At 65.2% G+C, this 57,671-nt stretch carries 49 protein-coding genes (2 of these 49 cut by a window edge); 21 read left to right on the top strand and 28 right to left on the bottom strand.

From position 1 onward, the window contains the following. A protein-coding gene (locus L2Y96_RS06120) for a hypothetical protein (protein WP_247333972.1) crosses the window boundary here: on the top strand, positions 1-346 show its 3' portion. 95 nt of this gene lie to the left of the window's left edge; the window shows 346 of its 441 coding nt (coding positions 96-441); its start codon lies beyond the left edge, outside the window; its stop codon occupies positions 344-346. Beyond that, a complete protein-coding gene (locus L2Y96_RS06115; protein WP_247333970.1) occupies positions 336-599 on the top strand; it encodes a hypothetical protein in 264 nt (87 codons plus the stop codon). Before L2Y96_RS06120 ends, L2Y96_RS06115 begins: the two co-directional genes overlap by 11 nt. A gap of 57 nt (positions 600-656) precedes the next feature. Here the strand turns inward: L2Y96_RS06115 and L2Y96_RS06110 are convergent, their stop codons facing one another. Both L2Y96_RS06110 and L2Y96_RS06105 read right to left on the bottom strand, forming a co-directional pair. Continuing rightward, positions 657-2,243, bottom strand: a complete 1,587-nt coding sequence (locus tag L2Y96_RS06110; RefSeq protein ID WP_247333968.1) for an arylsulfatase — start codon at positions 2,241-2,243, stop codon at positions 657-659. Positions 2,244-2,270: 27 nt separating this feature from the next. After that, positions 2,271-3,299 (bottom strand): HAD family hydrolase, encoded by a 1,029-nt coding sequence (locus L2Y96_RS06105; protein WP_247333957.1) that lies wholly within the window; start codon positions 3,297-3,299, stop codon positions 2,271-2,273. 163 nt (positions 3,300-3,462) lie between these two features. Here L2Y96_RS06105 and L2Y96_RS06100 point away from each other — a divergent pair, with 163 nt between their 5' ends. Together L2Y96_RS06100 and L2Y96_RS06095 are read left to right on the top strand one after the other, a co-directional pair. Beyond that, positions 3,463-4,674 carry a BamA/TamA family outer membrane protein gene (locus L2Y96_RS06100; protein ID WP_247333955.1) on the top strand — a complete coding sequence of 404 codons (1,212 nt, stop codon included), beginning with the start codon at positions 3,463-3,465 and terminating at the stop codon, positions 4,672-4,674. A 14-nt stretch (positions 4,675-4,688) separates the two neighbouring features. Beyond that, positions 4,689-5,177 carry a YidH family protein gene (locus tag L2Y96_RS06095; protein ID WP_247333954.1) on the top strand — a complete coding sequence of 163 codons (489 nt, stop codon included), beginning with the start codon at positions 4,689-4,691 and terminating at the stop codon, positions 5,175-5,177. On the opposite strand, the gene L2Y96_RS06090 is transcribed toward L2Y96_RS06095, so the two are convergent. The 4 genes from L2Y96_RS06090 to L2Y96_RS06075 form a co-directional block, all read right to left on the bottom strand. After that, positions 5,174-5,749 carry a DUF4136 domain-containing protein gene (locus tag L2Y96_RS06090; RefSeq protein ID WP_247333952.1) on the bottom strand — a complete coding sequence of 192 codons (576 nt, stop codon included), beginning with the start codon at positions 5,747-5,749 and terminating at the stop codon, positions 5,174-5,176. The two genes, L2Y96_RS06095 and L2Y96_RS06090, sit on opposite strands and share 4 nt — an antisense overlap. Positions 5,750-5,776: 27 nt before the next feature. Beyond that, positions 5,777-6,424 (bottom strand): response regulator, encoded by a 648-nt coding sequence (locus tag L2Y96_RS06085; RefSeq protein WP_247333950.1) that lies wholly within the window; start codon positions 6,422-6,424, stop codon positions 5,777-5,779. Positions 6,425-6,430: 6 nt separating this feature from the next. Next, positions 6,431-7,372, bottom strand: coding sequence for a SphA family protein (locus L2Y96_RS06080; protein WP_247333948.1), 942 nt, complete (start codon positions 7,370-7,372; stop codon positions 6,431-6,433). A 99-nt stretch (positions 7,373-7,471) separates the two neighbouring features. Continuing rightward, positions 7,472-9,679 carry a patatin-like phospholipase family protein gene (locus L2Y96_RS06075; RefSeq protein ID WP_247333946.1) on the bottom strand — a complete coding sequence of 736 codons (2,208 nt, stop codon included), beginning with the start codon at positions 9,677-9,679 and terminating at the stop codon, positions 7,472-7,474. On the opposite strand from L2Y96_RS06075, the gene L2Y96_RS06070 reads away from it, so the two are divergent. From L2Y96_RS06070 to L2Y96_RS06050, 5 genes are all read left to right on the top strand, one after another. Continuing rightward, on the top strand, positions 9,678-11,513 hold the full coding sequence (locus L2Y96_RS06070; RefSeq protein ID WP_343218439.1) for a sensor histidine kinase: 1,836 nt from the start codon (positions 9,678-9,680) through the stop codon (positions 11,511-11,513). The two genes, L2Y96_RS06075 and L2Y96_RS06070, sit on opposite strands and share 2 nt — an antisense overlap. Beyond that, entirely contained in the window at positions 11,483-12,136 is a 654-nt protein-coding gene (locus tag L2Y96_RS06065) for a response regulator (protein WP_247333944.1), read from the top strand. The genes L2Y96_RS06070 and L2Y96_RS06065 overlap by 31 nt, the downstream gene beginning before the upstream one ends. 83 nt (positions 12,137-12,219) lie before the next feature. Next, positions 12,220-12,645, top strand: a complete 426-nt coding sequence (locus L2Y96_RS06060; protein WP_247333942.1) for a response regulator — start codon at positions 12,220-12,222, stop codon at positions 12,643-12,645. Positions 12,646-12,724: 79 nt separating this feature from the next. Next, on the top strand, positions 12,725-13,114 hold the full coding sequence (locus tag L2Y96_RS06055) for a DUF1622 domain-containing protein (RefSeq protein ID WP_247333940.1): 390 nt from the start codon (positions 12,725-12,727) through the stop codon (positions 13,112-13,114). Next, the gene (locus L2Y96_RS06050) at positions 13,114-14,079 is read left to right on the top strand and encodes a formylglycine-generating enzyme family protein (RefSeq protein ID WP_247333938.1); all 966 of its coding nucleotides are present in this window, start codon (positions 13,114-13,116) and stop codon (positions 14,077-14,079) included. The genes L2Y96_RS06055 and L2Y96_RS06050 overlap by 1 nt, the downstream gene beginning before the upstream one ends. Before the next feature lie 97 nt (positions 14,080-14,176). Here the strand turns inward: L2Y96_RS06050 and L2Y96_RS06045 are convergent, their stop codons facing one another. Continuing rightward, positions 14,177-14,815, bottom strand: coding sequence for a MarC family protein (locus L2Y96_RS06045; RefSeq protein WP_247333936.1), 639 nt, complete (start codon positions 14,813-14,815; stop codon positions 14,177-14,179). A gap of 195 nt (positions 14,816-15,010) precedes the next feature. Between L2Y96_RS06045 and L2Y96_RS06040 the strand changes: the two genes are divergently transcribed. Then, positions 15,011-15,520, top strand: a complete 510-nt coding sequence (locus L2Y96_RS06040) for a hypothetical protein (RefSeq protein WP_247333934.1) — start codon at positions 15,011-15,013, stop codon at positions 15,518-15,520. After that, complete coding sequence (locus L2Y96_RS06035; RefSeq protein WP_247333925.1) at positions 15,517-15,771, top strand: hypothetical protein; 255 nt, start codon at positions 15,517-15,519, stop codon at positions 15,769-15,771. The genes L2Y96_RS06040 and L2Y96_RS06035 overlap by 4 nt, the downstream gene beginning before the upstream one ends. 57 nt (positions 15,772-15,828) lie before the next feature. Here L2Y96_RS06035 and L2Y96_RS06030 read toward each other — a convergent pair whose 3' ends face one another. Both L2Y96_RS06030 and L2Y96_RS06025 read right to left on the bottom strand, forming a co-directional pair. Then, complete coding sequence (locus L2Y96_RS06030) at positions 15,829-17,871, bottom strand: glycoside hydrolase family protein (RefSeq protein ID WP_247333923.1); 2,043 nt, start codon at positions 17,869-17,871, stop codon at positions 15,829-15,831. A 57-nt stretch (positions 17,872-17,928) separates the two neighbouring features. Next, entirely contained in the window at positions 17,929-18,378 is a 450-nt protein-coding gene (locus tag L2Y96_RS06025; RefSeq protein ID WP_247333921.1) for a DUF4442 domain-containing protein, read from the bottom strand. A gap of 130 nt (positions 18,379-18,508) precedes the next feature. On the opposite strand from L2Y96_RS06025, the gene L2Y96_RS06020 reads away from it, so the two are divergent. Beyond that, the gene (locus L2Y96_RS06020; protein ID WP_247333919.1) at positions 18,509-20,383 is read left to right on the top strand and encodes a M61 family metallopeptidase; all 1,875 of its coding nucleotides are present in this window, start codon (positions 18,509-18,511) and stop codon (positions 20,381-20,383) included. A 118-nt stretch (positions 20,384-20,501) separates the two neighbouring features. Here L2Y96_RS06020 and L2Y96_RS06015 read toward each other — a convergent pair whose 3' ends face one another. The 5 genes from L2Y96_RS06015 to L2Y96_RS05995 all read right to left on the bottom strand — a co-directional run bounded on the left by L2Y96_RS06015 (position 20,502) and on the right by L2Y96_RS05995 (position 24,356). Beyond that, complete coding sequence (locus L2Y96_RS06015) at positions 20,502-21,020, bottom strand: Dps family protein (RefSeq protein ID WP_247333917.1); 519 nt, start codon at positions 21,018-21,020, stop codon at positions 20,502-20,504. A gap of 82 nt (positions 21,021-21,102) precedes the next feature. Further along, positions 21,103-22,500 carry a sensor histidine kinase gene (locus L2Y96_RS06010; RefSeq protein WP_247333902.1) on the bottom strand — a complete coding sequence of 466 codons (1,398 nt, stop codon included), beginning with the start codon at positions 22,498-22,500 and terminating at the stop codon, positions 21,103-21,105. Next, on the bottom strand, positions 22,497-23,162 hold the full coding sequence (locus tag L2Y96_RS06005; protein ID WP_247333892.1) for a response regulator: 666 nt from the start codon (positions 23,160-23,162) through the stop codon (positions 22,497-22,499). Before L2Y96_RS06005 ends, L2Y96_RS06010 begins: the two co-directional genes overlap by 4 nt. A gap of 59 nt (positions 23,163-23,221) precedes the next feature. Continuing rightward, positions 23,222-23,839 carry a hypothetical protein gene (locus tag L2Y96_RS06000; RefSeq protein ID WP_247333891.1) on the bottom strand — a complete coding sequence of 206 codons (618 nt, stop codon included), beginning with the start codon at positions 23,837-23,839 and terminating at the stop codon, positions 23,222-23,224. Further along, the gene (locus tag L2Y96_RS05995; RefSeq protein WP_247333890.1) at positions 23,826-24,356 is read right to left on the bottom strand and encodes an RNA polymerase sigma factor; all 531 of its coding nucleotides are present in this window, start codon (positions 24,354-24,356) and stop codon (positions 23,826-23,828) included. The genes L2Y96_RS06000 and L2Y96_RS05995 overlap by 14 nt, the downstream gene beginning before the upstream one ends. An 81-nt stretch (positions 24,357-24,437) precedes the next feature. Here L2Y96_RS05995 and L2Y96_RS05990 point away from each other — a divergent pair, with 81 nt between their 5' ends. After that, positions 24,438-26,222 carry a M14 family metallopeptidase gene (locus L2Y96_RS05990; RefSeq protein WP_247333888.1) on the top strand — a complete coding sequence of 595 codons (1,785 nt, stop codon included), beginning with the start codon at positions 24,438-24,440 and terminating at the stop codon, positions 26,220-26,222. A 134-nt stretch (positions 26,223-26,356) separates the two neighbouring features. On the opposite strand, the gene L2Y96_RS05985 is transcribed toward L2Y96_RS05990, so the two are convergent. Together L2Y96_RS05985 and L2Y96_RS05980 are read right to left on the bottom strand one after the other, a co-directional pair. Beyond that, positions 26,357-27,895 (bottom strand): multicopper oxidase family protein, encoded by a 1,539-nt coding sequence (locus L2Y96_RS05985; protein WP_247333886.1) that lies wholly within the window; start codon positions 27,893-27,895, stop codon positions 26,357-26,359. 76 nt (positions 27,896-27,971) lie between these two features. Next, complete coding sequence (locus L2Y96_RS05980) at positions 27,972-29,663, bottom strand: phospholipase C (RefSeq protein ID WP_247333884.1); 1,692 nt, start codon at positions 29,661-29,663, stop codon at positions 27,972-27,974. Positions 29,664-29,908: 245 nt separating this feature from the next. Here L2Y96_RS05980 and L2Y96_RS05975 point away from each other — a divergent pair, with 245 nt between their 5' ends. From L2Y96_RS05975 to rapA, 5 genes are all read left to right on the top strand, one after another. Beyond that, positions 29,909-32,035, top strand: coding sequence for a M13 family metallopeptidase (locus L2Y96_RS05975; protein ID WP_247333883.1), 2,127 nt, complete (start codon positions 29,909-29,911; stop codon positions 32,033-32,035). Between the two features lie 1,405 nt (positions 32,036-33,440). After that, positions 33,441-34,643 (top strand): YcaO-like family protein, encoded by a 1,203-nt coding sequence (locus L2Y96_RS05970; protein ID WP_247333881.1) that lies wholly within the window; start codon positions 33,441-33,443, stop codon positions 34,641-34,643. A gap of 183 nt (positions 34,644-34,826) precedes the next feature. Continuing rightward, the gene (locus tag L2Y96_RS05965) at positions 34,827-37,127 is read left to right on the top strand and encodes a catecholate siderophore receptor Fiu (RefSeq protein WP_247333879.1); all 2,301 of its coding nucleotides are present in this window, start codon (positions 34,827-34,829) and stop codon (positions 37,125-37,127) included. Positions 37,128-37,148: 21 nt separating this feature from the next. Beyond that, positions 37,149-37,826: a Fe2+-dependent dioxygenase gene (locus L2Y96_RS05960; protein WP_247333854.1), complete on the top strand. Its 678-nt coding sequence runs from the start codon at positions 37,149-37,151 to the stop codon at positions 37,824-37,826. A gap of 101 nt (positions 37,827-37,927) precedes the next feature. Next, the gene (gene rapA, locus L2Y96_RS05955) at positions 37,928-40,759 is read left to right on the top strand and encodes an RNA polymerase-associated protein RapA (protein ID WP_247333847.1); all 2,832 of its coding nucleotides are present in this window, start codon (positions 37,928-37,930) and stop codon (positions 40,757-40,759) included. A gap of 9 nt (positions 40,760-40,768) precedes the next feature. Here rapA and L2Y96_RS05950 read toward each other — a convergent pair whose 3' ends face one another. From L2Y96_RS05950 to L2Y96_RS05935, 4 genes are all read right to left on the bottom strand, one after another. Next, positions 40,769-41,419 (bottom strand): rhomboid family intramembrane serine protease, encoded by a 651-nt coding sequence (locus L2Y96_RS05950; RefSeq protein ID WP_247333845.1) that lies wholly within the window; start codon positions 41,417-41,419, stop codon positions 40,769-40,771. A gap of 25 nt (positions 41,420-41,444) precedes the next feature. Further along, complete coding sequence (gene gloA, locus L2Y96_RS05945) at positions 41,445-41,972, bottom strand: lactoylglutathione lyase (RefSeq protein ID WP_247333843.1); 528 nt, start codon at positions 41,970-41,972, stop codon at positions 41,445-41,447. A 97-nt stretch (positions 41,973-42,069) separates the two neighbouring features. Continuing rightward, a complete protein-coding gene (locus L2Y96_RS05940) occupies positions 42,070-43,668 on the bottom strand; it encodes a hypothetical protein (RefSeq protein ID WP_247333841.1) in 1,599 nt (532 codons plus the stop codon). Further along, a complete protein-coding gene (locus L2Y96_RS05935) occupies positions 43,668-44,129 on the bottom strand; it encodes a DUF3574 domain-containing protein (RefSeq protein ID WP_247333830.1) in 462 nt (153 codons plus the stop codon). The genes L2Y96_RS05940 and L2Y96_RS05935 overlap by 1 nt, the downstream gene beginning before the upstream one ends. Positions 44,130-44,429: 300 nt before the next feature. Between L2Y96_RS05935 and L2Y96_RS05930 the strand changes: the two genes are divergently transcribed. Next, positions 44,430-46,859: a TonB-dependent receptor plug domain-containing protein gene (locus L2Y96_RS05930; RefSeq protein ID WP_247333828.1), complete on the top strand. Its 2,430-nt coding sequence runs from the start codon at positions 44,430-44,432 to the stop codon at positions 46,857-46,859. Positions 46,860-47,907: 1,048 nt separating this feature from the next. Here L2Y96_RS05930 and L2Y96_RS05925 read toward each other — a convergent pair. Together L2Y96_RS05925 and L2Y96_RS05920 are read right to left on the bottom strand one after the other, a co-directional pair. Beyond that, positions 47,908-49,005 (bottom strand): OmpA family protein, encoded by a 1,098-nt coding sequence (locus L2Y96_RS05925; RefSeq protein WP_247333827.1) that lies wholly within the window; start codon positions 49,003-49,005, stop codon positions 47,908-47,910. A gap of 197 nt (positions 49,006-49,202) precedes the next feature. Further along, a complete protein-coding gene (locus L2Y96_RS05920; protein WP_247333825.1) occupies positions 49,203-50,654 on the bottom strand; it encodes a bifunctional 2-methylcitrate dehydratase/aconitate hydratase in 1,452 nt (483 codons plus the stop codon). 288 nt (positions 50,655-50,942) lie between these two features. Between L2Y96_RS05920 and L2Y96_RS05915 the strand changes: the two genes are divergently transcribed. Further along, the gene (locus L2Y96_RS05915) at positions 50,943-51,617 is read left to right on the top strand and encodes a TerC family protein (RefSeq protein WP_247333815.1); all 675 of its coding nucleotides are present in this window, start codon (positions 50,943-50,945) and stop codon (positions 51,615-51,617) included. A gap of 90 nt (positions 51,618-51,707) precedes the next feature. Here L2Y96_RS05915 and L2Y96_RS05910 read toward each other — a convergent pair whose 3' ends face one another. The 6 genes from L2Y96_RS05910 to L2Y96_RS22955 all read right to left on the bottom strand — a co-directional run bounded on the left by L2Y96_RS05910 (position 51,708) and on the right by L2Y96_RS22955 (position 56,869). After that, on the bottom strand, positions 51,708-52,562 hold the full coding sequence (locus tag L2Y96_RS05910) for an outer membrane protein (protein WP_247333813.1): 855 nt from the start codon (positions 52,560-52,562) through the stop codon (positions 51,708-51,710). A gap of 253 nt (positions 52,563-52,815) precedes the next feature. Continuing rightward, positions 52,816-54,192: a coiled-coil domain-containing protein gene (locus L2Y96_RS05905; RefSeq protein WP_247333812.1), complete on the bottom strand. Its 1,377-nt coding sequence runs from the start codon at positions 54,190-54,192 to the stop codon at positions 52,816-52,818. 24 nt (positions 54,193-54,216) lie between these two features. Then, on the bottom strand, positions 54,217-54,825 hold the full coding sequence (locus tag L2Y96_RS05900; RefSeq protein WP_247333810.1) for a hypothetical protein: 609 nt from the start codon (positions 54,823-54,825) through the stop codon (positions 54,217-54,219). Continuing rightward, positions 54,822-55,505 (bottom strand): C39 family peptidase, encoded by a 684-nt coding sequence (locus tag L2Y96_RS05895; RefSeq protein ID WP_247333800.1) that lies wholly within the window; start codon positions 55,503-55,505, stop codon positions 54,822-54,824. The genes L2Y96_RS05900 and L2Y96_RS05895 overlap by 4 nt, the downstream gene beginning before the upstream one ends. Continuing rightward, on the bottom strand, positions 55,505-55,864 hold the full coding sequence (locus L2Y96_RS05890) for a hypothetical protein (RefSeq protein ID WP_247333799.1): 360 nt from the start codon (positions 55,862-55,864) through the stop codon (positions 55,505-55,507). The genes L2Y96_RS05895 and L2Y96_RS05890 overlap by 1 nt, the downstream gene beginning before the upstream one ends. Positions 55,865-55,948: 84 nt before the next feature. Beyond that, a complete protein-coding gene (locus L2Y96_RS22955) occupies positions 55,949-56,869 on the bottom strand; it encodes a hypothetical protein (RefSeq protein WP_283248867.1) in 921 nt (306 codons plus the stop codon). A 323-nt stretch (positions 56,870-57,192) separates the two neighbouring features. Between L2Y96_RS22955 and L2Y96_RS05880 the strand changes: the two genes are divergently transcribed. After that, on the top strand, positions 57,193-57,671 hold the beginning of the coding sequence (locus L2Y96_RS05880) for an NADPH-dependent 2,4-dienoyl-CoA reductase (RefSeq protein ID WP_247333797.1). It continues 1,540 nt past the right edge of the window; 479 of the gene's 2,019 nt are visible here — the first part of the coding sequence; it begins with the start codon at positions 57,193-57,195; its stop codon lies beyond the right edge, outside the window.

The following is a 57,671-nucleotide window of genomic DNA, read 5'->3' as shown; positions in this document are numbered from 1 at the left end:
TTTTGATCTCTCCTCGTGGGCCGTGCTGTACAAACATTCCGCCGGGCACGGCACGATCACCTGCACCGATGGTTCCACCCTGAAGGTGAAGCTCACCGCCAACGGTGGTGGCCTGGCCCTTAGCAAATCCGCGATCAAGGATGGCAAGGCCGATTTCTCCGGCCTTGCCCGCATCGAGGACACGCTCGGCACCTACGCCTCGGCCGACGCCGACACAGGCATCGTGAAACACGGTGATGCCCAGGTCCTCACCAAGGGCCCGGTCAGCATGACCCTCGCCGGCGCGGGCAAGGGCATGGGCCTTGGCGTCACCGTCGGCGGCTTCACGATCGCCCGTGAACCGTAAGGGCGGTTACACCATGCACCCCCGGCCACTCGACTACTCCTTCGAAATCACCACGATCCGCCACGTGGGCGATAACGATGCCACGTGCTTCACAGCGGATGCCGTGGTGCGTGATGCCGCTGGCAACGAAGTGGCCCGCGTGGCCGGTAAGCGCATGCACAGCTATGTGGAAGCCGCCGAGGACGACGCTGTCGCCGCGGCACGCAAAGCGATCCGTGGCCTGCGCAACGGTGATCCGCCCGGCCGCACGTAAATGGTCCCATGAAAAACGGCGCCCTGCGGCGCCGTTTTCTTTCGCACGACAGATGCCTCAATCGCTACGCGTCGATTCACTTAGCATCTTCAACGCCTCGTCGATCGTGAAGCTGTTCGGGTGCTGCACCGGCGGGAACTCCTTGAAGGTAGATGCCCACTTATCCATGATGCGCCACGCGCCAAAAATGATGAATGCGTGGTAGCAGAACCACTCCCAGTATGAGTTCGACGTGGTCTCCGCAAACTCGTACGGGTCGGTCCGCAGGTTGTAGAGCTTAGGCAGGCGCAGGCGCGTGAACGGCTCGCCCCATACCGCCATCGTCCCTTTGCAGCGCTGCTCCATGAACGAGATCTTCCAGTTGTCGAAGCGCAGGCCCAATACGTCGCAATCATCGCTCAGGTAAACGAAGATCTTGCGCGGGCTGACGGCCTCGGCGTCCGTAAGATGCTTGAGCAGGCTGCCGCCGTCGATATGGTTGTGGTAAGTCCGGCCAATCGCTTGATAGCCTTTCTTCAACTGCTCGACGGCATCGCCGGCGCCCGCCATGTCGGCGAAGGTCGGCAGCCAGTCGTGGTGCTGCACGATATCGTTCGAGACACGGCCTGCCTTGATATGGCCAGGCCAGCGCACCACCATCGGCACGCGGAAGGCGCCTTCCCAGTTCGTGTTTTTCTCGCTGCGGAACGGTGTCGTACCGGCGTCGGGCCAGCTGTTCCGGTGCGGGCCGTTGTCGGTGGAATACATGACGAACGTGTTGTCGGCAATCCCGAGCTTGTCCAGGTAATCGAGCACCTCGCCAACGTTCCTGTCGTGATCCACCATGGTGTCGTGGTAAGGCGACTGCCACCGCCCTGCCTGCCCCTGGCTCTCCGGCTTGGGATGAGTGAACAGATGCATATGGGTGAAGTTCAACCAGATGAAGAACGGCGTGTCGTCATCCACCTGGCGCTTGATGAAATCCTTGGTCGCGGCGACGAACTCGTCATCGCAGGTCTCCATGCGCTTCTTGTTCAACGGACCGGTGTCCTTGATCTTCTGCTTGCCCACCCGGCCGAAGCGCGGGTCTTCGGTCGCGTCGTCCTTGTCGGTCGCCCAGCTGTGCAACACGCCACGGGGACGCACTGCCTTCACGAAGGTGGGAAAGTCCTTCTCCGGCCAGTAGTCGTCCATTTCGGGCTCTTCCTCGGCATTCAGGTGGTAGAGGTTGCCAAAGAATTCATCGAAACCGTGGTTGGTCGGCAGATGCTCGTTGCGATCGCCCAAATGGTTTTTTCCGAACTGACCGGTCGCATAGCCCTGGTTCTTCAGCACGGCCGCGATGGTGATGATCTTGTCGGACATGCCCACGGGCGCGGCGGGCACACCGACTTTCGACAGGCCGGTACGGTAGACGCTCTGGCCGGTGATGAACGAGGAACGTCCCGCCGTGCACGACTGCTCGCCGTATGAATCGGTGAACAGCATGCCTTCGTTGGCGAGACGGTCGATGTTGGGCGTCTGGTAGCCCATCAACCCACGCGTATAGCAACTGAGGTTGGAGATACCGATATCGTCGCCCCAGATCACCAGGATGTTGGGCCGCTTACCGGCCTTCCCGGTCTTGCCTGAGGCAGGTTCTTTTGCCTTTTTCTGCGTAGCCATGCTGTCTCCTGCAACGTGCCGGGCGCGTCAGGGCGTCGGTGGACGCGCGTTCACCGAGGGATCGAACACGGTGTTCCAGTCGCCGCGGATGCTGGCGATATGGAAGTGGTAGCGAACGGCTGCAGCCAGCGATTCGCCGCCCTTCTCCGCATAGGCGAATTCGCGGGCCGCGTCATCGTGGTTCACAAGCAGGGCGAACGCGGGGCCACCGCGGTCCATGGCGTACCGCATCATCGAGACGTCGCCCACGCCGCCGACGTTGCCGCCAACGAACGCCGGACGCCTGCCGATGGCGCGGTAGATGGCTGGCGGCTTGCCTTCGCGATCCACCACCTGATCGACCTTGCCCGTATACACCAGCACCACACGGCCCTCGCGTTCCTGCACGCGTGTCGCCAGGGCGCTGCCGATCACGCGATCCGGCGGTATGCCGAAGGCGTCGCGCGCGATCCCGCGGGTATAGGCGATGGGTGAGCCGCTGCAGATCCATGTCTCGAAGCCATTCGCCTCGAGATAACGCAGCAGCTCCAGCATGGGGCGGTACGCAAGCCGTGGGTAGGGTGTGCCCCAGCGTGCATTCACGGCCGCGTGCGCCTCACGCGCCATGCCATCAGCCACCTCGTCCGTCGTGCGTCCATCGATGGCCGCGGCCGTCACCTGGGCCAGCCCGGCTTGCCCAAGCGCGACGAGTGCCGGGATATCGCCCTTGAGGAAGGCGGCCACGCCCGGCTCGTTCGCGAGGGCGGGCCGCTTCGCAACGGCGCCCTTCACATCCGCAGCGAGAGGCAGTACCGCGCCTGGCAGGGGCTTCTCGGGCATCAACGTGCCATCCATGTCAAATACTGCGACGCGGTCCACCGGTGCGATGTACCCCGCGTCACCTTCCGACGCCGCCCCGGCGACAAACGCCACGATCGCCGTCTTCGTCGCGCCGTCGTTCCACGACGGCAAGGGGTCGGACGATGGATCGACATGCGCCCGGCCCGCATTGACAAGCATGACCAGCGCAACAAAAGTCGCGATGGTATGTCGTGGTTCCCATCGATACGTAAGCACGGCCCGATCCTTCAGCGACGGCGCAGGAGATGATCTTGTGCATGCACGGTCGCGAGCCCAAGCGTAGTCCCGCGCACGCGGCCATAGGTAAATCTACGACTCGCACTCGCCTAGGTAGATCTACCCAGCCTGCACGCGGGCAATTGCGCTTTGCACCCTCGCCATGGATGGTCACGATGACGGCTGGTCCACGACCCGTGCCCTCCCTATGCGACATGCCGCGATTTGCCTGCTGTTGGGTTGTGCAGCCGCGCTGGCTACGGGTGCCGCGTCGGCGGACGATACGCCGCCACCCGAAAAAAAAGAGAGCTTCTGGCAACTCATCCACGACCCGGATGACCATGCCATCGACATGTCACGCTGGCTCCTGCAACACAAGGGCGCGCTCATCGTCCCGATCATCATCACTGAACCCGCCGTCGGTAACGGCGGCGGCGCGTCCGCCGTGTTCTTCCAGCCGGCGAAACAATCGCAGGCGTCGAAGGACAGTGGCGAGCACATACCACCAAACATCTATGGCTTCGGCGCTGCGAAGACGCAGAACGGTACCTACGGCGCCGTCGCAGCCGGTGAGTTCCACTTCCGCGACGATCAGTGGCGGTACAAGGGTGCTGTCGGCAAGGCGTCGGCCAACCTCGATTTCTATACCAAGGGCCTGTTCCTCGGGCCGCGCAAGATTGGCTATAACCTCGACGGCTGGTTCTCCTTCCAGCAGGTGTCCCGGCGGCTGGGCTCGCTCCCGCTGTACATCGGGGCGCGCTGGATCTACATCGACCTCGACAGCAGCCTCAACGTCGAAGGCAACCACCAGTTCTTCAAGCCGCGCGATTTCGCCAGCCGGGCCTCCGGCCTCGGCCCGGTCATCGAATGGGATACGCGGGACAACACACTGACGCCCTCGCGCGGCGTGCTGGCCACCGCGGAAAGCACCTTCTACGCCCCGGGCCTGGGTAGCGACAACACCTTCCAGTCCTATCGCGCGCATGTCCTGGGCTACATACCCATGGGCCCGCGCTTCGTCCTCGGCCTGCGTGCGGACTACCGCACCGCGCCGGGCAGTACGCCGTTCTACCAGCTGCCGTCGATCGACCTGCGTGGCATCTCCTATGGTCGTTACCAGGACCGCTCGGTCGGCATGGTGGAAGCCGAGCTGCGCTGGAACATGACGCGCCGCTGGGCGGCTCTCGCGTTCGGCGGCGCCGGACGTGCCTGGGGCCGGCGCAACAGCTTTGACGACGCCAGCACCGAAACCACGAAGGGCGTGGGCTTTCGCTATCTCATCGCCAGCGCCCTCGGCTTGTATGCCGGCGTCGACTGGGCATGGGCGCGCGACGACCACGCCTGGTACCTGCAGGTCGGCAGCGCGTGGCGTTGAACCCGGAGGATCCCATGGCTCACGATAAGACCCGCTACGACTACGTGCCCGCCGCGCTCGAAGGCGAGCACCCGGACCTTTCCGTCGAACTCTCCGCACGCCGCACCGGCATGTCGTTCCAGCGCACGCGAATGAGCACCGACCGTACACTGATGTCGATCATGCGCACGTCGATATCCCTGATCAGCTTCGGCTTCACCATCGCCCAGTTCTTCGAACGCCTCCGCAGTGCGAAGATGCTTCCCGAGACCAGCGCGGCGCCCAGACAACTGGGCCTCGCGATGGTGGGCCTTGGTGTCGTCATGCTGCTGCTCGGCATCGTTTACCACGTGCACTACATGCGTACGCTTCGTGACGAACGCGCCGAGATGACCCATGCCGGACTGATCCATGGCGAAACACCTTATCCGCTCTCGCTTACCTTGCTGGTGTCGCTGATCCTGCTGGCGATTGGCATCCTTGCTATCGTCAGCCTCGTGAGCAATGCGGGGCAAAGCGGCTAACGGAGTATCCCGTCGGCTTTAAGCTTCGGGATCAGCGTTTTCGCCAGCTCATCCGTTGCTTTGGGGATATCGCTATTAGCCACGCCACGCGTCGTCACCGTCCACACAAGGCGGTCGCTGCGCGCGTCCCATACGCTGGTCTCCAATGTCACCAGCGTGGTCTGGGTCACCTCAGGCGCAGCCGCCCACGCCCCGCCATACCACCCGTAGAAACCACCGGCATACGGTCCGGGCGATACGTTGATGCGATCTTCCACGCGTTGCACACGGGTCGCCAGCACTGCCTCGCTACCCGTTGACTTCACCAGGTCACCGAGCCTGGCCGAACCGTCTTCGCCAGGTGGGATGCTGCTGTAGCTTGGCGTCGCGCGAATGCCCGCGGCACCGAGTTCGCGCGAGAAGGCATCCTCGAACAAGCGGCGCATGGTGTCGCTGCGTGCGACGCCGACCACCAGCACTGACGACGCCGGCTGGCCGTGCCAGGTGGGGTCTTTCCACTGGTTGGTCACGCTAATCGTGGAGCAGGCGGCCAGCAAGGCCATGCCGGTGAGCGCGAAGGTGAGGCGTTTCATCAAGTCTGCTCCTGCGGCAAGGAAAGGTCAGGGCCGGTTGCCGTGATCGCGGATAAGGCCCATGCGAATGGCGTCACGTACGAGGGCGACGCCGCTATGAACGTGGAACAGGTCGAGCAGTGCCTGGCGGTGGCTCTCCACCGTGCGCACGGAGATACCAAGCTCGACGGCGATCTCCGTGGCCCGCAGCCCCCGCGCCATGCGCTCGAGCACCTCCCGCTGACGGCGGGTAAGCCGGTGCACCGGCGGTGGTGCGTTGACGAGGGCGGCCATCAGGCCCGGACTCAGGTAGCGCCGCCCCTCCACCACATCCTGCAACGCGTCCAGCAGTTCGCCGCGCGGCGATTGCTTCAACACATAAGCCCACGCACCCGCTTGCATGGCGTCCTGAACCACCAGCGGCTCGTCATGCCCGGAGAGCACGATGAAGCGGATATCATCGCGCCGGCCCGCAAGGCGGCGAAGCGGATCCAGGCCCGGCATGTCGGGCAGATCGATATCACCGACCACGATCACGCCGGGCGCCACGCGCTCAAACAGCGCCGCCGCCGAATGCACCAGTGCCGTCGAACGCACGCACGGCCCCAGCAGCGCGGCCACGCCTTCGGCCACGACGCGGTGGTGGTCGGCCACCACCACGTCGATCGGCAGCACCGCATCGCCCGGCACACGCATGGGCGGTTACAGCGCGAACGATACGTTGAGCACGAGGGGCTCGCCCTTGAGTCGGTTCGTCACGTCGAACTCCTTGACCCAGCGCAGGGTGAAATCAATGCTGCTGTCCTTGCTGAAGGACTTCTTGAAATCGACAGCGGGACCCACGCCGAACGCATGGCCCTTGAAGCCGCCAAGACGATCAGCCGTAGGACCCTTGTCGTCGGAGAGCTGCTGGACCCAACCTGCCACTGCGCCAAATCCCCAGCCACTGGCCGTCCGCTTCATCGCGAGCAGATCGATATGCGCGACGGGTGCGTTCTTGTAGTCGGTGGCATTGTTCTTCGTGTAGAAGTCCACGCCAGCCAGCGCGCTGAACTCGAACGAGCCACGATCAAACAGATGCGTGTAGCCCACGGCCGGCGTGAACGTCCAGTTGTTGAGTCCAAGATTCGCCAGGCGGCCCTTGTCGTAGCGCGCCGTCGGCGCATATACATAGACACCCATCGACCAGTGCTCCACCTCGCTGACGTGGTAGCTGGCGATGACCGGCGCGAAGTACAGATCGAACAACCCCGAAGCCTTGTCACTCAACTCGCCGCTGCGCTGTCCGATCGTGACCGCCGCGCTCACGTCAGGGCGGATATACGGCACGGTGATCATGCTGGCGAAGTTCCAGCGGCCCTTGCCAGTATCCCAGATGTAGGCAAACGTGCCGGCGAAGAGGTCTACGTTGGCACGTACGTCGAGCGCGGCAAGGCCACCGATCGGTACTTCGCGCTGCCCGCCGATCGAGCCGGAATAATTGATGAAACTCACCGATACGTGAAGCCCGGGGTCCGGCGGAATGATCGCCGCGTACGGCGTCACCTGGGCCCCGGTGATCGTACGGCCCATCGCTCCCTCGGTCGCCATGCCGGTGGCGGGAAGACTGGCAGCTAGCAAGGCGAACGCGATGCGACGGTTCATGCTGGCATCCGCTATCGTGGTGGGCCCTGCCTAGAGTGCTTGTACGGCGGCCTGCGCTTAAGCGAAAGACCACTCATGCCGGGTACGTAAATCTACCGCTCACAACCTCGGGCGTAGCAGCGATCCGAAGGTGAGGTAGACGGCGGTGTGGCCACCGGCAGCGTGGCCGACGCCGAGGAAGACAGGGCCTAGTGGTGACTGCACGCCAGCGAAGATGCTTCCCGCGTAGATGAGCGAGTCCAGCCGCACATCGTTCTTCGTTCGCCACGTATTGCCGGCTTCGAGACTCATGCCTATAAAGATCGGCGTCGAGAACAAGGCATCGATATTGCCAGTGCGTCGGTACAACACCGCGCGGCCAAGGGCCGATTGCGTACCGTAGAGCGAGCGTTCGCCGTAGCCGGAGAGGTTGAGGAACCCGCCGAGGAAGCTCTGCGATTCGAAGAAGTTGGTGTTATCGAGCGCGCTGGAAGCACGCAGCCCCAACAACAGGTGGTAGCGGCCCGTGCTCAGCCCCCAATCCGGGACCCAGTCGGCGACGAGCCGTGCAACGTCGCCGCTCACCTTGCCGCCCATGAACGTGCGGTAGCTCGTGTAGTCGAAATTGATGTGGCTGCCACGGGTCGGGAACTGTGCGTTGTCGAGGCTATCCCAGCCGAGGCTGAGGCCAAGCGCCGCGTAATCGGACGTGCCGTTCGGGAATGACGAGGGCGAGCCCACGCGTAGGTCACCTGTGTCCGTGCCACGCGTGAGCGAGGTGGAGATCCGCCAGTATGACGCTGGGGTCCAACCCACCTCGACGCCCGCGCTACGCCGGCGGATCCGGTACTCGGCCAGCTCCTGCTCGCCCTTGCCATCAAACACCGGTACGTCTTCATTCCGCGCGATCACCACGGGCATCGCATACACCGTGGAGCCCTGGCCGAAGGGCTGGTAGAACTCGGAGCGAATACCCCCGATGCGGCCGCTCCACAGCGTATTTCGCCACTCGCCGCCGCTTTCGTTGAGATTGGTGGCGGTGATCTCCGCCGAGAGCAGGTATTCGCTACGGCCGTTGAAATCATCATCCAGCTGGAAGCCCATCTTCCCGTAAATGGGACCCCAGCTCTTGTCGACCGGCGTCAGCCTTATGCCACGGTCGCCGTCGCGTTCGACCAGGTGGTAGTCGACCTGCTGGTAACTGCCCTGCCCGTAGATCGTGCCGATCCGTGCCTCGACATCCTTGGGATCGAACGGCTTGCCCACCTCAGGCTCCATCTGGCGCCCGGCAAACGTCGCGGTATGCGTGTGCTTCGCATCCACGTCGATGAAGGCCACCAGCTTCGGATCGAAGTCGCGCTGACGGTGGCGCGCCATGTACGCCTGCCACGCCTCGGGCGAAGCGGAGAGTGCACGCAGGCGCGGCAACGCAGCCTCCGCGGCCTGGCGGCCAATCGCGATAGCCTCTTCGGCGCGGTTGAATTCCCCGGCGCCGAGCTTGCCAAGCTGGGGCTTGATCAGGATGTCCTGATCGGAAAGCGCCTTGAGCTGGCGATCGGTTTTCTCCGCCATCAGCGCGCTCACCATCTGGTTGAGCAACGCGACCGGGTTGCTCAGCTGTGACTCCTCCGCCAGCGGCGAACCCACGTCGACGACGATGAGCCGGTCGGCCCCCATGTCACGGACCACGTCGATGGGCACGTTATCCATGAGCCCGCCATCGACCAGTAGCTTGCCATCCACGTTCGTGGGAGCGAACGCGCCCGGCACCGACATGCTGGAGCGGATCGCCAACGGCAGGTCACCCGACGAGAACACCACGGGCTTGCCGACCACGATATCGGTGGCCACCGCGCGGAACGGAATGACCAGGTCGTTGAAGTCATGCACATCCCACGTGGAGACCAGCAGCCTGCGCAGCAGCAGGAGCAGCTTCTGGCCTTGCACCACGCCGGCGGGCGTCACGATATGGCCGTTCTTGTAACCCACCTCGAAGTTGAGGAGATAGCGGTAGTCGGCATCCTTGCGCCGCATCGGCTCTTCGGCACGGTCCGGGTCATCGGAGAACAGGTCTTTCCAGTCCAGGTCGCCGATCACGTGTTCCATTTCATCGGCGGTGTATCCCGAGGCGTAAAGGCCACCAACGATCGAACCCATGCTGGTACCGGCCACCTTGCACACGGGGATATGTTCCCGCTCGAGCACCTGGATGACGCCGATATGCGCGGCACCACGTGCCCCGCCGCCGCCGAGCACCAGGCCGATACAGGGCGAGGGTTGAGTCGGCGCGGCGTGCGCCATCACGGACGTGAAGGCGACGACGGCCATGACAGCTTTCCACCGCTTGCGCATGCCCGTGATCTCCGCCCTCGTGTTCGCGGAAGTCTCCGCCGATGGACACGTGCATGGCAGCGAAGAACAAGCCACCCGAACTACGCATATTTACTTAGAGAAAACTGAGAGATTGAGCGGTATTGTTCCACCTCGAACACGGTGCAATGGCCGTAACGATGTTTACGGCGACGCAGGGGCCGCCGGCCAACAGACCACCGGAGGGTGCATGCCGCGAGGCATGCCGGGAGCAACGGTGATGGGAACGGAGGCGAACGACCCGCGTCGGGCCGCCACCTGGTGTGCAGCTACCTGCGCCGGGGTCGTTGCCGCGCAACTCGTTTCCAGCACTTTGTGGAGCCATCAGAACGGATCGCATGTGATCTGGTTCCCTGGCGCCGTGTTGCTTGGTGTGCTGTTGGCCAACCCGCGTCACCGTTGGCCCGCCCTGGTGGCGTGCGGTTACGTCGGCTTAGTGGCCACATTGTGTGCGCTCGGCCTGCCGCTGCCCGATGTGGCGCTGGTCACCCTGCCGACGATGTTCCTTGTCCCGGGCGCTGCGTGGGCGATGCGCAAAGTGCCGCGACAGATGCCTGCGCTGCAGGATTTCCGCATGCTCGTAGCCTTCGTCGTCATCGGCGTGATCGCCCTGCCCTTGTGCTCGGTCGCCCTGACCGCAGCGTTGAGCGTACCGACACGGCTGCGCGAGAGCGTTTTGTCCGATTGGGTGAACCTGACGATGGCCAACGCACTGGGGCACGCGTTGTTCCTGCCAGCGTGGTGCAGCCTGCGCGCACGCGATTCCGCGCTGCGCAGGGCGGGCGGTGTCGATACCGGCTTCGTGATCCTCATGACCCTGGCACTCGTGCTGCTCACCATCGCCTGGTACGCCTTCGGCGGCCTGATGGAATACCGCCCGCTGTTGTGCCTGGCGCCCGCGCCCATTGCGATCGCCGCCGTGCTGGCCGCGCAGATGACAGGCAGCTCCATCACGGTTTTTGCGGTCGCCGTGATGGCGGCGCATCTCACCTCGCATGGGTATGGCCCATTCACCGCGGCCACACCGCAGGATACGACGCTTGCGCTACAGGTATGGACGCTGCTGGCGGCGGTCTCTGCGCTGGTGGTTGCCGTGGTCGTCGAGCAACGCGCTGCGGCGGCTCGGTCCCTCGTTGCCGCCCATGTAGAACTGCGCGAACTGGCCGGGCGCCTGATCGCGACGCAGGAGCAGGAGCGCGGGCGCCTGGCGCGCGACCTCCATGACGACATCAACCAGCGCCTGGCTGCCGCGTCGATCGATTTATCCACGCTGCGCAAGCGACTACCGCCCGAATACCGTGAGGACGTCACGGGACTGCAGGACCGCATCGTCGCGCTCTCGGATGATGTGCGCCAGCTTTCGCACCAGCTGCATCCCACCTGCCTGCAGCATGCCGGGCTACGTGGCGCGCTGGAAAACCTGTGCCGTCACCCGCCTGGGCACGCGTGGCCGCGCGTGCGCCTGCTTGCCGACCGGGAGGTGGATGAGCTGAGCCCGGAGATCGCGCTCTGTTTCTATCGCGTAGCTCAGGAGGCGCTGGCCAATGCCGTCCGCCACGCGAACGCCAGCGAGATTGCTTTGCGCGCCATGGTCGATGACGACGTGGCCACGCTACGCATTACCGATGATGGCAAGGGCATGGATACGCCAACGTGCCCCGCGGCACGTGCCGGCATAGGCATCACCAGCATGCACGAACGCGCGAAGCTGTTGGGGGGCAGCTTCGCAATCCGTAGTACCCCAGGCAAGGGAGTGGACGTATGTATCCGGATACCGACGACACCGACCTGATGTGTGCCACGCGGCCACGCGTGGTCTTCGCCGACGACCATCGCATGGTGGCCGAAGGCATTACGCGGCTGCTCGACCAGCGCTTCGAACTGGCCGCGCTGGCCCAGGATGGACAGGCCCTGCTAGCCCACGTGCGCGCGCATGACCCCGATCTCGTGCTCTCCGATATCAACATGCCCGGCTGCAACGGGCTCGATGTCCTGAAGATCCTGCGTGCGGAAGGCAACCGGGTTCCCTTTGTCTTCCTTACCATGCATGCCGAACCGGCCCTCGCCGCCACGGCCATGCGCTCGGGGGCCAATGGCTATGTACTGAAGCTCTCCGCGGGCGAGGAGTTGCTCTCCGCGCTGGAACAGGTGCTCGAAGGGCGCAGCTACGTGACGCCATCGCTGGGTGCACGCTACCTGCGTGGCCACCTGGGCGATCTGCACGAGCTGACGCCGAAACAACGTGAAGTGCTGCGCCTCGTCGGCACGGGCCTGCGCTCCAAACAGATCGCCGCCCAGCTCGGCCTCTCCGTACGCACGGTGGAAGCCCACAAATACACGATCATGCAGATCCTCGATGTGCACAGCACGCTGGAGCTGGTGCGCCGCTCGGAAGAGCTCGGCCTGTTCTTCTGAGCGCGTGCAGGCGTAGATATACGCAAAAGCTTGCGCGTGCGTTTACGCTGTCTATCGCGCACACGGAAGGTGAAAGTGCAGGCATGGACGCCCCGCAGCCCACCGCGCGCCGGCCCACGCTGGTGCTCGCCGAAGACCATCCGCAGATGGCGCGTGAGATCACGCGGCTTCTGGCTGCGGATTTCGATGTGCTGGCCGCGGTGACCGATGGCGAATCGCTGCTGACGCTGGCCGTGCGGCTACGGCCCGATGCGGTCGTTACCGATATCGGCATGCCCGGCATGGATGGCATCAACGCCGCGGAGCATCTCGTGCGTGCCCTGCCCGGCCTGCCCGTGATCTTCCTCAGCATCCACGATGATCCGGAAATCATCCGCCGCGCCTTGCGGGTCGGCCGTGCGTTCGTCGCCAAGACCGCCGCAGGCGACGACCTCGTCGACGCGGTACACGCCGCTCTCCGCGGCGACGCCTACCTTCCCCCCGTAAAACTACCGCCCCCACCCCCGTAATTCCCCCGACGCAGCCCGACGGGCCCGCAACGACCCTGTAGGAGCGCGCTCGCGCCAAGCTCTCCCACCGAGACCCACCATGCCCCCCGAAGACACGGTGCTCCAATGGATACGCTACGCCGCGCTGGGCATCGAGGCCCTGGCCACCCTGCTCATCCTCGTCGCCATCATCGCCGCCACCGCGAAGTACCTGCTCGGCATCGCCACGGCCCTGAACGAACAACCGGTGCACTACCTGCGCTACAAACGCAGCCTCGGCCGCGCACTGCTGCTCTGCCTCGAGATCCTGGTGGCCGCAGACATCGTCCGCACCATCGCGCTCGACACCACCCTCGCCAGCGTCATTTCCCTCGGCCTGCTCGTGGTGATCCGCACCTTCCTGAGCTGGTCGCTCGTCCTGGAAGTCGAAGGCCGCTGGCCATGGCGCGACGCGCCGTCTACCGATACCGCACCCAGCGGAGACCCCTGATGGCCTGCGTCTCGCCACCGATCATCGAACACCCAGGCATGGTGCGCTTGCCGGGAGGCCTGTTCCGGATGGGCTCGGCCCACTTCTATCCGGAAGAACAGCCGGTGCACCGCGTGCGCGTGGATGCGTTCTGGATCGACCGCACGCCAGTCACCAACGCGGACTTTGCCCGCTTCGTCGCCGCCACCGGACACGTCACGGTGGCCGAGCTCGCGCCGCGCGCCGAGGACTATCCCGGCGCCCTGCCCGAGATGCTGCAACCCGGCTCCCTCGTGTTCATGCAGCCGCCGGGCCCGGTACCGATGGAACTGGGCTACTGGTGGAATTTCGTCTTCGGCGCCGACTGGCGGCACCCCATCGGCCCCGGCAGCGATCTCGCCGGCCTGGAGGATCACCCGGTCGTCCACGTGGCGGCAGCCGATGCGGAAGCGTACGCCGTATGGGCAGGCAAACGCTTGCCGACCGAAGCCGAATGGGAATACGCCGCGCGCGGCGGGCTGGAAGGCGCGGAGTACGCCTGGGGTGACTTCCTCGCGCCGATGGGCCACCTGATGGCCAACTATTGGCAAGGGCGTTTCCCCTACGAGAACACGCTGGACGATGGCTTCGCCCGCACCTCGCCCGTAGGCCACTACGCCCCGAACGGTTACGGGCTCGTCGATATGATCGGCAACACCTGGGAGTGGACCAGCGACTGGTACCGCGCCGAACACACCGCCGACACCGCGAAAGCCTGCTGCGTCCCCACCAACCCGCGCGGCGGCGATCGTGCCGCCAGCGCCGACATCCACGACCTGGCACGCGTACCGCGCCGCGTGCTGAAAGGCGGTTCGCACCTGTGCGCGCCGAACTACTGCCAACGCTACCGCCCCGCCGCTCGCTACCCCCACGCGGTCGACACCTCCACCAGCCACATAGGCTTCCGTTGCGTCACCAACGACACCCAATCCCCCCAACCCACGTAACCCCCGTAGGAGCCCACCCTGTGGGCGACATCTTTACGCGACCACGCAACAGGCCCTGTAGCAGTGTCGCGAACGGCGTCGCCCACAGGGTGGGCTCCTACGGGGCCTGGGTATGCAGGAGGCTTACCGAGGTAAATACGCCAGCGATAATCTGCAACGCCAACGCCACCTGCAAGATCCCCAACACCGCCCCCAACACCTGCAGCGGCAGCGGCGTCACCCAACGCATGATCGGATGGGCAAACAGCATCGCCAGCAGGTTCAACACCATGACCAGCAGCACCATCGCGACGATCCCAGAGGTCCGCGATACATCGGCACTCACCGCCATCAGGGTAATGAACGTCGCCACGCCGTAGGGCGTAACCACCACCGGGAACACCAACCGCATGACGGGCGTCGTATGCCCCTGCGCAGGTGCGGGCGCCATGGGTTCCGCATACTGCGCAAGCACCATCCGCAAGGCCACGAGCAGGAACACCACCGCCCCCGCGAGTTCCATCACCCCGGGCGTGATATTCCACTTCCGCATGAGCCGCTCGCCGATCAACCCGCCGACCAAGACGGCAACCGTGGCGATCCCCGCCACTTTCCAGGGAATGGATCGCCGCTCGGCATCCGGTATCGCGTGCGTAATCGCCACATACGGTCCGATGATCTTCAGGGGCCCCAGCATGATGAAGAAGAACAGGAAAACCTTCGCCAGATCGAGCGTATAGGTGTGTTCGGCAGGCATGGCTGGCTCCGCGGCCGGATCGCATGGTGCCGAGCATGGGCGGGGCGAGTGGTGCCGGCCACCGAAGGAACGTGCAGTTTCGGGACAGTAGTTCTGCTTAGGGCAACCGGGCGCCGCCGTCCTGGCGACCAAACTTCTGGCAGAATCCGGGGCAATCAGGTGTACCCAGCCCGCTCCATTGAAAAGGACTTTCATATGAAGCCGATCGCCACAAAGCGCGTCACGGATGTAATCGATCAGATTAACGCGGCGTTCGGCGAAGCCGAGCCTCCTGCCATTGTCGTCGACACATCGCGCCCGCCGATCACCGACCGCCAGGACGCCGAGGCGATTTCACAGCGCCCACGCGCGGAACTTGACTGGGCCTTTCTACAAGGCCATGCCGATGCGCTCTACGCCATGACACCCGCCGGCTTCAAGTATTACCTGCCTCGATACCTGGTGCTTGCCGTAGCGCCCGGTGCGGTCACCCCGTTATTCGTCTCGCCCATCATCCAGATGCTGAGCCCGGGCCCAGACGAATCGTATTGGGACCAACGATTCAGAGACTTCTGGAGTGGTCTTCGCAAGCTTGAGTACGACGCCATCAAGGCGTGGATTGTCTACATGGCGGAATCCGGCATCACCGGGTGCGATTCGTTTGAACTCGGACGTGCCTTCGATACCGTCGCCCTTTTAAGCGACAACGCGGAGCGTGGGCCTTGAAATACACCGACGGGCAAATCATCCACCTGGGCGACATCGTCGCGCTGGCGGGTCAGCAGGGCGTTGTCGTCTGCGACATCGATGGTGGCCAATTTAGCGACGATCCGAATTACTCCGCCGATGTGTGGTCGTATCTCGGAGAGGGCATCATGGCCAGGTACACGGCATACGGCCTCATTCACCACACCGTGCCGGATCCGGATCTCGAATTGATCCGGCGTGGAGACCAGATGCCATCAATCGACCGCTAAGCAGTCCCTGCAGGAGCGCGCTTGCGCGCGATCGCGCGCAAGCGCGCTCCTGCAGGGTCAGGCGGGTAATGCAGGGAAGGCGGTGATGCGAAGCTTGGCGCCAGCGTACGGGACAAGCTTGAGCGTGGTTTCCGGTTCAGTCGTAAGGGCAACCTTCTCCGGCACCGGATCGGCGGCGCCCTCTTCCGCTTTCCATGCGACCGGCCGGCCGCGGATGGTGAGCGTGACGGCGGGCGATGCGCCTGCGAACGGCCGCGGGCCGATCGGGTGTTCTTCCGCTTTCGCTTCCAGACCGACGCCGTAATTCCACGGTGTGGTCGGGTAGACCTGCCAGTCGTTGGTGAGGCCGCGCGGACGCCACTTCACCCACGCTTCGCCGATGGGCAGCGAGAAGACCAGCGGCCCACGAAGGAAGGTCACGGCGTTGTTGTAGCCACGCTCGGTGACGACCTCGGCCGGGAACGACAGGCCGATGCGATCACCCGGCTTCCAGGTGCGTTCGATCGTGTGGAAGCCGGCTTCGGCTTTCACTGCCACCGCTGCCCCATTCACCGTGACCACGGGCTTCTTGCACCATGCGGGGATACGCACGCGCAGCGGGAAAGCCACGGCCTGCGCCGGCTTCACCGTGATGGCGATATCGCCACGGAACGGATAGTCCGTCGCCTGCTCGAGTGCGACGGGTACATCGCGCACCACCGTCGATACGTTACACGGCGCGTACACCGTCGCAGCAAGGCCGCGGTCGCTCGTCGCCATCCACAGCGAAGCGGTGAGCTTGGGCCAGCCCTGGTGGAAGTTGGCCGTGCAGCAACCGAAGTGTGGATCGAGGCCGAAGATATTGGCTTCCGGGCCGTTCGTGGTCCACGGCCGCCGGTGCAGGCTCACCTCCACCTGGTTCGGTTGCTGATCGTACTGGTGCGCCCACATGTCGTCGGTGAACGTGCCCGGCAACGCGTTGTAAGCGATACGTTCGATGCGATCGCCGAGCGCCGCATCGCCGGTAATGGCCAGCGACATTTCCAGCGAGTACATCGCTTCGACCACGGTGCAGAGTTCAACGCCTTGCGACGGGCTACGCCCGGCGAGGTGTTCGTCGCACGAGAACATGCCGTTCGGCAGGCCGTGATAGGTATCGAGCATCGCGAGCTGATGATGGATCGCGGCGCGATCGTCCGCGCTGCGCGACACCAGCGACCAGACCGGCGAAGCCTTCAGGGCCTGGCCATTGTTCACGCCATGCACCTGCAGGCCGTCATCGACCATGAAGACATCGCCGCCGTTCTTCATCTTCGCTTCGAGCGCCTTCACGTCCACCTTCTCCTTGAACGAGAAGTTGGCGAACATGCCTTGCCAGTCGTAGCCCTGCTTGTGCAGCAGGTGGGCTAGCTCGATCAGCTTCGGATCCTGCGTGCGGGTGTACAGCCACAGCACCACGGCCACTTCGTCCTGCCAACGCATGCGGCCCCAGTCGCGCAACGGCCGCTCGGGCATGGCCTGGAGCTGGTAGTGGAAATAGTTCGTCATGAACGGGATGACGCGCGCATCGCCGCTGAGCTCCTGGTACTGCGCCAGCACCTTGAGCATCACCATGCGCGGCCACCAGTCGTCGTTGCTGAGCGGGCCGAACATGCCATTGGGCTGGGCGCTGCCGAGCGTCCAGTCGATGAAGCGCTGCGCCTTCGCTTTCAGTGGCGCGGAATCCAGCTGCCAGGCGAGCGGCAAGAGGCCGTCGAGGAAATACGGGCCACGCTCCCAGGATTCACCCTTGCCACCCAGCCAGCCACTCTCGGGGCCAAGGTCGGGCCAGGTCTCATCGACGTGGCCGCCCAGGCCATCGGCCTGGATCTGCAACTGGCGGCGAAGCCAGCCCGCAGGGGTGATGGAGCCGGCGGGCAGGAGCTGCAGCGGCTGGGGGGCGAGCGGCGCAGGCGGAAACAGCGGTGCGGCGGGGGCCGCCTTGCCCGAGGCCGAAGCGGGGGAAGCGGCGGCGCCGGAAGCGGCTGCGGCGCCCGCGGCGGCCAGTGGCACGAAGCCGGCCAGCGTGCCCATGGCGGAAGCGCGCAGGAAGGCGCGGCGGCTGGTAACGGTGTCACCCATCGATCGACGTCCCCGTGGTAGTCCGGCCATCGATACTGGCAGGCTACGCCGCGCGCGTCACCCCTTGGGCTTCTTCTTCCGCACGTAGAGCTGCTTGCGCACGGTGGCGATCAGCTCGCCGGAAGCCGTGCGGATATCGGTATCGAACCAGCGCAGGTGCTTCTGGCCATCGGCGCATTCAGCGCGAATGTCGTCCAACACGGTGTCTTCGACGCGGAACTCCGCATAGACGTCTTCACGGCCAGGCGCCACGAAGCGGATCTCGCCGGCCTGATCCCAGACGATGTAGTCATTACCGAGGCTCTTCAGCACCATGATCATCCAGAACGGGTCGGTCATGGAGAACAGGTTGCCGCCGAACTGGGTGCGCACGTAGTTGCGGTTGTACCAGGCCAGCTTGAGCCTGACCCGCGCGTAGCGGTAGTCATCGAACTGGACGACGCGGATGCCCGCGAACAGGAACGGCGGCCAGGCGTTGAGGATGCGCCGGAGGGTAGGTGCTTTCATGCCGCCATCGTAGCCGCCGGGCGCGGCGTGCCGTAGTCCCCCGTTTGAAACACCCGTGACCTCTGGCATATACGTCGCCGGGGCGGCCCGTTCCAACATCGGGGCTTCTTCCGCCGCCGGGAACCGCCCCATGCGCTTCGCCCTTCGCCGTGCCTCGCTCGCCACCGCCATCGCGCTGGCCGTTACCGCTCCCGCCGCCTTCGCGCAGGACCTCCCCGCCCCGGTCGACCAGCCCTACAAGGGCACGCTCTCGGTGACGGTGGACCTGACCGACCAGGCGCGCCACCTGCTCCACGTCCGCGAGAGCATCCCGGTCTCGGCGGGCCATACCATCCTCTATTACCCGAAGTGGATCCCCGGCGAACACGGCCCGAGCGGCCCGCTTTCGAATGTCGCCAGCCTGATCATCACGGCCAACGGCAAGAAGATCCCCTGGCGCCGCGACCTGAAGGAAATGTTCGCGTTCCACGTGGATGTGCCCGAGGGCGTCGACAAGCTCGACCTGAGCTTCGATTACCTCGACTCCGCCACGCCGCGCTACATCCCGCTCGAGTTCAACGAGGTGTCGTTCTACCCGGCCGGCTACTACACCAGCCGCATCATGATCGAGCCGACGGTGAAGCTGCCCGCGGGCTGGAAGTTCGCCACAGCACTCGAAACCGCATCGCAGAACGGCGATACCGTCACCTTCAAGCCGGTGAGCTACGAGAATTTCGTCGATTCGCCGCTGATCGCCGGCCAGTACTTCAACCGTGTCGATCTTGCGCCGGGCCAGTCGACGCCGGTGCACCTGGATATCGTCGGCGAGACCGCCGAGAGCGTGAAGATCAGCGACAAGCAGATCGCCCCGCAGCGTAACCTCGTGGTGCAGGCGAACAAGCTGTTCGGCGCGCACCACTACGGCCACTACGACTTCCTGCTGGTGGTCTCCGACCACACCGGTCACTTCGGCCTCGAACACCACCAGTCCAGCGACGACCGCCTGTTCGCCAACTTCCTCACCGATCCGAAGGTGCATGCCGCCGCCGGCACCCTGCTGCCGCACGAATACATCCACTCGTGGAACGGCAAGTTCCGCCGCCCGGCCGATCTGTGGACGCCGACCTTCACCGAGCCGATGCAGGACGACCTGCTGTGGGTGTACGAAGGCCTCACCGACTACTGGGCCGGCGTGCTCACCGCTCGCTCGGGCATCTGGACCACCGAGCAGTGGCGCGACAACCTCGCTTCCATCGCCGCCGACATGGGCGCGCGCACCGGTCGCGAGTGGCGCTCGCTGCAGGATACGGCCGATGGCATCCCGCTTTCCTCGCGCGGTAGCGCCGGCTGGGTGAATCTGCGCCGCAGCTCCGATTACTACCCCGAAGGCCAGATGCTGTGGCTGGATGTGGATACCAAGATCCGCGACCTCTCCGGCGGGAAGCACACCCTGGATGAGTTCGCGAAGGCGTTCTACGGCATGGACAACGGCAGCTACGTGCCGAAGACCTATACGTTCGAAGACGTCGTGAAGACCCTAAACGACGTGCAACCGTACGACTGGGCCAAGTTCCTGCGCGAGCGCCTCGATTACACCGGCGACACGATGCCCGAGAAGGGTATTGAAGGCGGCGGCTGGAAGCTGGCCTTCGACGACAAGCCGACCGATTTCCAGAAGACCGGTGAAACGCTGCGCAAGACGATCAACCTGGCGTATTCGCTGGGCGTCACGGTCTCCGACAAGGGCGAAATCCGCGATGCGCAGTGGGAAGGCGCGGCGGCGAAGGCCGGCCTCGTTCCGGGCGTGACGATCGTGGCGGTGAACGGCAAGGATTTCTCGCCGCAGGTACTGAAGGATGCGGTGGCCGATGCGAAGAACACCACCACGCCGATCGAGTTCCTGCTGAAGAACGTGGATGACTACCAGACCGTGAAGGTCGATTACCACGGCGGCCTGAAGTACCCGCACCTCGTACGCGGCGAAGGCAAGGACCTGATCGGCGCCATCGCCACACCGAAGAAGTAAACCACCACCGTAGGAGCCCACCCTGTGGGCGACATCTTTCGCGAAAAGCCACAAGTCCTGTGGCGGTTGTACGAAAGATGTCGCCCACAGGGTGGGCTCCTACAGCTGTGCGGTTCGCTTAGCTCTCCCGCGCGGTCTCGAACAGGAACCACGCGCGACGCTCGGCCTCATCCACCCAGTTCTCGATCAGGCTGGCCGTCGCCACATCGCCATATTCATCGCACACACCGTGCGTCTCGCGCAGGAACGCGATGTAGCGCAGCGTGTCGTCACGCAGTTCCGCCAGCATGTCCTGCGGCGTCACGAAATCCGCATCGTTATCAGCCAGGCGCTGCAGGCGGCTGATATGCCCGATGGAATGCAGCGTGGTACCGCCCACCTTGCGCACGCGCTCGGCGATGTCGTCGGTAATCGCGAAGATCTGCGTCGCCTGCTCATCCAGCAGCAGGTGCAGGTCGCGGAAGCGCGGGCCCGACATGTGCCAATGGAAGTTCTTCGTCTTCAGATAGAGCGCGAACGTATCGGCCAGCAGCGCGTTGAGTTCGGCCGTGATATCGCGGGTCGCGTCGGCGCCGAGGCCGGTCGGCGTATTCAGGTCGGCCTTGCGGCGGGTCTTGGCGGCTTCGGTGTTCTTCATCGCGGGCGCTCCTGTGGGTTTGGGCTCCCGAGGATGCGCCGCCCCGCATGACAAAAGCTTGCACGAACGCGTCCGCCGCGGGTCAGGCCTGCAGAGGCAGGATCACCACGACGCGCAGGCCACGCCCGCCCTCGCTATCGAGCAGCTCCACCGAAGCGCCATGCAGTTCGGCGGCCCGCTGCACGATCGACAGGCCCAGCCCATAGCCATCGCCATGGGTATCCACCCCGCGCTGGAAACGGCCGAACATGCCGGCGCGACGCTCGGCAGGAATGCCCGGGCCGTCATCCACCACCTCGATCTCGGCGTGGGGTCCACGCCGGTCGATAAGAAGCGCCACGTGGCCGCCGGGCGGCACGTGACGGAACGCGTTATCGAGCAGGTTGCGCAGCAGCACGCCCAGGGCCACCGGATAGCCCTCGACGACCACTTCGCCCTCGGGGCGGTCGATCGAAAGCTCGACGTTGCCGCGCGCGATGACCGGGGCAAGCTCTTCGACCACGTCCAGCGCCAGCGAGGCCAGGTTCACGCGTGCCCGCGGCCCCGAGGCCGCGCCCGCTTCCAGGCGGGCCAGCGCCAGCAATTGCTCGGTGCGCCTTGCCAGCGACACGAGGCAATCGCGGGCGGCGTTGAGCGCGGCATGCGCTTCATCGGGACGCGCCGAGGCCAGCGCGTTTTCGAGGTTGATCATGGTCGAGGCAAGCGGGGTACGCAGCTCGTGCGCCACATCGGCGCTGAAGCGGCGCTCGCGCTCCAGCGCGCTTTCCAGGCGGAAGATCTGGTCGTTCAGCGCCGACATCACCGGCTTCAGTTCCTCCGGCGCGTCGCCGCCCAGGTGCACCGACGCCCGGCTGCCCGGTTCACGCCGGGCCAGCGCCCGGGCCAGGTCCTCGAGCGGCCCTAGCCCGCGACGGATCGCCCAGCCCACCAGCAATGCAAGCAGCGGCAAACCGAGCAGCGTGGGCAGGCCGTGTTCGAGCCACAGCGCATGGGTGATCTCGTGCCGACTGTCGTAACGCTCACCCGCGCGGATCGTGATGCCCTGCTCCTCCATGATCAGCGTGAAGACACGCCACGTGTAACGCCCCTGGGTCACGTCCTCATAGCGGCCATCGGGCACGTGCGTGCGCGGCACCGCCGCGAGGTTCTCCGTGGCCATGAGCAAGGTGCCGTCGCGGTCGAACACCTGGAAACCCACTTCGGATTCATAGGTGCGGCCTTGCACGGTCAGTTCGTCGGGGTGGTTCGTGGAGCTGGGCACGAGCAACCGTGCCGTGCGCTGCTCGCGCAATTGCTCCACGCCAATGCGGTTGACCAGCACTTCGAGCGTCCGCGCCGACTGGGCCAGGCGGCCATCGGAGAGCTCGTCGACCTCCTCCAGCGTGCGCTGTGCACTCAGGATGCCCAGCGGCAAGAGCACGGCCGCGAGCACGCCGATGATAAGCAGCAGAAGGCGGGAACGAAGGCTGAGCGACCTCACACGGGCTCCCGCGGCACCATGTAGCCGAAGCCGCGCACGGTCTGAATCGCCTCCGGGCTCAGCTTGCGGCGCAAGGCGTGCACCAGCACTTCGAGCGCGCTGGTGCTCACGGCGTTCTCCGGCCCGTACAACGTGCTTTCGAGGGTCTCGCGGCGGACGATGCGGCCCGCGCGCTCCATCAGTGCCTGGAGCAGTGCAAACTCGCGACGGGTGAGGTCCACCTTGGCGCCGCGCCAGGCGACGTCGAAGGTCCCCAGGTCCATGCTCAGCGCACCGGCTTCGAGGCGGTTCACCGCGTCGCCCCGGGCGCGGCGCGACAACGAGCGGATACGCGCCGCCAGTTCCTCCAGATGGAACGGCTTCACCAGGTAATCGTCCGCGCCGGCGTCCAGCACCTGGATGCGGCCATCGAGCTGGTCACGCGCCGACATGACGATGACCGGCGTCGTGACCCGCAGGCGGCGCGCTTCCGTCAGCACATCCAGCCCGTCACGCCCGGGCAGGCCCAGGTCGAGCAGCACCAGGTCGGCATCGTGTTCGCGCAGCGCTTTCAGGGCCTCATCGCCATCGCGTAGCCACGTGATGGTGTGCGCCAGCCGCTCCAGCGCCCGGCGGATCGCGTCGCCGAGCTGGGCATCGTCTTCGATGAGGAGGATATGCACGAACGCAGGGCCGGAAGTGAGTCAGGGCAGATTATCGGGACGGCCACCTTAGCGCCTCCTTACATCGGGCCGCTGCCGGTGAAGCGGGCGATCTCGTCCAGACGCTCCCTTGCACGACGGACGGACGCGCCCTCGGGCGTTTTCAGCACCCGCGACACCACCAGAAAGACCCCAAGGCACACCACCGCCACCAGGACGTTCAACGCGATGAAACCGGGCCGCGCCGCCACGATATCCACGCCGAGCCAGGCGAAGGCCCAGATCATCATGGGCACCCACATGAAGCAGCCGACCACGCCGAACCAGCGGCCCTCGCGGATCCGCCATGCCCGCAACGCCGCCACGCGCTGCTGCAGCACCAGGACCGGGGCATCCGTGGTGGCCAGGGCCGCCAGCGCGAGGTTACGGGCCGCGGCAATGATCATGGCGATGCCGTAAGCGTGCAGGAGCAGGCCGGCCACGAGGGGGCCCGTAGCGTCCCGATGATCGAACCAGAACGAACCGGCAGCCATCGCCAGCAGCAGGCCGCCTACGATCTGCGCCGACTGCCCCCAGCGAAGCGGCCGCAATTCGGTGCGCACCGCGGCCACCGCCCCGCCCCTCGGGATCGCCACTTCCAGCGCAGTGACACGCCTGTCGAGTTCGGCCCAGGCCACCTTCAGTTCATCGAGTTCCATGCAGAGCCTCCTCGTCCGGTACCGCGGCGGCCATCTGCCGGCGCAGGCGTTGCTTCAGGCGCGCGATGCGCGTGCCCACGTTGGTTTCCGAAAGGCCGAGCACGCCAGCGATCTCCGCGTAGGGAAGCTCGTCCAGATACAGCAAGGCCAGGGCGCGCTCGAGCGGCTCCAGCGACTCGATCGTCCGCGCCAGGAGCGCCAGCCGCTCGTCAGGTTCCGCGACGGCCATGCCGCCTTCCATCGCTTCGAGCACCTCCGCGCCAACCATGGAAGGCCTCTCCCGCTCACGCCGGGCGTGGGAAAGCCCCACGTTCAGCGCCACCCGGTACAGCCACGTCGTGAACGGACGGGTGGCGTCATAGCGCCCGAACGAACGCCACACCTGCAGCGCGATGTCCTGCGCCAGGTCGCGCCGGTCCTCGGCGTGGCGCGCGTAGACCGCCGCCACCTTGAACACGATGCGGCGGTGTTCGTGCAGCAAGGCGTCGCAGCGTCGTCGGCGTTCCTCGTTGGCCATGGCCCCTCCTCTTTCCCCCATGATTCGCCGGGCGGGGAAAAAAATCACACAATGGCCGGATTCGTCTCGCCGGAAGCCCCCATGCGCGCCACCCGCCTGTTCCTCGCCCTGCTCGCCACCGCCCCGTTCGCCGCCCATGCGAAGGATGCCTGGATCACCCCGGCCGAGGCCGCCGGCTTCCGCACGACGCCGTCGTATGCCGACACGCTGGCCTATCTCGAGAAGGTGGCAGCGGCCTCGCATGGCGAGGTGAGCGTGCAGACCTTCGGCACCACGCCCGAGGGCCGACCCATGACCGTCGTCGTCGCGGCGAAAGATGGCGACATGACCCCGGAGAAGGCTCGCGCGGCCGGCAAGCCCATCGTGCTGCTGCAGGCGGGCATCCACCCGGGCGAGATCGAGGGCAAGGATGCAGGGCTGATGCTCCTGCGCGATTTCGCCGTGACCGGCAAGCTGGCCCACCTGCTCGACCACGCCGTGCTCGTGTTCATCCCGGTGTACAGCGTAGACGGCCACGAGAACTCGGGTCCGTACTACCGCATCAACCAGAACGGCCCGGAAAAGATGGGCTTTCGTGGCCAGGCGCAGTACCTGAACCTCAACCGCGACTACGTGAAGGCCGACGCGCCCGAAACGCGCGCGTGGCTGCAGCTGTGGAACCAGTGGTCGCCCGATCTGCTGATCGACATCCACACCACGGATGGCGCCGACTATCAGTACGACCTGACCTACTACCTCGAAGACGCACACAAGCTGCCGCCGTCGATCGCCGCGTGGCAGAAGCGCGTGATTGAAGGCGAAGCCATTCCCGCTTACGAAAAAATGGGCCACCTCGCTTCGCCGTACCTCGAATTCAAGGATGGCCGCGACCCGACCAAGGGTATCGAGAACTTCGGTTCCGGCCCGCGTTTTTCCACGGGCTACGCAGCGATCCGCAACCGCGCCGGCCTGTTGATCGAAACGCACATGCTCAAGCCTTACGCCGTGCGCGTGCAGGGCACGTATGACGTGGTGCGCGCCGTGCTCGCCGGCATCAACAAGGATCCCGCCGCGCTGCTCAAGGCATCGAAGGATGGCGACGCCTGGGCGGCCTCGCTCGCGGCCGCACCTGACGCAGCCGTGCCGGTCACGTTCAAGGCCGACCCCACGCCGAAGCCGTTCACCCTGAAGGGCTACGCGTTCACGCAGACGAAGAGCGATATCTCGGGCGACACGTGGATCCAGTACGACCCGACCAGGAAGAAGAGCTATGCGATCCAGAGCTGGCTCGATCTCCAGCCCGATGCGTCAGCGCCCCTACCCGCGGCATGGGCAATCCCGCGCCAGTGGACCGCGATCATCAGCAAGCTCGATGCGCACCACATCCCTTACACCACTACGCAGGCGGCGGTGACGGTGACTGCCACGCAGGACATGCTGACGAATCCGAAGTGGGCGGAGAAGCCCTTCGAGGGCCGGCACCTGCTGCGCGACGTGACGATCACCCCGACGCAGGAAACCGTGACCCTGCCCGCAGGTACGGTCATTGTTCGTGCCGATGATGCCGAAGCCGTGCTGGCCGCGAACCTGCTGGACGCACACGCCCCGGATTCGCTGCTGACCTGGGGCTACCTGGATGCGATCTTCGAGCCGAAGGAATACGGCGAACCGCGCGTGATGGAAGCACTGGCCCGGAAGATGATCGCGGAGAACCCAGCGCTAAAGGCTGAGTTCGACGCGAAGGTCGCCGCCGACCCGGCCTTCGCCGCCAGCCCGCGCGCACGCCTGTCGTTCTTCTTCGAAAAGAGCCCGTGGTACACGGCACAGAAGGTCGGCGCGTACCCGGTCCTGCGGCTGGACAAACCCGCACTCCAACAAGTGCACTAACCCGCTCGTGTAGGAGCCCACCCTGTGGGCGACATCTTTCGTGTAGGAGCCCACCCTGTGGGCGACGCCGTTCGTACAGCCGCCACAGGGTCTTGCGAGGTTTTCGCGAAAGATGTCGCCCACAGGGTGGGCTCCTACGCAACTACCTCGAACGGACGCATCATTTCGTTGGCTTCGTGTTCGGCGAGGTGGCAATGCCACGCATACCGCCCGGCGTAGCCTTCGAACGTGGCCACGATGCGCGTCACCATCCCGGGATAGGCCTGCACCACATCCTTCCAACCCCGTTCGTGCGGCGGCGGTGGCTGGGCGGGGCCTACGTAGCGGATGGTTTTCTTCTCCAGATACTCATCCACGTCATAGGGCCGGCGATCGAGGATCTGGAAACGCACCAGATGCAGGTGAATCGGGTGGGTGTCTTCGGTCAGGTTCACGAGGCTCCATGCCTCGGTCGTACCGAGCTTGATCGATTCCGTCACCGGCTCGTGCCAGCGCTTGCCGTTAAGCAGCATCAGCATGGGCGTCGCCACGCAGTCGCTGTATTCGTCCAGCGTCAGCTCACGCGTCTTCGACGCACTGGCCTCGGTGAAACGCGGGATATCGCGCAGCACGTCAGGCACGCGGCTGTCGTCCTTGACCTCACCCTGCCCCACCGCGAACTGCATCAGCGGCAACGCATCGTTCATCAGTTCAATGGCGCTACCACGCGACGCGGCAAAGTCGACGACGATATCGGCACGCTCGCCCGGCGCGAGGAAGATGGCCCGCATGGTGGCCGGCGCCGCAAGCAAGCCCTGGTCCGATCCGATCACCTGGAACGGACGGCCATCCTTGAAGCGCAGGTGGTAGAAGCGGCCGTTCGCCGAGTTCACCACGCGCAAGCGATAGCGCCGCGGCTGTACATCGGCGCGCGGCAGGATCGCACCATTCACCAGCGTGAGATTACCGAACACCTCGGGTACCCACGGCGCCTTCGCATCACCCGAATCCGGGTAATACAGGCGGCCATCCTGGCGCACCCAGCGATCCGCGATGATCAGCGGCAGCTCGAACTCACCGGACGGCAAGCCCAGCGAAAGCTCGTGCTCATCGCGCAGGAGATACAGCCCCATCAAACCGGCGTACATGTTGAGCCGGTTAATCCCCATCGCGTGGTCGTGATACCACAGCGTCGCGGCATCCTGTGCATTCGGGTAGTGGTGTTTGCGCGACTTACCCGGCACATACCAGTCTTCCGGATAGCCATCGTCCTTGCGTGGCACCTTCGCACCATGCAGGTGGGTGATCGCGCGCACCAGCGGTTTATCGGCTTCCGCCCCACAGATGTTGTGGTCGACGGGCAGCATGTGTTTCGTCGGCAACGCGTTGTCCCAGACCACGTCGATCGCCTGGCCACTACGGGCCTCGATCGTCGGGCCGGGGTAGCTGCCGTTATACGTCCACAACTCGGTGGGCGGCAGGTCGCGGTGCAGTTTGTGCGTGCTCGGCGCCATGCGCACGCTGAGGACCTTCCCGGTCTCAGGACGCAGCACCGGAGGGATCGGTAGCGGATCGACGTAGGCGGCCAGCTTCGACGGATCGACCAGGCCTGGCATGTGCGTGTTGTCGCCCATCGCATGCATGCAGAGCTTGTTGCCCACCTGGCCGGTGGGCGCCGCCTGCATATGGCTCATGTCGTGCGCAAAAAGCCGCGACGGGATCCATCCCGCCGCGGCCATGCAACCCGCCGCCTTCAAAAAGCGGCGGCGATCACCCATGCCCGTTACCGAACGGCCACGAGGCGGCGTTCTTCGGCTGGCCGGTCTTTTCGTCGAGAATCAGCTTGCGATCGAACAGGCGCGGCAGGAAGAAGTCGAACATGCTGTCGAGACGGCCGGAGGTCGCGTCGGCCGAACCGCCACCGAGGCGCTTGCCGTCGAGCCAGTTGTCTTCGATGAAACGGGTGACCGAGCTCTGGTCGGTGACGCTGTGGTCCACGAAGTTATCGCGAGCCCACGGCGAGACGACGAGCAGCGGCAGGCGCGGGCCAAAGCCGCAACGGCCCATCGCCGGCGTCTTGCCGTCGATGCCCGGCAGCGTGGTGCGGCCCTTGCAGACGCCATCGCCATCCAGCGCATCGGTGGTACCCGTCGAGGCATGCACGTGCGGCGGATCCTGGTGATCGTACCAACCGTCGGAGTCGTCGTACGCGATGACCACGGCCGTATCCTTCCACTCGCCACTCTGCTGCAGCGCGTTGAGCACCTTCACGACGAACGCCTGTTCATCGAGCGGATCGGAGTAACCGGCGTGGCCATCCTGGTAAGCCGGCGCCTTCAGGAAGCTCACCGACGGCAGGTTGCCGGCATCCAGCGCATCGTAGAAATCCTCGATGTCGTACTGGTGGTTGGCCTGGTCGGTCTTGCCGATCGCCGCCACCGAACCCGGCCGCGCATGCGTCGGGTTAGCCGTGCTCGGGTAGTACTGGAACGGCTGGTGATGCGGGCTGTAGTCGTTGGAGGTGGTGTTGGTCACCGCCGAGAGCGTGCGCCGCGTGCAGCCCGTGCTGCCGTCCGGGTTGGTGCGGGTCAGGTCAAAGCCGCCCTCGAACCAGCCCCAGGTGACGTTGCGGTCGTTGAGCAGGTCGCCGATGTTTTTGCCACCCATCGTCGCCTGGCTCGCCGTGGGCGAGGAGCAGACGTCACCGATCGGATCGGGATCGCCGATCATGGTCAGGCCGCCGTTGCCATCGTCGGTTTCCGCGCCGGTGCCGTTGAGCGTATCGATCACGCCCGCGGTCTGGCCGGAGACCAGGTTGATCGCACCCGGCGACGACGGACCAAACACAGTGCCGTAGCTGTTGTCGCTCATCGCGAAGTGCTGGGCGTAGTTCCAGAAGGCCGTGACCGTGTTGCCGTCGTAATAGCCCATGACCTGGCCGGCGCCCTCTTCCGAGCTATCGCCGCCCGGCAGGGCTTCGCCGTGGCCGGTATACAACGGGAACAAATCCATCTTGCCGCCGTGGAAGGCGCGCTGTTCAGACGTATAGCCGTGGTCCTGGTCGGCCGTGGCGGCCTGCGCCCGGGTCAGGCGGAACGGGTTGATCGCCGCATCGCCGTTGGCGCTGTTCTTCGCGTTCGGGTTGTTGGTGAGCAAGCGGCGGTCCAGGCCGTTCACGTTCGGCGTGAACGGGCGCGGGTAGAAGGCCGGCTCGCCACGGCTGTTGGCCGCGAACGGGTAGGTGCCGAAGTAGTGATCGAAGGAGACGTTCTCCTGGAAGATCACCACGATGTGCTTGATGGGGGTGGCGGTACGCGGGTCGTTACCGTGTCCGCCATGGCCCCAGCCGAAGCCCAGGGCAGTCGTGGCGGCTTCCGCCGGGGAATTCTGCTGGGCGACGACCAGGGTCGCGGCCGAAAGGGAAAGCACGCAGGCAATGCCCGCGGCCAGGATCTTGCGCATGACAGTGGCTCCTCGGTGATCTTCGGTGATGCGCCGGTGGCTATGGGCCGCATCCCCTGTCATGCGGTGGCTAGGAGCGTAGGAACCTGTTGTGACAGTCGCAGGACAAAACGGGCCGATTTTGAGCTTTTTCTCAAACCATGACTTTCGTCACGGTCTGCCCCTTCCCGGGTCCGCAAGCACTATGCTCGGGCGGGGCGGCGCCGGGGAGTGCCGACTTGAAGACCATCCACAGAGGGATATCCATGACCAAGCAGTACCTGAAGCCGCTCGCGCTGGCCCTGAGCGTCGCACTCGCAGGCACGGCCTGCAGCAAGCAGGACGACGCCGGTGCCGCCGCGCCGGCCGCCAATGCGCCGGCTGCCGCCAGCACCGCCCCCGCCACCGCCGCTGCGCCGGCCAAGCCCAGCTTCGACGTTTCCGAACTCGATAGCGGGATCAACGCCTGCGACGACTTCAACGGCTTCGTCAACAGCAAGTGGGTTGCCGCCAACCCGATCCCGGAAGACCGCACCCGCTGGGGCGCCTTCGACCAGCTGGCCGAAAACAGCCTGAACACCCAGCACGACATCGTCGATGGCGCCGACAAGGGCGCCGACGCGGCCAAGGCCGGCTCGATCGAGCAGAAGATCGGCCTGCTGTACCGCTCGGGCATGAACGAAGACGCGATCGAGAAGGCCGGCGTCGACCCGCTCAAGCCGGAACTGGCCAAGATCGATGCGCTGAAGTCCCCGCAGGACATCGTCGACTTCCTCGATGCCAGCTTCAACGACGGCAACAGCTACGTGTTCGGTTTCGGCTCGGGCGCCGATTTCCAGAACGCCAAGGTCCAGATCGGCTACGCGCAGCAGGATGGCCTGGGCCTGCCGACCAAGGATTACTACACCGACCCGAAGCAGGCGGATAACCGCAAGGCTTACGTCGACTACATCGCCAAGACCCTGACCCTCGCCGGCGTCGCCGACGCCGATGCGAAGAAGCAGGCTGACGACATCATGAAGTTCGAAACGCAGCTGGCCGCCGCCTCGCTGGCGCCGGTCGAACTGCGTGCGCCGGAGAACCAGTACCACTTCGTCTCGGTGAAGGACGCGGACAAGATCACCCCGCACTTCAGCTGGGAGAAGTTCTTCGCCGCCCAGGGCGTCACCGTCGACAAGGGCTTCTCGCTCTCGCAGCCGAAGTTCTTTGCCCAGTTCGACAAGATGCTGGCCAGCACCCCGGTCAGCACCTGGCAGGCCTACCTGCGCTTCCACGCCATCGACGGTGCGTCGCCGTACCTCTCGAAGGCGTTCCAGGACAACAAGTTCGACTTCTACGGCAAGACCCTCGCCGGCCAGCCGCAGCAGAAGCCGCGCTGGAAGCGCGTGCTTGGCGCGGTGAACTCGGAAATGGGCGAAGCCCTGGGCCAGCTGTACGTCGCCAAGGTGTTCAAGCCGGAAGCGAAGCAGCGCGCCAACGAGCTGGTCGACAACGTGCGCAACGCCCTCAAGGCGCGCATCGAAAAGCTCGACTGGATGAGCGACGAGACCAAGCAGAAGGCCATCGCCAAGTGGAACACCTTCCTGCCGAAGATCGGCTACCCGGACAAGTGGCGTGACTGGTCGGGCCTGGAAGTGACGGGCACGAACTACTACGGCAACGCTGAAGCCGCCAGCAAGTTCAACTACCACTACGACATCGCCAAGATCGGCAAGCCGACCGACCGCCTGGATTGGGGCATGACCCCGCAGACGGTGAACGCGTATTACAACCCGACCGACAACACGATCAACTTCCCGGCCGCGATCCTGCAGCCGCCGTTCTTCGATGCGAACGGCGACGACGCGATCAACTACGGTGGTATCGGCGCGGTGATCGGCCACGAAGCCAGCCATGGTTTCGATGACGAAGGCAGCCAGTTCGATGGCGAGGGCAACAACAAGAACTGGTGGACCAAGGAAGACCGCACCAAGTTCGATGCCCGCACCGACAAGCTGGTCGCGCAGTTCAACGAGTACGCGCCGATCAAGGACAAGCCGGACCTGCACGTCAACGGCAAGCTGACCCTGGGCGAGAACATCGCCGATCTGGGTGGCCTGAACGTGGCGTACGACGCGCTGCAGGAAGCCCTGAAGAAGAACCCGCAGGAAGCGGGCGAGAAGATCGACGGTTACACGCAGGACCAGCGTTTCTTCCTGAACTGGGCGCGCGTGTGGCGTGGTAGCGTCCGCGAGAAGCAGGCGATGCTGTACCTTAACGTTGATCCGCATGCGCCGGCTTCGCTGCGTGCGATTGGCGCGCCGTCGAACATGGAGGCCTTTGCTTCGGCGTTCCAGTGCAAGCCGGGCGCGAAGATGATCCGCGAGGGCGATAAGCAGGTGAAGATCTGGTAACTCACGTTACCGTTCGTTAGCTTCACCCACGAAGACGCCGCACGATTGTGCGGCGTCTTTTTTTTGTGGGCTTTCGATACGGCTCGCCTTCGGCTTCGCGTTGCTCGGCTTCGCCATCGCGTTTGCGCTCGGACGTCTCCGGAAAGAGCCCTTGGCGCCCACCCTCGCTGCTCAGACAAGTCTCCAACGTTCGAAAGGGAGGCCCCTCCGGGGCCATGTACCTGATTGGCCTACGGCCGCGAACCGGCGTGCGGACGGGGGTTTGAAACTCGCCTTCCTGGCTCGGTTTCAAACGACCGGCCATCCATGGCCGGTCCCGCCTGCGGCGGCTGTTCCCGTCCGCCCGCCTCGTCTCCGACAACTCGCCTCGAGGGTGGGCGCCAAGGCCTCTCGGACACACTGAGGCAGATCGGTGGGAAAGCCAACGCCGCCAACACGCCTGACCTGGCGGCGTCCCGCACCTGACAAACAACCGAAACACCCGGCCGTAGGAGCCCACCCTGTGGGCGACATCTTTCGCCTCAACGCTCAGGCCCTGTCGTACGGCACGATCAATCAAGGGCCAGACGCCGCAAGACCCGCGGTCTGCCGCGAACGGCGTCGCCCACAGGGTGGGCTCCTACAGGAACGTCGCGAGCACGTCGGTGGGTTTGCACCTCGGGCGACAAGGCCGGCCGCCACGACCATGGTGCTGGCTCTCCCATCACACGCCCTCAGTGCCTCTGAGAGCCCTCGGCGCCCACCCTCGAGGCGAGTTTCGCAGGCGAGGGCGACGGGCGGGAACAGCCGCCGCAGGCGGGAGCGGCCATGGAGGGCCGCTCGTTTGAAACCGAGCCAGGATGGCGAGTTTCAAACCCCCGCCCGGCGACCGGTTCGCGCCCGTAGGGCAATAAGTACATTTGCCCCGGAGGGGCACTCCTTTTCGAACGACGAGGACCTGTCTGAGCAGCGAGGGTGGGCGCCGAGGGCTCTCCTGCGACCACGTACGAGCGCTAACGCGATGGCGCAAGCCGAGCCCCGCGAAGCCGAAGGCGAGCCCGCTCGCATGGGCAACCACAACGCCAACCAACACCCCGATGAGAATGTTCTTGTAGGGCTTTTCCGTAGAGAGACCAAGCCTACGCCTACACCGCGCGACGGCCTTCGCCGATCGGCCCAGGGGTGCATGCCCCGATAACCTGCGCAGCGTCGGCGCTCATCCACGCCGACAACCCCCACTCAACGCAAGGAGTCATGCCATGGGCCTGTACATGTGCTATTGCCACCACCTGCCGGACGACGAAGCCCTCGACCACCTCGACGCCGCTGCCAACCCGCAGCTCAGCCGCATCGAACTCGCCGAGCTCGACGAAGAGTGAACCCCAACGGGGCCCCTTGTGGGCCCCGTTCTTCATTGGACGAAAACATGATTCCCTTCGAACGTGAGTTCCCGCTCGCGCAAGCCCGTCTACGCGTCGAAAACGAACTCAGCCACCTTGGGCTCACCTGGAGTAGCGAAGGCCACGGCGCCGCGCTGCACACCACCCTTATCGAACTGCAAAGCCCTGATGGCACCGTACCCTGCACAGGCATCGGCAAAGGACGCCGCGACTTCGCACTCACCGGCGCGCTGTTCGAGGCCTGCGAGCACTACCTCAGCCTCCACCACGACTGCTCCCTCGAACACGCCCTGATACCCGCACACCAGGTACCTGCCGGCATGGGTGCCCCCGTCGACGGCATGCTCGCCGACCAATCTGAAACGCACCTCGCCTGCCGCGTCTACACCGGCTTCCTCGATGGTTCGTGCAAGGCCTATCCACTCGCGCTATCTCGGCCCACTTACGTAAGCGCTCCCGATGCCGACGACACGTTCGATTACACCGCACTCTCGCGTTACGCCAGCAACAGCGGCACCGCCATCGGCGCGACATTCGCTGAAGCGGCACTGCATGCGCTGAACGAATGCATCGAACGCGATGACGTATCGCGGTTCCTGCGTCGGCAGTTCCACGACAACGCCGATGTTCCGCTACGCGTGCTCGATGCCCGTGGCATCGGCTCGGTACTGCGCCGCGACTGGATCGACGCGGAAGCGGAGGTCGGTGCGAGCATCACGTTGCTCGACATTTCCACGCACGCCGCCGCACACACCTACCTTGCATTTGCCGCGCGTCCGGGCCGGCCACAGCATCTCTACGGCGCAGGCACCTCAGGCGATCCGGTGCATGCCGCGTCACGTGCGCTGACCGAACTCGTCCAGTTGCATACGGTGGCAGATCACGTCCCCCGCGTCGGTGACGACCTTGCCCGTGAAGAACGCCGCCTGCGCCCGTGGACGCGCCTGCACCGCGCCTGCGTCGCCGACCTCCCGGCGTTGTGTGGGAAGCGGCGGCTTGAACGCGTCACGCTCCCAGGCCGCACGCGCTCGGGGTCGGTCTCCCACGAACTCGACCGTTGCATGACGGCACTGGCCGACGAGGGTTACCGCCCGCTGGTCCACGTGCTCTACAGCCGGCGGGAGACCGTCACGCTTTGCCAGGTGCTGGTACCCGGCTTCGATCGCTACTACCTCGTCTCCCGCGGCGGCATCGTCGTGCCGGGCTTCACCCGGGACCCGCTGGCTTAGATGATGCTGACAAGGTAATTGCAACTCGTTCTCATTCTCTTTACGATGTGCAGTCTGTAGGTGTCGCACCCTGCGTTTTCTAGGGACACAACCCATCGCCTCCCACGCTGGCCCCCGGCCGGTGCGGGTCGGCGTGTGCCTGCGATAGCCCCACCCTTCCAGAAGCCCCGCATAGGAACGTCCATGGCCCACATCAAGAGCCGCAAGCACGCCGTGCCCGCCGCGCGCACCGTCGGTGCCGCTGTCCTGCTTTCCCTCGCCCACGGCGCCGCCGCTGCCGACGCCCCGCCGCAGCAGGCGAAGGTGAACGACGCCCAGGCCCTTCCGGGCATGCAGGTCGAGGCCGACCGTTCCTCGGATTACCGCGTCGATAAGGCTTCGTCGCCGAAATTCAGCCAGTCGCTGCTCGATACCACGCAGACCATCCAGGTGATCGGCAAGGAACTGATCCAGCAGCAGGGCGCCACCACGCTCACCGAGGCCCTGCGCAACAGCCCGGGCGTCGGCACCTTCTACGTGGGTGAGAACGGCGCCACCAACACCGGCGACGCGATCTACATGCGCGGCTTCGATACCTCGGGCAGCATCTTCGTCGATGGCGTCCGCGACCTCGGCACCGTCTCGCGCGATGTGTTCAACATCGAACAGGTGGAAGTGACCAAGGGCCCGGACGGCACCGAATACGGCCGTACCGCACCGACGGGCGCCGTGAATCTGGTCAGCAAGCAGCCGGTGCTGGGCAACGGCATCAGCGGCAGCGTGCAGGGCGGCAGCGGCTCGCGTGAGCGCGCCACCGCCGACCTGAACCGCCAGATGGGCGATACCGGCGCGTTCCGCCTGAACGTGCTGAAGCAGAACAGCGGCGTCGCCGGCCGTGACCAGGTCGAGCAGAACCGCTGGGGCGTGGCGCCCTCGCTGGCCTTCGGCCTGGGCACGCCGACCCGCGTCTACCTCGATTACCTGCACGTGAAGCAGCGCAACACGCCTGATGGTGGCATCCCCACCATTGGCCTGCCGGGTTACAGCTCGCCGGATAACCGCGCGTTCCTGGGCACCGCGCCGAAGGTCGATACCGATAACTTCTACGGCACGCGCCAGGATCACGACAACAACACGCAGGATCTCTTCACCGTCATCGTCGAACACGACTTCAATGACAAGGTGGCCCTGCACAACACCACGCGCTGGGGCCGCACGCAGCAGGATTACCTGCTGACCTCGTTCCTCGCCAGCGGTGCGAACATCATCACGCCCGACCCGACCGATCCGTCGACCTGGACGCTGGCCCGCAGCACGCCGACGTTCAAGCACCAGTCCAACCGCATCGCCACGAACCAGACCAACGTCACCGCGACGATCGAGTCGGGCGCGGTCACCCAGGACATCAGCGCGGGTATCGAACTGAGCCAGGAAGTGGCCAAGACGGTCGGCATCGCCGCGTTCACCGGCAGCACCTGGCCGGCGGCGAACCTGTACAAGCCGTACTCCGACGTGGGCGGCCTGCGCTACGGCGAGAACGGCGCCAGCAGCTACGGCAAGACCAACACCGCCGCCGCGTACTTCTTCGATACGCTGAAGTTCGGCGAATCCTGGCAGGTCAACGCTGGCGTACGCTTCGACCACTACAAGACGGACTTCAACAGCCTCGTCGTCTGCGGCAGCCGCGGCGGCCCCGTGTGCGGTCGCCTGCCGACCGGCAGCATCGTCCCGGGCGTGGATGCGAAGAGCAGCGATAACCTGAAGAACTACAAGCTCGGCATCCTGTACAAGCCGGCTGCCAACGGCAGCATCTACGCGAACTTCGCGCAGTCGCAGGAGCCGCCGGGCGGTAACACGCTCACGCTTTCCGCGTCGGCCAACAGCGCGGACAACCCCAACTTCGATCCGCAGAAGGCGAAGACCGCCGAAGTCGGCACGAAGTGGGACCTGCTCGGCGAGAAGCTGCTGCTGACCGCGGCGCTCTACCGCACCACCGTCACCAACGACCTGGTGCAGGATCCGACCGACCTGCTCTATTACCAGATCGGCAAGAAGCGCGTGAGCGGCGTCGAGATTTCGGCCGTGGGCAAGTTCACCGAGAACTGGGCCGTGAGCGCCGGCTTTACCACCATGAACGCCAAGGTGGAAACCGGCACCAACGTCTCGCAGGATGGCAGCTCCGATCTCGCCTACAACCCGAAGAAGGCCTTCACGGCGTGGACCACGTACCACCTGCCGTTCGACCTCACGATCGGTGGCGGCGCGCGTTACAGCGGTGAGATGAAGCGCGGCACCGACGGCGCCATCGGCACGCCGGACCACACGGAGAGCTACTGGGTGTTCGACGCGATGGCCAGCTACCCGGTGAACCGGAACTTCGACCTGCAGCTCAACGTGTACAACCTCTTCGACAAGAACTATGTCGCGGCGATCAACAAAAGCGGTTACCGCTACACTCCGGGTACCCCGCGTTCGGCCATGCTGAGCGCCAACTTCCGCTTCTGATCGCCCCGAGGGTTAGCCATCATGCTCCTGCACATTCCCGACGTGCTTACCTCGGATGAGGTCGCAGGGATGCGAAAGCAGATGGACGGCGCCGAGTGGACCGACGGCAGGGAAACCGTCGGCCCGCAAGGTGCCAGGGTCAAGCGGAACCTCCAGCTTCCGCAATCGTCGCCGTTGCGCAAAGCGCTCGGCGACCACGTGGTGGCGGCACTCAACCGCCACCCGCTTTACCACGCGGCGGTGTTGCCGCTGCGCACGCTGTCACCGCGCTTCAACCGCTACGAAGGCGGTGGTGAATACGGTTTCCACATCGATGGCGCCGTCATGCAGGTGGATGGCGAGGCGCATGTGCGCAGCGATATCTCGTGCACGCTGTTCCTGGCCGATCCGGAGGAATACGACGGCGGCGAGCTGATCATCAGCGACCTGTATGGCGAGCACGAAGTGAAGCTGGCCGCCGGCGATGCCGTGGTCTACCCATCATCCAGCCTGCACCGGGTTACACCGGTCACTCGTGGCGCACGCATCGCCTCGTTCTTTTGGGTGCAAAGCCTGGTGCGCGACGACAGCGCACGCCGCCTGTTGCTTGAAATGGATACGGCGATCCGCAAACTCACGGCCGATGGCGCCGACCAGGCCTCGATCCTCCAGCTCACCGGCGTGTACCACAACCTGCTGCGGCGCTGGGCCGAAACTTGAAGCCATCTGCCGGTTTTTGCACAGGTTTAACGAAAAGGTAGGCATGGGGCCTCCGGGGCGGGATAATCAGCGCCCCCCGCAGACGTACCCCCTACTCACGCATGTTCCAACCTGGTCAACGCTGGATTTCCACCGCCGAACCTGAACTCGGTCTCGGCACCATTCTCCGCGTCGAAGGGCGCGGCGTGCAGGTTCTGTTCGCCAAGGCGGGCGTTTTACGCCCCTACGCCGTCGATAGCGCCCCGCTCGTCCGCGCGGAATTCCGTGCCGGGCAGCGCGTATCCGGCAAAGGCATCGCCTTTCTGGTCGAACGGGTGGAAACCCGTGAAGGCTTGCTGGTGTACCGCGGCGAAGGCCGTGAGCTGGAAGAAGGCCAGCTGGATGACGAGCAGGCCATGTCCCAGGCGGATGACCGCCTGATTGGCGGCCGCACCGATACCAACGACAAGTTCGACCTGCGCGCCGAAGGCTTGCGCCGCCGCGCCGAAGCTCGCCGTGCCGCCTCGTGGGGCCTGGAATCGGCTCGCATCGGCCTGGTGCCCCACCAGCTGCGCGTCGCCGGCATCGCCGCCGCGCGCCGTCCGCCTCGCGTGCTCCTGGCCGATGAAGTGGGCCTGGGCAAGACCATCGAGGCCGGCATGATCCTTGCCCGCCAGCTGGCCGCTGGCCGCGCCAACCGCGTACTGGTCCTGCTGCCTGAAACCCTGGTGTACCAGTGGTTCGTGGAGCTGCTGCGCCGCTTCAACCTCTCGTTCTCCATCTTTGACGAGGAGCGCTGCGAGGCTATCGAGCAGGGCAATAACGGCCGCAATCCGTTTGAAGACGAACAGCTCGTCATCGCCGATTTCGCCTTCCTCGAGAGCGCGCCCAAGCGCGCTACCCAGTTGGCCGAGGCCGGCTGGGACCTGATCGTGGTCGATGAAGCGCACCACCTGGAGTGGACGCCGGAGGGCGCCAGCCCCCGCTACCGTCTGGTGGAAGAGCTCGCCACGGCCACCCCGGGCGTCATCCTGCTCACCGCCACGCCGGAACAGCTCGGCCGCGCGGGCCACTTTGCCCGCCTGCGTCTGCTCGATCCCCAGCGTTACAGCGACCTTGATGCGTACCTGGCGGAATCGGCCAACCTGGCCCCGCTCTCTGAACTGGCCAACACCCTCGCCGCCGGTACCCCGCTGGATACCGCGCAGCGCGCCCTTATCAGCGAACGCTTCACCGGCGATCGCGAGATGGCTGCCCTGCTCGACCGCCCGAACAGCAGCGCCGCACTGCTGGCCGCGCTGATCGACCGCCATGGCACCGGCCGCGCGATGTTCCGCAACCGCCGCGCCGGCATCGGTGGCTTCCCGCACCGTGTACCGGAGGTGCTCGAGATCGATCCGGGCACGCTCGCGCCGGGCCGTCGCGAAGCGCTCCTCGCCGAATTCCGCTCCGATATCCAGCAGCCGCCCGCGCCGCTGGAGTTCGATTACGCCGACGATCCGCGCATCACCGAACTGGTGGGCCTGCTCGACGCACACCCGAACGACAAATTCCTCCTGCTCTGCCGTAGCCAGGGCAAGGTGATGGCGATCGAAGACGCCCTGCGTACGCGCAGCGGCGTCGGCGTGGCGCGCTTCCACGAAGGCCTTGGCATCGTGCAGCGCGACCGCAATGCCGCGTTCTTCGCGCAGCCGGATGGCGCGCGCCTGCTGATCTGTTCCGAGATCGGTTCCGAAGGCCGCAACTTCCAGTTCGCCCACCGTCTGGTGATGTGGGACCTGCCGCTGGATCCCGACCTGCTCGAACAGCGTATCGGCCGTCTGGACCGCATCGGCCAGAAGCACGACATCGTCATCCACGTTCCCGTGGTGTCGGAAAGCGCCCAGCACATCCTCGCGCGCTGGTACGACGAAGGCCTCGACGCGTTCCGCACCAGCCCGGCCGATGGTCGCGAGCTGCTGCGCCGCTTCGGTAGCCTGCTCTCGACGCTTGCCGATGAGCACGCGCGCGAAGACGACAACCGTGACCAGGAACTGGATGCGCTCATCGCGGAAACCCGCGGCGCACACGAAGAGCTCTCGGCCCTGATCCACGCCGGCCGCGACCACCTGCTCGAACTCGCTGCCAGCCGCGATCCGCACGCAGACGCCCTCGCCAGCAGCTTCGCCCGCGACGATAACGATCCCTCGCGCGATGCCTTCATCCAGCGCCTGTTCGAGATGTACGGCGTGCATGCCGAAGAGCTGGCGAAGGACATCACCCTGCTCGATCCGCAGTACCTCTCGACGGATGGCCTGCCCGGCTTCGCCGAGGGTCCGCTGTCGGTGACCTTCTCGCGCGATACGGCGCTGGCCCGCGAAGACCTGCCGCTCCTGCGCCTGGACCACCCGATGGTGCTTGCCGCCGTGGATCTGCTGGTCTCGGGCGAGACGGGTAATGCCGCCTTCCTCGTCGACGACAACCTGCCCGTCCGCACCGCGTTGCTGCAGTCGGTGTACGTGCTGGAAGTGGTCGCCGATCGCCAGCTCGATGCCGGCCGTTTCCTGCCGACGACGCCACTGATGATCTGCGTGGATACCAAGCTCACCGAGCGCCCGAACTTCCGCCCCAGCGACGTGGCCCTGCGCCGCGCGGCCGATCGCAATATCGACGTGGCACGCTACCGCAAGTTCCTGTCGAAGCTGGTGCCGCCGATGCTCGAGCACGCGAAGGACCTCGCCGAGGGCCGCGCGGAAGTGCTGAAGATCGAAGCCTCGGAAGTGGCGAAGGCCGAACTCGATGCCGAGTTCAGCCGTCTGCTGGCGTTGCGCCAGGTGAATCCGTCGATCACCGAAGCCGAGATCCAGGCCGTGGCGGCGGAACGCAGCGCGCTGCTCGATGCCCTGCCTGAAGCACGCCTGCGCCTTGATGCGGTGCGTTTCGTGGTTAGCCCGGACTTCCTCGCGCTGCGCTGAGGCAGCCCGTCAGCTCTGGCGTGGTGGCCGAACGCCCCACGCCCAGAGCAACGCCAGGCCAGCGACAAGGCCGCCCAGATGCGCGAAATGCGCAATGCCGTTCAAGGTACCGGTGACGCCGAAGATCAGTTCGGCGGCACCGTACAGCGTGACGAACAGCCACGCAGGGATCCCCACCGGGATCGGAATCAGCATGAGCTTCTCGCGCGGGAACAACACCGCGAAAGCCGCAAGCAGACCGAAGATCGCACCCGACGCGCCGACCGTGGGGTACATCTGGTCGGGCTGGAAGAAGTACAGCACACCCAGTTGTGCGACACCGGCCGCGAGCAGGCACACGAAGTAGTAGATCGTGAAACGCCGCGCCCCCATCACGCGCTCAAGCAATCCACCGAACATGTACAGCGGGTACATGTTCAGCAGGATGTGCATGATGCTGCCGTGCAGGAACGCATAAGACACGAGCTGCCAGGGCCGGAAACCCAGCCCGGCCACATCGCCACCGCCCATGTTCACCGCGATATCGTGGCCGATCGGCCACAGCCCCAGCCAGCGCGTGATCGCCATGGTGTTGTCGTCGTTGAGCAGTACCTGCGCGACATACAGGACGAGATTGGCGATCAGCAGGTTACGCGTGACTGGCGGGAGTCGCGGGGACATGGGGGCTCCGGGTGGAAGAACAGGATCAGTCTAGCGGCGTGGGCTGCAGGATCTCGATCCAGTATTCGTCCGGGTCACGGATGAATGCAATGTGGCTCATGCGGCCATCGGCAAGACGCTTCTGGAAGGTGACACCCTGCGCCTCGAAGCGGGCACAGGCGGCCTTCACGTCCGGCACGCTGACGCACAGGTGGCCGAAGCCGCGCGGCTCCGTGTTGCCGTTGTGGTACGGGGTCTTCGCTTCTTTCTCGGTCCCGTGGTTGTGGGTGAGTTCGAGCACGCCCGGCTGGCTCAGCACCCAACGCTTGCGGGCGTCGTCTTCATCGGGAATGACCGAGGTATCGCCCACCAGGACGAGGTACACGATGGTGAACGCCGCGTCTTCGAACACGTTTTTGTAGACCGGCGTGAAGCCGAGCACGCGCGTATAGAAATCGAGCGACACATCGAGATCGCGCACGCGGATCATGGTGTGGTTGAACACATAGCGCCGGGTGGCGATATCCGGCGACGCGGTAACGCCCGGCAGGGACGTCAGATCAGAAAGTGGCATGGGGATAGGCCTCTTGGGGAAACAAGCCCCAAGGGTGACCGCGCCACCCCCGTAATTCAAGCGTGAACGGCCACCCCTACACAAAGAAGGCCGATGCCTACGTGGCCGCGCGGGCGCCGCTCTCACGAATACCCAGCAGGCACAGCACGATGGCGAGCGCGCCATAGGCCCCGACAAATTGCCACACCAGCGCACGCGACGCGGGATCGAGCAGCCAGGGCAGATACACCGCACCGATCGGCTGCACCGAATGAATCACGCCGAATGCCGTGAGCACACCGCCAAGCGCGACGATGCCCGCCGCCTTACGCACATGGCCATCGATCATGGCGACGACAAAGCTGGCCCAGACCATCGAGGTGATGATGAAGCCGTTACCGAGGATGACGATCACCGCCATATCGGAAATGCCGTGGCTGCCATCGCCGAACAGCGTGGCGAAGTGCGCGGGATCGACGACCGACGGATCACCGAGCTTGATCGCCAACATGCGTGCGATAGCCGGGAAGAAGCTGAAAACCACGGCGGCGGCGTAGCGCAGTGGTACCGCTTCGAATGCCTGCACGGTGATGCCGATGGCAACGAACACCAGGATCGGCGCCAGCACCGCGACCGGCAACAGCTCCACCAGGTTCGAGAGGTAGCCGAACACGCCACCCAGCCCGATGATCAGGCCGGTGACCAGCGTGTAGCCGGTGCGCGCGCCCATCGCCTTGTACGCCGGCTGGCCGATGTAGGGCGTGGTCTGCGCGACACCACCGCAAATACCTGCGACCAGCGTAGCCAGCGCCTCCACCAGCAAGATGTCGCGGGTCGAGTAGTCGTCGCCTGCCGCGCGGGCACTCTCGGTCACGTTGATGCCACCGACCACCATGAGCAGGCCGAACGGCAGGATCAGCGGCAGGTAGGGCACGGTCGCCGGCAAGCCCGCGAGGAAGCCCAGCGACGGCCAGGGGAAGCCCAGGCGCCATTCCCATGCCGCAGGGGCGTGGTAACCCGTGCCGAGTAGCCCAAGCGGCCCCAGGCCGTAATACAGCGCCACGGCGACGACACCCGCCGCCAGGACGCCCGGCGTGCCGAACGGGAGCCGCCGCTTCGCCACCAGGGCGTACAACACGATGCCCAGCCCGGCGAAGCCCACGACCGGCACGCGCATGATCTCGACCAGCGGCAGGAAACCCATCAGCACAAGCGCGATGCCGGCGATGGAGCCCAGCAGGCCAGCGCGCGGTACCGAGCGTTGCACCCACGCACCGAAGAACGAGAGGATGAACTTCAACACGCCCATGACCACCAGCGAGGCCATGCCGAGCCGCCAGGTGGCTTCGCCCGCCGCGACGGGATCCAGTCCGGAGGCCTTGTAACCCACGAAGGCCGGGCCGAGCACCAGCAGGGCCATGGCGATGCTGGTGGGGGCATCCAGGCCGAGCGGCATGGCGGTCACGTCAGCCCTGCCCGTCCGGGCGGCCAGGCGCCGCGCCATCCAGGTGTAGGCGAGGTTGCCCAGCAATACGCCCAGCGCCGTGCCCGGGAACATGCGCCGGTACACGATATCCGACGGCATGCCGAAGATGCCGACGAGCGCCGTGGCAAGGAAGGCGAGGATCGAGAGGTTGTCGACGACGAGGCCAAGCACGCCGTTGAGGTCACCACCGCCGAAGGCCCGGCGGCGCGCGGTCACGGAAGGCGTAGCCATCAGAACGACACCTCGGCCGGCTGGGTGACGCGCAGGACCGACTGATCGCCCGTCTTCGCCTTCCACGCGGCGCGGATCGCCTCGACGTCGGCCCGGTGTGCGGGTGTATCCGGGTACATGAGCAACAGGAGCTTCGAACGCAGGCGCTCCGGCTGGGCCTGGCCCTTGCCCTGCCACTGGCCGTACACGTCGACGACGGAGAGGCCATCCGGGAAGCGCGAGGTCACTTCGCGATCCAGGAACGCACGCCAGCCGGCTTCATCGACGCCGCTGTTCGTACCTTCCAGTCCGAGACCGAAGTAGAGCTCCGTACGCACCCAGCCCGCAGTGCTCGACGGATGGGCGGCATCGCCAGCGAGCGTCGAAGACGCGGCGGTCGACGGGGCGCCATGGCCCTGCGGCGTCACGCAACCCGCGAGCAGGAGCGATGCGGCAAATACGAGGCCTGCAATGGTTTTCATGCGTTATCCGGAACGAATGGGTTATGGACGTCCATACGGCCAGACGTCCGAGCTATTGACACAGCCTACACTGCGATGCAACAAATGTCGCACATTCCGCACGATCCTGCGGACCCCAGGGCACCATGACACGCACCTCGACCAGCCAGCAAGCCATGCCGGGCCGCCACGCGGCTTGCGGGCGATGTTGCCTGGCCAGCATGGCCTGACCACCGGAACCCAGCGGTTCCCACCCTGCTTTGACGCGCCACCCGCCACGACAGCGGGAACGACGGCGCACGCCCCATACCAGGACCCCCGATGCGCCGCTCCCGCCTTGCCTTTGCTATCGCCGCCGTTGTAACCACCACCGCCGCGCAGGCCCAGCAGGCCGACAAGCCTGCCGCCACGACACTCGACCAGGTGGTCGTCACCGGCACGCACGCCCGCGACCGCACCGTGCTGGACTCGCCGGTGCCGATCGATGTCCTCACCCCGGAAGACCTCCGCGCTGCCGGCGCCGTGAATGGCGAGCTCGGCCAGGCGCTGGCGACGCTCCTGCCCTCGTTCAACTTCCCGCGGCAATCCAATTCGGGCGGCTCCGACCACGTGCGCGCGGCCCAGCTACGCGGCATGAGCCCGGACCAGGTGCTCGTCCTCGTGAACGGCAAGCGCTTCCACACCTCCGCCCTGGTCAATACCGATACCAAGATCGGCCGCGGTACGACACCGGTGGATTTCAACGCTATCCCCATCAGCGCCATCAAGCGCATCGAAGTGCTGCGCGACGGCGCGGGTGCCCAGTACGGCTCGGACGCCATTGCCGGCGTGGTGAACATCATCCTCGACGACTCTCCCTCGGGTGGCGAAGTGGACGCTACGTACGGGGCCTACCACACGCATTTCCGCCCGGGCGACCGGGATATCACGGACGGACAGAGCAGCTACGTCAGCGCGAAGGCTGGCACCAAACTCGGCAGCGATGGCTTCCTGCGCGGCGGCATCGAAGGCAACAACCGCGACGCCACGAACCGCGCCGGCCCCGACCAGATTCCTTCGTGGGAGAACCCCTCCCCCGCCAACCTGGCCCTCCAGGGCAAACGCAACTACGCGGCAGGCGATCCGCGCAACGAGAACTACAGTGGCTGGTTCAACGCCGAACTGCCTTTCAGCGACGGCGTGCGCGGGTATGCCTTCGGCACGTATACGCGGCGGCGCACGGTCGGCGACAACTACTTCCGCTACCCCGATAGCGACGCCAACGTACCGTCGATCTACCCCGACGGTTACCGCCCCGAGTCGCTGGGCTACAACCGCGACGTCAACGTGACCGCTGGCGTGCGTGGCCGTGCGGGCGAATGGGATATCGACGGCAGCCTCACCTGGGGTCGCAACACCTTCGACTACGACCTGCGCGATTCGGTAAACGTCTCGCTGGGCGACGCCAGCCCCACGCATTTCGACGTGGGCAAGTACGAGAACAGCCAGGGCACGGCAAACCTCGACCTCACCCGCACCGTCGGGCTGGGTAGCCAGCTCTTCACCCTGGCCACCGGCGCCGAGTTCCGCCGCGAAGGCTTCCAGACCTTCGCCGGCGACCCGGCGTCCTACGCAGTAGGCCCCATCATCGGCGCACCCACCGGTGCGCAGGCGGGTGGTGGCCTGACCCCGCAGGACACGGCGGATCTCCACCGCAACGTCGCTGCCACGTACATCGACTTTTCCGGCGACGTGACGGATCGCTTCTTCGCCGATGCCGCCGCGCGTTATGAGCACTACAACGATTTCGGTAGCGCATGGACCGGCAAGCTCAGCGGCCGCTACGCGTTCAACGATGCCATCGCGCTGCGTGGCGCCGTATCGAACAACCTGCGCGCGCCTTCGCTCAGCCAGGTCGGCTTTGAATCCACCACCACGGGCTACGGCGCGAACGGCGAACTCGTGCAGGGACGCGTGCTTTCCGTGAATAACCCGATCGCACGTGGCCTTGGTGCCACCGATCTCAAGGCTGAGAAATCGCGAAACATCAGTCTCGGCATTACCGCACGCGCGGGTGACCGCTTCGATGCTTCGCTGGATATCTATCGCATCGATGTCGACCACCGCGTCACGCTGTCGGAGACTATCGCCCCCGATGGCCTCGAGGACTACATCGCCGCGCGCTTCGGTGCCCAGGGTGTGCAGAGCGTGTCGTTCTTCACCAATGCGGTCGATACGCGCACGCGTGGTGCCGAGCTGGTCACGAACTACCGGCAGCCTGTCTACGGCGGCAACCTGACGCTGACGGCGACGTATAGCTACAACCGCACGTCGATCCGGAAAGTGCGCGACACGCCCGCCGCGCTGGCGGAACTTGGCGCCGATGCGGTGCTGTTCGGCGTGGAGGAGCGCAATACGTTGACCGACGCGGCGCCGCGGCAGCGTGGTTCGTTTACGGCGCGCTGGGATCATCCGCGCTGGTCGTTGCTTGGCCGGCTGACGCGCCAGGGTGCGACGACGCGTGTGTTCGATTTTGGCGATGGCTTTGTGCCGAAGCAGACGTATGGTGCGCGCTGGCAGCTGGATGCGGAGGCGGAGTGGCATGCGACCGATGGCCTGTCGCTGGCTCTCGGCGGCCAGAACATCACGGACCAGTACCCGAAGCGCTCGATTCCTGACATCGCCTATGCGGGCAATTTCCCGTACGACGTGATCTCGCCGATCGGTACGAATGGCGCGTACTGGTATGGACGGCTTCGTTATGCCTGGTGACTGGGGCTCAAGGCGATAGGGCTCGCCTTCGGCTTCGCGTTGGGCTGGCTCGGCCTTTGGCCATCGCGTTGGCGCTCGGACGTCTCCGGAAAGAGCCCTTGGCGCCCACCCTCGCTGCTCAGACAAGTCTCCAACGTTCGACAGGGATGCCCCTCCGGGGCCATGTACTTATTGCCCTACGGGCGCGAACCGGCGTGCGGACGGGGGTTTGAAACTCGCCATCCCTGGCTCGGTTTCAAACGACCGGCCATCCATGGCCGGCCCCGCCTGCGGCGGCTGTTCCCGTCCGCCCGCCTCGTCTCCGAAACTCGCCTCGAGGGTGGGCGCCAAGGCCTCTCGGACACACTGAGGTTTCATGATGGGAAAGCCACCGCCAGCAACACGGCCGACCTCGCGGCGCCCCACACCTGACAAACAACCGAAACACCCGGCCGTAGGAGCCCACCCTGTGGGCGACATCTTTCGCCTCAACGCTCAGGCCCTGTCGCACGGCACGACCGATCAGGGGCCAAGCGCCGCAAGATCCGGAATCTGTCGCGAACGGCGTCGCCCACAGGGTGGGCTCCTACAGGGGGTGGGTTTGTACCTCTGGCGAGAAGGCATGCCGCGACGGCCCCGTTGCCGGCTTTCCTCTCACGAAACCTCAGTGCCTCGGAGAGCCCTCGGCGCCCACCCTCGAGGCGAGTTTCGCAGGCGAGGGCGACGGGCGGGAACAGCCGCCGAAGGCGGGAGCGGCCATGGAGGGCCGCTCGTTTGAAACCGAGCCAGGATGGCGAGTTTCAAACCCCCGCCCGGCGACCGGTTCGCGCCCGTAGGGCAATAAGTACATTTGCCGCGTCAGCGGCACTCCTTTTCGAACGACGAGGACCTGTCTGAGCAGCGAGGGTGGGCGCCGAGGGCTCTCCTGCGACCACGTCCGAGCGCTAAAGCGATGGCCAAAGGCCGAGCCAGCCCAACGCGACGCCGAAGGCGAGCCGTATCAGGCAGGCACAAAAAAAGAGCCCGGCTTTCGCCGGGCTCTTTTGTGTTGCTACCGATCAGGAACGGATTACTGCTGAACCTGCAGTTCCGTACGACGGTTGCGAGCGCGGCCTTCGGCCGTGTCGTTCGTGTCGATCGGGTTGCTCTCGCCGTGGCCGATCGGGCCTTCCAGGCGATCGGCAGTGATGCCGTGCGAGGTCAGGTAATCGAACACGATCTTGGCGCGACGCTCGGACAGCGACTGGTTGTACGCATCCTTACCGACGCTATCCGTGTAACCAGCAACGGTGACCTTGACCTGCGGGTAACGCTGCAGGGTGTCGACAGCCTGGTCAAGGACGCCCAGCGACTCGCTGGTCGGCTCCTGCAGGGTCGGGCCGATGTTCGTCTCGCCCTTCTTCGGACGGTCGAACTTGAAGTTGACGCCGCGCAGGTCGATGACGACCTTCTGCGGGCAACCATCCGGACCAACGATGGTGCCAGCCGGGGTGGCCGGGCACTTGTCGTCGCAATCGTTCACACCGTCGCCATCGCTGTCGAGGGTGGAGCAATCCGGAGCGGCCGGGGGCGGAGCAGCGGCCGGAGCCGGAGCTGCCGGCGGCTCGCCGAAGCGCGAGACGATCGAGAAGCCGAGGAACCAGTCGCCGTAGCCGTTCTCGCCGTCGTTGGTCTTGTCGTCCCAATCGTAGCGGTAGCCAGCCTCAACGCGGAAATCCGAGCTGTCGGTGATGGTCTTCGACACGCCGACGCCGAGCTCAGCAGCCGGGGACCAGCCGTTGTCGGACGGGTTGTGGTGGTACGAACCCATCACGCCAGCGAGCAGGTACGGACGCCAGCTGTCCCACGCACCAGCGTAGAAGCGAGCGGCGACGCCGTAGCTGTTGTTCGCCCAGTGGCCGGTGCCATCGTTATCGCGCTTGGTGCGATCGGCAAAGATGTCGATCGAAGCGTTGCTCGAGATGAACTTACCGACGCCGAGGCCGTAGTAAACCTGGCGGCTGTTGGTGTTGCGGTCGGTGTCGTTGTAGTAACCGCCAACCGTCGGGGCGATGTACCAGCGGCCGTCATAGCCGTTACCCGCGGTGTCAGCGGATTCCTGCGCATGGACGGCACCCACGCCGCCCAGGGCCAAGCCGATCAGCAAAAACAAGCCCTTACGTTTCATCGGTGTCTCCTCATTATTGGTATTCGCGTCCGCGCTCCACCCCAGACGGAAATCGCGCGTCAAAACTCTTGTCGAATCCGGGGACTTAGGCTGTCCCTCGCTTTGTTACCCCTTCAACGGGCGGCGGCAGTTTAGCAAAAATCCAACATTTGAGCGAAGCCTGCCGCCAGCCGTTCATACTTGAGTCACGGCCATTATCAAGCCGTGAAGAGCGTCATGAACTCGTGAATGGGCATGGCATCAAGCTTTTCCGGCACGGAAGTGATGTTCAGGACCTTCTCAACGCGGTCCGCGGACATCTCGGCGCGCAGTGCGGATTCGAATTTCTTGAGCAAAACCGGAATGCCTTCGGCCCGGCGATTACGGTGGCCAATCGGGAAATCGATCGAGATTTTTTGCGTGCTGGTGCCGTCCTTGAAGAAAACCTGCACCGAATTACCGATGTAACGCTTTTCGGGGTCGAAATAATCCTTCGTAAACTGCGGATTCTCCACCACGGTCATTTTGTCGCGCAGGGCGTCGATACGCGGATCGGCGGCGATGTTGTCGTTGTAATCGTCGGCGGTGAGACGGCCGAAGATCAGCGGGACAGCCACCATGTACTGGATGCAGTGGTCGCGGTCCGCGTAGTTGGCCAGGGGGCCGGTCTTGTCGATGATGCGGACGCCGGCTTCCTGGGTCTGGATCTCGACGCGCTCGACCTCGTCGAGGCGGTGGCCGACCTCGGCGTGCAGCTTCATGGCGCACTCCACGGCCGTCTGGGCGTGGAATTCGGCCGGGAAGCTGATCTTGAAGAGGACGTTCTCCATCACGTAGCTGCCGAACGGACGCTCGAACTCGAACGCGTTGCCCTTGAAGGCCACGTCGTAATAGCCCCAGGTCTTGGCCGACAGGGCCGACGGGTAGCCCACCACGTTGCGGTACACGGCGTTGATGGCATGGGTGACGGCGCGGCGGCAGGCGTCGCCCGCGGCCCAGCTCTTGCGCGGGCCCGTGTTCGGGGCGTGGCGGTAGGTGCGCAGGGCGCCGTTGTCGATCCAGCTGTGCGAGACAGCCGTGGTGATCTGCTCCTTACCGCCGCCCAGCATGGCCGTGGTGACGGCCGTGGACGCCAGGCGGACGAGGATTACGTGATCCTGGCCGACGCGGTTGTAGCTGTTCTTCAGCGCGTAGCAACCCTGGATCTCGTGGGCCTTGATGGCGTAGCCGAGCACGTCGCGGACGGTGAGGGGCTTGCCGCCCTCCTTCACTGCCTTACGCGACAGGTAGTCGGCCACCGACAGGATGGCGCCGAGGTTATCGGACGGGTGGCCCCACTCGGCGGCCAGCCAGGTGTCGTTGAAGTCGAGGTAACGGACCTGGGTGCCGATGGCGAACGCGGCCTGGACCGGGTCGAGGACGTGCGAGGTGAACGGCACGCGGACGCCGTCTTCCATGGTCAGGCCCGGGACGATGGGGCCGAGGTGCTTCACGCAGTCCGGGAACTTCATGGCCAGCGCCGAGCAGGCCAGCGAGTCGAGCAGCATGTAACGCGCGGTGTCGTAAGCCTCCTTCGACTCGATCGTGTAATCGGCGACGTAGTTGGCGATGTCCACCATCGGCTGATCCGGGTCGGGACGCGTGGCGGAACGGATGTCGTGTGCGCTCATGGGCTTCACTCGCGAGGGTGTGGGTGGGAAAGCCGCACATTTTAGCCGGTGACCCCCCGGGGGTGTCTTGCCGCGCCGCAACCGAACCCGCAGAATGGGCGCACTACAACCCAAAGGGGAGTAGTTCCGCGGGGCACCCTGCCCCGTGCGCAACGATCGTCAGTACGGGCGCCACAGCGCCCCGGTCGTCGCGGCGGCTTCGCGCCGGGAACGAGACTTTTGCGGTGGAGACGGGCGCGCGTACCCGTCGCCGCCGCATTGGTCCACGAAGCGCGCGAAGGCAGCCCCATGGATTTCCTCACTCCTGAATTTTTCTCCGGCCTCGCCGCCATCATCCTGCTGGACCTGGTCCTGGCGGGTGACAACGCCATCGTCATCGCCCTCGCCGCCCGCAACCTCCCCCGCGAGCTGCAGAAGAAGGCCGTGTTCTGGGGCACGTTCGGTGCCGTCGCGCTGCGGATCCTGCTCACTTTCGCCGTGATCTGGCTGCTAAAGCTCCCGGGCCTGATGCTGGCCGGCGGCCTGCTGCTCCTGCCCATCGCCTGGAAGCTCCTCCAGCACGAGGACCACGATCCGGATATCGCCCCGGCGAAGGGCTTCTGGGCCGCGATCCGCACGATCATCGTGGCTGATGCCCTCATGGGCCTGGACAACGTGCTGGCCATCGCCGGCGCCGCCAAGGGCCACATGGGCCTCGTGGTGCTGGGCCTCGCCATCAGCGTCCCGCTGGTCGTCTGGGGCTCTACGCTCATCCTGAAGCTGATCGAGCGCTTCCCCATCGTGGTCTACGTTGGCGCGGCAGCGATCGCCTGGACGGCCGCCCGCATGATCGCCCACGACCACCTGCTTGCCCCGTGGTTCGAGGCGCGCCCGTGGGCGCCGTGGACGCTCGATGCCGTGCTGGTGGCCGGTGTGGTGGCCCTGGGCTGGTTCGGCCAGCGCAAGCGCCCCGCGACGACTTAACGCCCCTGGGCATAAAAAAGGCCGCCTTGAGGCGGCCTTGGATTCCCCCCGGCAAGGGTGGCGGGCCGGAGCCCGCCACCAACCGGCTGGTCAGAACCGGAAGCGCACGTAGGCGGCCGGTCCGTTGAGCTTCATGTCCAGGTCGAGATCGTAACGGCTCTTGTCCTGGTGGAGCTTGATCCGGGTGTAGGCGTATTCGGCACCGAAGCCGACGTTCTGCCACGGGAACCATTCAAGACCAATCGCTGTGTCGAAGATGTGGCCATTGAGCTGGCCACCATTCTTCTTCACGCCCGACGCATTGATGTACATGCGCCACTGGTCGTTAAACGCATGGCGCCAGCCAAGCTGCAGGTTGGGCGCCCAGGCATCGAGATCGGTGGACGAGCTCTGCGACTGGGTCTGGCCCAGCGCCGTCACCGACGCATCGATGCTGCCCTTCACCTTGTAGTACGCGGCACCCAGGCCGACGCCGAACACGTCGTTGCCCGTACCGAACCACCACTTGTACGCCGCGCTGCCGAAGCTGAACTTCAGGTCGCCCTTCGCGAAGGCCGAGGCCGTAATCGGTTGGCCGAGCACGTTAACGGACTCGTTGAACGTCTTCGAATGCGAGCGATCCACTTCGTACCAATCGAAGGTGAAGCCCTGGTGTTCGCCGATCAGGAAGTCGAGGCGCACGCGCGGCACCGCCTTGTGCTTCTTGAAGTCCAGATCTTTCTCGAGATTGACATCACCATTGCTGTTCAGGATTCGCGTCTGGCCACCGAGCGTGGTGTCGTTGCTGGTGTAGTAACCGCCAACCCACAGGCTGACGTTGTCGAGCGCGGGTGATTGGGATTTCTTCTCGCTGTCCTGCGCATGCGCGGCAGCACCGAAGAAGGCGAGCGATGCAAGGGCAAGTCCCGAGGCGACCTTGCCGAAACGTTTTTGACGAATGCGCATGTACGAAATTCCTGCCAAGTTTTTCGATGTGGTTGAAACCCCCGTTTGAAAGCTTAACGATCCGTTATGTGTGCATCGCGTGCACGGGAACCTCTGCGCGTTCGCATGCCGTTCATGCGCGCAGTGGTGGGAGCATGTGAACAGAGCATCGCCGACAGGGTCGCACCCGCCAGTCAAAAGGGCCGGGATACGAGGATCCCGGCCCTTTTAAAGCTCTCCCCTGGTGGGAGCGACCCTGTCGGCGATACTCTGCCTAGAGCGTGATCGGAACACGCACAGTGACGGTGGTGTCCGGTGTGTCGCGCGTCACACCGACGCCGAGTGTGATGTTCAGCGTTTCCTTTTCATTGAAGCGATACGAGCCGCCGATCAAGAGCGAGCCGAGCGTTGATCGGGCTGAACCCGCCAGTGGATGACCGTTTTGTTGCGTGCGACCCACGAAGGCCTGGTCGTAGCCAATGCTGATCGATGCCTTCTCGTTCAGCGACAAACCCATGCCGACGCTGATGTCCGCGATGTCGCCTGCCTTGATATCACCGAGGAATTGTTTGCCGGAACCGAGCACATTGCGGCTGACATCCTTGCGTTCGAAGTTGTGCAGATAGCTGAAGTTGCCGAAGAACACGACCGGGTCAGACGGATACAGCCAGGTCAGGCCGAGTTGCGCCGAGTAGAAGCCTGTGCCGGTGGGTGCCTTCAGTGGAAGGCCGGTGCCGGTGGTGTTCTGCACGCAACGCGTGACGCAATCGGTGGTGACCTCGAACGGGTCTTCACCCGTGCGCGACTTCGCGCGGAACCAGCCGATGTAATACGGCTTGTCCGCGCCACCATCGTTGATCTGATAACGCAAGGTCGCTTCAACGTCGCCGATGCCCTTGCCGCTGTTGGTAAACAGGTTGTCCTGGGCCGTGCCGGTGAATATCTCGCGACTGATCGTGTCGGTATGCGTATCCACGTACGGGACGCGCACCTCGAGTTCCATACGATTGGTCAGGCCATAACGGAAGGCCACCGCACCCGTCTGCGTCGTGGTCTTGACCTGGCGCACATCGACCAGGCCGATCAGGATCGCAGGGATCACCGTATACCCGACCAGCGACACGCGATCGCTCGACGAATAGCCGTACTGGTACGACGGCTCGATGATCAGTTTGTTGCGTGGCGTCAGCACGCCCGGCTGGTCGAAGATCGGCGCCACCTCCGGCGGCCGGTCATCCTCTGCCGGTCGCTTGCCCACCGGCTGCGTCGCCGCCACCGGCTGCGATACCGGGGCGCTGGGCGCGCCAGGCGCCGGGCTGCCCGGTACCTGGTCTTGCGGTGAAGGAGCACTCTGCGCGCCGGCCACACCCGGTGCGCCTGTTGCGCGAGCTTCTTCCAGGGCGGTCATGCCAACGGCCTTGCGCAGGTCGTTGTACGCCACCTCCTGGGAGGCCAGCTCGCGCTTCATCTGCTCCAGCTCGGCGAGCTGCTCAGCCATGCGGCTACGCATCGCGTCGATCTTTCGTCCTTGCGCTTCGATCTTTTCCTTTAGTGCGGGATCCACCGTCGCGGATTCCTGCGCGAGGCACGCGCCGATCCACATAGGTAAGACCGCGAGCGACAGTGCGCCCACGCACGTTTTTGCCTGCATCACCCTGCCATTGCGATACATGCGTTAGTTCCCCCGGAACTGGATCGTCGCATCCCTTATCGATTCGTCGATGCGCAGGTTCTGCAGCATCTGCGACGTATTCACGGAGGCGTCGATCTTGGTGGTGGCCGTGATGGCCTGGTTATCCAGTGCGTTCTGCACCACCAGGCTCGGCGACGAACCGCCCACGGGGGTGGTCATGCCAGCCAGGTTGGTCGGTACGCTGATCGCCTGGGTCGTGGAAGCGATCGCCGTCGTGGGTACCGACGCTTGCGCCGCAGCCGTCGATAGCGATTGCGACCCCGTGCTGATCGCGCTGCTCGTTACGCCAGCTACACCGTTCGTGACAAAGGTCGTCCCCATGATCGCGCGCAGGGCGTTAGCCTGGTCCACGGTGATCTTTGCCACGTCCGGGATATTGACGGACTGGCGGATGGCCTCGACACCATTGATCATCACCGTGCGTTCGAGGCCCAGTGATGCCTGCAGCTGCGAGCCCAGGTCGAAGCCGCCACGGATCGTATCCAGGCGTGCATCCGGCACCGCGTAGTTGACGGGAAAATCGGCCGCATGCAGCGATCCACATGCGCCTAGCGCGATCGCCGTGGCGATCAGGAGTCGTCGGGTGCTCATATATCCCCCGGTCCGCGCTTGGGCATCACGATGGGACCGAGGCCGTTGCGCTCTATGCCCTCGGAAATCGGTGCCGCGGGCGCGACTGCCCAGTCGCGCGGACTGTTGAAGATGGCGCGGTCGCGTTCGTTATGGATCACGAAGACAATGTGGTTTTTCCACATGTCGTCGAAGCGCCGTTTGGACATGGACCGCGTGCCACGGGCGGGGTCGCCGATGAGGACGCGATCGTTCTTGTAACCCTTAACCACCACGAAGTGGTGGTAGCCGCGCTCGTCGATCAGCACGATCGCGGGGATCCCCTCTTCGTCGAGCTTCTCCAGCGGTACGTCGAAGCCATCCGCAATGAAGCCGCGGGAGGCGAGGAACCGCTTGATATCGAGCAGCGAGAAGCCTTCGTGGGCAATCTTGTTGCGGTCGCCGCTCGCATACATCACATCGAACGCGGCCTGCTCGTCGATGGGGTATGCGTACTGGTAGGTAAGCAAGGTGGCGACAGCGGCGGAGCCGCAGCTGAAGTCGTACTTTTGGCGGATCGTGTTGCGGAAGCGCGCTTCTTTCAGGCTCGTCAGCTTCAGCGGGTAAGACACCGACGGGCTGGTCTGCACTTCAGCCTTGCCTGCCATGGCGAAAGGACTCGCCAGCAAAAGCAGTAGGGCAAGGGAGCAGGCCGCCTTCATCACTGCATCCTTACCGTCACGATGGTGTTGTTCTGGATGAGGACGTTGTTGCCGGAGTTCTGCACCGCCGTGTTGATGCCGGCCGAACTGTTGAACGCGTTGCCGCTGATGTTGTTCGCGCCGTTGCCGATACTGACGTTCGAGTTGTTATCGACGGTGCCGTTGCTTTCCTGGTTGGTGATGTTGTTCACGTGCGTATCCGTACCGCCCGTCATCGTCTGCAATTGCGCCACGGGTGTGGCCGTGCCAAACGACGCCGGTGGCTGCTCGCCCGGTGGCGACGCCTGTGCGCCCGTGGCAAACGCCGCGGCCAACACGGCGAGGGCGAGGTGCCTGTAGTGGGGTCGGAACATCGACATGGTGTGCTCCTGAGGCTGGGGATCCCCTGCGGATCACGGGGCACCCGGAGGTGCCCCGTGGTTCCATCGCTACGTACTGCCCAGTTACGGGCCGACGGACAGGTTGGCCTGGACGTTCACAGCCTGCTGGATCAGACCATTCGCACCGGAGTTCTGTGCGAGGTTGGCGATACCAGCGACGGAGGACGCCGCGCTACCCATGTCGTTTGCCATGCTGTACGTACCGGCGTTGACGTTGTTCCCACCGCCAGCACCGCCGCTACCACCGGCGCCACCCGCGTTCGAACCGCCCGAGCCATCGCCACCCGCCGCACCGGAACCGCCGGCGCCGCTCGCTGCCATGGCCGATCCGCCCGCACCGCTCGTGGCGCTACCGGCCGTCGACGTCGGCGACGAGTCACCTGCGGTGGATGCGCCACCCGTGCTGGCCGACGCACCGCCCGTATTGGTCGGCGATCCGCCCGTCGTGGTGTCGGCACCCGGGCCGCGGCCATTGGCACGTCCGCCAGCACCGCTGCCGTTGCCGCCGTCACCACTGGTACCGCCCGTCCATGCCCAGCTGCCGCCGTTGGCACTGGCACTGCCGCCGTCGGCGCTGCCGCCGGCCGCGCCGCGGGCGCGGGCGTTGCCACTGCTGGCACCGTCACCGCCGCTGCCGCCGTGGCCGCTGGCACCCCAGGCGTCGCCGCCCGCTGCGCCGCGTCCGCCATTGGCGTTACCGGTGTTCGACGCGATGTTGCCGAGGTTGTACGTGGTGTTGCCGGTCACCGTGCCGTTAAGCGTGGTGTTGGCAATGGCGTTGCTCGTGTTGAACGAGTTGGCCGTGGTGTTGGTGGTCGTGTTGGTGCTGGTATTGGTCGAGCTGTCATTGAAGCTATCGGCATAGGCTCGCGAATGACGCTGGGCCGAGGGGCCTGCGCCCCCGGTCTGGGTGTCGTCGGCCATGGCCGGCAGTGCGAATCCGATAGCGAGGCAGATCGCCGTGGCGATAAGGGTCTTACGCATGGGAGAATCTCCTGATGAGCGAGCGACGTGAACCCCTGTTTTTTCGGTATATCCGTGCGTCCTGCCAACGCGCCGGGTCACAGGAGGGAGCAAATTGCGTGCCTTGCGTCTTTCCTGCGGCGAGACCGCGCCGCAGCGCGCTTTGCGCGGTTTTCGCAAACTGAATGGATCGATGCCCGTGTAACGGGCCTGATACAGCCCGTAACGCGGGTGCGGCGACCCGAAAATGTCACTGTCGCGGCAGCCTTTGCTGCGGCCGCCCTTGCCCCGCAGGCCATCTCAGCGGATCATTCGAACGATCGTTTGAACCGGAGCCGCCGCCCGTGTCCTACCCGCACCTCCTCGCCCCGCTCGACCTGGGCTTCACCACCCTGCGCAACCGTGTGCTCATGGGCTCCATGCACACCGGGCTGGAGGACAAGGCCAAGGACTACGACAAGCTCGCGGCCTACTTCGCCGAACGCGCCGCGGGGGGCGCCGGCCTTATCGTCACCGGCGGCATCGCGCCCAACCTGCGCGGCTGGCTCAAGCCCATGTCCGGCACGATGTCGATGCCCTGGCACGTGGCCCGGCACCGCAAGGTCACCCGGGCGGTGCACGCCGAGGGCGGCAAGATCTGCATGCAGATCCTCCACGCCGGCCGCTATGGCTACCACCCGCTCTCCGTGGCCCCTTCGGCCATCAAGTCACCGATCACCCCGTTCACTCCGCGGGCGCTGAGCGCTGGTGGCGTGGAACGGACGATCAATGCCTTCGTCCGTAGCGCGAAGCTCGCCCGCGATGCCGGCTACGACGGCGTCGA

The organism is Luteibacter aegosomaticola (assembly GCF_023078475.1).
Lineage (GTDB): Bacteria > Pseudomonadota > Gammaproteobacteria > Xanthomonadales > Rhodanobacteraceae > Luteibacter > Luteibacter aegosomaticola.
The sequence above is the reverse complement of the archived record's forward strand: the minus strand, read 5'-3'. Positions and strand labels throughout refer to the sequence as shown.

Coding starts and splice junctions, on each gene's coding strand:
- L2Y96_RS05940 (WP_247333841.1), bottom strand. CDS start 43,668: ATGGCTACGCCTTCCGTGACCGCGCGCCGCCGGGCCTTCGGCGGTGGT.
- L2Y96_RS06000 (WP_247333891.1), bottom strand. CDS start 23,839: ATGGAACTCGATGAACTGAAGGTGGCCTGGGCCGAACTCGACAGGCGT.
- L2Y96_RS06075 (WP_247333946.1), bottom strand. CDS start 9,679: ATGGCCGTCGTCGCCTTCACGTCCGTGATGGCGCACGCCGCGCCGACT.
- L2Y96_RS06085 (WP_247333950.1), bottom strand. CDS start 6,424: ATGCGTGTGCCGGGCGATGCGGTGCTGCCGATCGACGTGGTGGTGGCC.
- L2Y96_RS05930 (WP_247333828.1), top strand. CDS start 44,430: ATGCGCCGCTCCCGCCTTGCCTTTGCTATCGCCGCCGTTGTAACCACC.
- L2Y96_RS06110 (WP_247333968.1), bottom strand. CDS start 2,243: ATGGCTACGCAGAAAAAGGCAAAAGAACCTGCCTCAGGCAAGACCGGG.
- L2Y96_RS05975 (WP_247333883.1), top strand. CDS start 29,909: ATGACCAAGCAGTACCTGAAGCCGCTCGCGCTGGCCCTGAGCGTCGCA.
- L2Y96_RS22955 (WP_283248867.1), bottom strand. CDS start 56,869: ATGCGTAAGACCCTTATCGCCACGGCGATCTGCCTCGCTATCGGATTC.
- L2Y96_RS05900 (WP_247333810.1), bottom strand. CDS start 54,825: ATGAGCACCCGACGACTCCTGATCGCCACGGCGATCGCGCTAGGCGCA.
- L2Y96_RS06030 (WP_247333923.1), bottom strand. CDS start 17,871: ATGGGTGACACCGTTACCAGCCGCCGCGCCTTCCTGCGCGCTTCCGCC.
- L2Y96_RS05995 (WP_247333890.1), bottom strand. CDS start 24,356: ATGGCCAACGAGGAACGCCGACGACGCTGCGACGCCTTGCTGCACGAA.
- L2Y96_RS06080 (WP_247333948.1), bottom strand. CDS start 7,372: ATGAACCGTCGCATCGCGTTCGCCTTGCTAGCTGCCAGTCTTCCCGCC.
- L2Y96_RS06070 (WP_343218439.1), top strand. CDS start 9,678: ATGACAGCTTTCCACCGCTTGCGCATGCCCGTGATCTCCGCCCTCGTG.
- gloA (WP_247333843.1), bottom strand. CDS start 41,972: ATGCCACTTTCTGATCTGACGTCCCTGCCGGGCGTTACCGCGTCGCCG.
- L2Y96_RS05890 (WP_247333799.1), bottom strand. CDS start 55,864: ATGTCGATGTTCCGACCCCACTACAGGCACCTCGCCCTCGCCGTGTTG.
- L2Y96_RS05950 (WP_247333845.1), bottom strand. CDS start 41,419: ATGTCCCCGCGACTCCCGCCAGTCACGCGTAACCTGCTGATCGCCAAT.
- L2Y96_RS05925 (WP_247333827.1), bottom strand. CDS start 49,005: ATGAAACGTAAGGGCTTGTTTTTGCTGATCGGCTTGGCCCTGGGCGGC.
- L2Y96_RS05990 (WP_247333888.1), top strand. CDS start 24,438: ATGCGCGCCACCCGCCTGTTCCTCGCCCTGCTCGCCACCGCCCCGTTC.
- L2Y96_RS05920 (WP_247333825.1), bottom strand. CDS start 50,654: ATGAGCGCACACGACATCCGTTCCGCCACGCGTCCCGACCCGGATCAG.
- L2Y96_RS05970 (WP_247333881.1), top strand. CDS start 33,441: ATGATTCCCTTCGAACGTGAGTTCCCGCTCGCGCAAGCCCGTCTACGC.
- rapA (WP_247333847.1), top strand. CDS start 37,928: ATGTTCCAACCTGGTCAACGCTGGATTTCCACCGCCGAACCTGAACTC.
- L2Y96_RS06025 (WP_247333921.1), bottom strand. CDS start 18,378: ATGAAAGCACCTACCCTCCGGCGCATCCTCAACGCCTGGCCGCCGTTC.
- L2Y96_RS06065 (WP_247333944.1), top strand. CDS start 11,483: ATGTATCCGGATACCGACGACACCGACCTGATGTGTGCCACGCGGCCA.
- L2Y96_RS06040 (WP_247333934.1), top strand. CDS start 15,011: ATGAAGCCGATCGCCACAAAGCGCGTCACGGATGTAATCGATCAGATT.
- L2Y96_RS05895 (WP_247333800.1), bottom strand. CDS start 55,505: ATGAAGGCGGCCTGCTCCCTTGCCCTACTGCTTTTGCTGGCGAGTCCT.
- L2Y96_RS06015 (WP_247333917.1), bottom strand. CDS start 21,020: ATGAAGAACACCGAAGCCGCCAAGACCCGCCGCAAGGCCGACCTGAAT.
- L2Y96_RS05985 (WP_247333886.1), bottom strand. CDS start 27,895: ATGAGCCATATGCAGGCGGCGCCCACCGGCCAGGTGGGCAACAAGCTC.
- L2Y96_RS05905 (WP_247333812.1), bottom strand. CDS start 54,192: ATGCAGGCAAAAACGTGCGTGGGCGCACTGTCGCTCGCGGTCTTACCT.
- L2Y96_RS05910 (WP_247333813.1), bottom strand. CDS start 52,562: ATGCGCATTCGTCAAAAACGTTTCGGCAAGGTCGCCTCGGGACTTGCC.
- L2Y96_RS06045 (WP_247333936.1), bottom strand. CDS start 14,815: ATGCCTGCCGAACACACCTATACGCTCGATCTGGCGAAGGTTTTCCTG.
- L2Y96_RS06100 (WP_247333955.1), top strand. CDS start 3,463: ATGGATGGTCACGATGACGGCTGGTCCACGACCCGTGCCCTCCCTATG.
- L2Y96_RS06055 (WP_247333940.1), top strand. CDS start 12,725: ATGCCCCCCGAAGACACGGTGCTCCAATGGATACGCTACGCCGCGCTG.
- L2Y96_RS06095 (WP_247333954.1), top strand. CDS start 4,689: ATGGCTCACGATAAGACCCGCTACGACTACGTGCCCGCCGCGCTCGAA.
- L2Y96_RS06050 (WP_247333938.1), top strand. CDS start 13,114: ATGGCCTGCGTCTCGCCACCGATCATCGAACACCCAGGCATGGTGCGC.
- L2Y96_RS06020 (WP_247333919.1), top strand. CDS start 18,509: ATGCGCTTCGCCCTTCGCCGTGCCTCGCTCGCCACCGCCATCGCGCTG.
- L2Y96_RS05935 (WP_247333830.1), bottom strand. CDS start 44,129: ATGAAAACCATTGCAGGCCTCGTATTTGCCGCATCGCTCCTGCTCGCG.
- L2Y96_RS05980 (WP_247333884.1), bottom strand. CDS start 29,663: ATGCGCAAGATCCTGGCCGCGGGCATTGCCTGCGTGCTTTCCCTTTCG.
- L2Y96_RS05915 (WP_247333815.1), top strand. CDS start 50,943: ATGGATTTCCTCACTCCTGAATTTTTCTCCGGCCTCGCCGCCATCATC.
- L2Y96_RS06060 (WP_247333942.1), top strand. CDS start 12,220: ATGGACGCCCCGCAGCCCACCGCGCGCCGGCCCACGCTGGTGCTCGCC.
- L2Y96_RS05965 (WP_247333879.1), top strand. CDS start 34,827: ATGGCCCACATCAAGAGCCGCAAGCACGCCGTGCCCGCCGCGCGCACC.
- L2Y96_RS05960 (WP_247333854.1), top strand. CDS start 37,149: ATGCTCCTGCACATTCCCGACGTGCTTACCTCGGATGAGGTCGCAGGG.
- L2Y96_RS06090 (WP_247333952.1), bottom strand. CDS start 5,749: ATGAAACGCCTCACCTTCGCGCTCACCGGCATGGCCTTGCTGGCCGCC.